General features: G+C 63.5%; 58 protein-coding genes and 2 pseudogenes (1 of these 60 running past the window's edge). 29 read left to right on the forward strand and 31 right to left on the reverse strand.

Annotated features, from left to right (window positions below; genetic code table 11):
- A partial coding sequence (locus tag NKJ04_RS20770; RefSeq protein ID WP_352677267.1) for an OmpA family protein occupies positions 1–1,769 on the forward strand: 1,769 nt, incomplete at its 5' end.
- Between the two features lie 305 nt (positions 1,770–2,074).
- Complete coding sequence (locus NKJ04_RS20775; protein ID WP_023809644.1) at positions 2,075–2,590, forward strand: TIGR00645 family protein; 516 nt, start codon at positions 2,075–2,077, stop codon at positions 2,588–2,590.
- A 124-nt stretch (positions 2,591–2,714) separates the two neighbouring features.
- Here NKJ04_RS20775 and NKJ04_RS20780 read toward each other — a convergent pair whose 3' ends face one another.
- Positions 2,715–3,581 (reverse strand): SDR family oxidoreductase, encoded by an 867-nt coding sequence (locus NKJ04_RS20780; protein WP_023809645.1) that lies wholly within the window; start codon positions 3,579–3,581, stop codon positions 2,715–2,717.
- Between the two features lie 179 nt (positions 3,582–3,760).
- Here NKJ04_RS20780 and NKJ04_RS20785 point away from each other — a divergent pair, with 179 nt between their 5' ends.
- Together NKJ04_RS20785 and NKJ04_RS20790 are read left to right on the forward strand one after the other, a co-directional pair.
- Positions 3,761–4,027: a type II toxin-antitoxin system VapB family antitoxin gene (locus tag NKJ04_RS20785; protein WP_352677268.1), complete on the forward strand. Its 267-nt coding sequence runs from the start codon at positions 3,761–3,763 to the stop codon at positions 4,025–4,027.
- On the forward strand, positions 4,024–4,413 hold the full coding sequence (locus NKJ04_RS20790) for a type II toxin-antitoxin system VapC family toxin (protein ID WP_352555774.1): 390 nt from the start codon (positions 4,024–4,026) through the stop codon (positions 4,411–4,413). The genes NKJ04_RS20785 and NKJ04_RS20790 overlap by 4 nt, the downstream gene beginning before the upstream one ends.
- Before the next feature lie 6 nt (positions 4,414–4,419).
- Here the strand turns inward: NKJ04_RS20790 and NKJ04_RS20795 are convergent, their stop codons facing one another.
- Both NKJ04_RS20795 and NKJ04_RS20800 read right to left on the reverse strand, forming a co-directional pair.
- Positions 4,420–5,055 carry a helix-turn-helix transcriptional regulator gene (locus NKJ04_RS20795; protein WP_352440467.1) on the reverse strand — a complete coding sequence of 212 codons (636 nt, stop codon included), beginning with the start codon at positions 5,053–5,055 and terminating at the stop codon, positions 4,420–4,422.
- An 8-nt stretch (positions 5,056–5,063) separates the two neighbouring features.
- A complete protein-coding gene (locus tag NKJ04_RS20800) occupies positions 5,064–5,936 on the reverse strand; it encodes a S1C family serine protease (RefSeq protein WP_352440466.1) in 873 nt (290 codons plus the stop codon).
- Positions 5,937–6,104: 168 nt separating this feature from the next.
- On the opposite strand from NKJ04_RS20800, the gene NKJ04_RS20805 reads away from it, so the two are divergent.
- Entirely contained in the window at positions 6,105–7,055 is a 951-nt protein-coding gene (locus tag NKJ04_RS20805) for a S1C family serine protease (RefSeq protein ID WP_023809650.1), read from the forward strand.
- A gap of 6 nt (positions 7,056–7,061) precedes the next feature.
- Here the strand turns inward: NKJ04_RS20805 and NKJ04_RS20810 are convergent, their stop codons facing one another.
- Positions 7,062–7,487, reverse strand: coding sequence for a VOC family protein (locus tag NKJ04_RS20810; RefSeq protein WP_352677269.1), 426 nt, complete (start codon positions 7,485–7,487; stop codon positions 7,062–7,064).
- Between the two features lie 66 nt (positions 7,488–7,553).
- Between NKJ04_RS20810 and NKJ04_RS20815 the strand changes: the two genes are divergently transcribed.
- On the forward strand, positions 7,554–8,174 hold the full coding sequence (locus tag NKJ04_RS20815) for a TetR/AcrR family transcriptional regulator (protein ID WP_352677270.1): 621 nt from the start codon (positions 7,554–7,556) through the stop codon (positions 8,172–8,174).
- Here NKJ04_RS20815 and NKJ04_RS20820 read toward each other — a convergent pair.
- Complete coding sequence (locus NKJ04_RS20820) at positions 8,113–9,063, reverse strand: LysR family transcriptional regulator (RefSeq protein WP_352613124.1); 951 nt, start codon at positions 9,061–9,063, stop codon at positions 8,113–8,115. The genes NKJ04_RS20815 and NKJ04_RS20820 overlap by 62 nt on opposite strands.
- 111 nt (positions 9,064–9,174) lie before the next feature.
- On the opposite strand from NKJ04_RS20820, the gene NKJ04_RS20825 reads away from it, so the two are divergent.
- Complete coding sequence (locus NKJ04_RS20825) at positions 9,175–9,810, forward strand: FMN-dependent NADH-azoreductase (protein WP_023809654.1); 636 nt, start codon at positions 9,175–9,177, stop codon at positions 9,808–9,810.
- Positions 9,811–9,866: 56 nt separating this feature from the next.
- Here NKJ04_RS20825 and NKJ04_RS20830 read toward each other — a convergent pair whose 3' ends face one another.
- Positions 9,867–10,166, reverse strand: a complete 300-nt coding sequence (locus NKJ04_RS20830; protein WP_352677271.1) for an AzlD family protein — start codon at positions 10,164–10,166, stop codon at positions 9,867–9,869.
- Entirely contained in the window at positions 10,163–10,897 is a 735-nt protein-coding gene (locus tag NKJ04_RS20835; protein WP_352677272.1) for an AzlC family ABC transporter permease, read from the reverse strand. Before NKJ04_RS20835 ends, NKJ04_RS20830 begins: the two co-directional genes overlap by 4 nt.
- Before the next feature lie 173 nt (positions 10,898–11,070).
- On the opposite strand from NKJ04_RS20835, the gene NKJ04_RS20840 reads away from it, so the two are divergent.
- From NKJ04_RS20840 to NKJ04_RS20865, 6 genes are all read left to right on the forward strand, one after another.
- Entirely contained in the window at positions 11,071–11,529 is a 459-nt protein-coding gene (locus NKJ04_RS20840; protein ID WP_352677273.1) for an Lrp/AsnC family transcriptional regulator, read from the forward strand.
- 126 nt (positions 11,530–11,655) lie between these two features.
- Complete coding sequence (locus NKJ04_RS20845; RefSeq protein ID WP_352677274.1) at positions 11,656–12,858, forward strand: MFS transporter; 1,203 nt, start codon at positions 11,656–11,658, stop codon at positions 12,856–12,858.
- A 370-nt stretch (positions 12,859–13,228) separates the two neighbouring features.
- Positions 13,229–13,564 (forward strand): hypothetical protein, encoded by a 336-nt coding sequence (locus tag NKJ04_RS20850; RefSeq protein ID WP_352677275.1) that lies wholly within the window; start codon positions 13,229–13,231, stop codon positions 13,562–13,564.
- 116 nt (positions 13,565–13,680) lie between these two features.
- On the forward strand, positions 13,681–13,944 hold the full coding sequence (locus NKJ04_RS20855; RefSeq protein WP_127297410.1) for a YMGG-like glycine zipper-containing protein: 264 nt from the start codon (positions 13,681–13,683) through the stop codon (positions 13,942–13,944).
- Positions 13,945–13,993: 49 nt separating this feature from the next.
- On the forward strand, positions 13,994–14,617 hold the full coding sequence (locus NKJ04_RS20860; protein ID WP_128305484.1) for an outer-membrane lipoprotein carrier protein LolA: 624 nt from the start codon (positions 13,994–13,996) through the stop codon (positions 14,615–14,617).
- Between the two features lie 93 nt (positions 14,618–14,710).
- Complete coding sequence (locus NKJ04_RS20865) at positions 14,711–14,920, forward strand: hypothetical protein (protein WP_023809661.1); 210 nt, start codon at positions 14,711–14,713, stop codon at positions 14,918–14,920.
- Between the two features lie 88 nt (positions 14,921–15,008).
- Here NKJ04_RS20865 and NKJ04_RS20870 read toward each other — a convergent pair whose 3' ends face one another.
- Together NKJ04_RS20870 and NKJ04_RS20875 are read right to left on the reverse strand one after the other, a co-directional pair.
- Positions 15,009–15,308, reverse strand: a complete 300-nt coding sequence (locus NKJ04_RS20870) for an HlyU family transcriptional regulator (protein WP_127268097.1) — start codon at positions 15,306–15,308, stop codon at positions 15,009–15,011.
- A gap of 112 nt (positions 15,309–15,420) precedes the next feature.
- Positions 15,421–16,122, reverse strand: a complete 702-nt coding sequence (locus NKJ04_RS20875) for a PadR family transcriptional regulator (RefSeq protein WP_128305486.1) — start codon at positions 16,120–16,122, stop codon at positions 15,421–15,423.
- Between the two features lie 271 nt (positions 16,123–16,393).
- Between NKJ04_RS20875 and NKJ04_RS20880 the strand changes: the two genes are divergently transcribed.
- The gene (locus NKJ04_RS20880) at positions 16,394–16,651 is read left to right on the forward strand and encodes a DUF2798 domain-containing protein (RefSeq protein ID WP_023809663.1); all 258 of its coding nucleotides are present in this window, start codon (positions 16,394–16,396) and stop codon (positions 16,649–16,651) included.
- A 67-nt stretch (positions 16,652–16,718) separates the two neighbouring features.
- Here NKJ04_RS20880 and NKJ04_RS20885 read toward each other — a convergent pair whose 3' ends face one another.
- The 7 genes from NKJ04_RS20885 to NKJ04_RS20915 form a co-directional block, all read right to left on the reverse strand.
- The gene (locus tag NKJ04_RS20885; protein WP_023809664.1) at positions 16,719–17,087 is read right to left on the reverse strand and encodes a thiol-disulfide oxidoreductase DCC family protein; all 369 of its coding nucleotides are present in this window, start codon (positions 17,085–17,087) and stop codon (positions 16,719–16,721) included.
- A complete protein-coding gene (locus NKJ04_RS20890; RefSeq protein ID WP_352677276.1) occupies positions 17,088–18,152 on the reverse strand; it encodes a DMT family transporter in 1,065 nt (354 codons plus the stop codon). It lies immediately after the preceding gene.
- Between the two features lie 26 nt (positions 18,153–18,178).
- On the reverse strand, positions 18,179–18,448 hold the full coding sequence (locus NKJ04_RS20895; RefSeq protein WP_352555750.1) for a putative hemolysin: 270 nt from the start codon (positions 18,446–18,448) through the stop codon (positions 18,179–18,181).
- Between the two features lie 106 nt (positions 18,449–18,554).
- Positions 18,555–18,848, reverse strand: a complete 294-nt coding sequence (locus NKJ04_RS20900; protein WP_352555748.1) for a GYD domain-containing protein — start codon at positions 18,846–18,848, stop codon at positions 18,555–18,557.
- Positions 18,849–19,029: 181 nt separating this feature from the next.
- Complete coding sequence (rpoD, locus tag NKJ04_RS20905) at positions 19,030–21,051, reverse strand: RNA polymerase sigma factor RpoD (protein ID WP_224701125.1); 2,022 nt, start codon at positions 21,049–21,051, stop codon at positions 19,030–19,032.
- Positions 21,052–21,474: 423 nt separating this feature from the next.
- Entirely contained in the window at positions 21,475–23,409 is a 1,935-nt protein-coding gene (gene dnaG / locus NKJ04_RS20910; protein WP_352677277.1) for a DNA primase, read from the reverse strand.
- A 136-nt stretch (positions 23,410–23,545) separates the two neighbouring features.
- A complete protein-coding gene (locus NKJ04_RS20915; protein WP_352677278.1) occupies positions 23,546–23,926 on the reverse strand; it encodes an RcnB family protein in 381 nt (126 codons plus the stop codon).
- Positions 23,927–24,313: 387 nt separating this feature from the next.
- Between NKJ04_RS20915 and NKJ04_RS20920 the strand changes: the two genes are divergently transcribed.
- Both NKJ04_RS20920 and NKJ04_RS20925 read left to right on the forward strand, forming a co-directional pair.
- Positions 24,314–25,978 carry a Na/Pi cotransporter family protein gene (locus NKJ04_RS20920; protein WP_352677279.1) on the forward strand — a complete coding sequence of 555 codons (1,665 nt, stop codon included), beginning with the start codon at positions 24,314–24,316 and terminating at the stop codon, positions 25,976–25,978.
- Positions 25,979–26,297: 319 nt separating this feature from the next.
- Positions 26,298–27,482: an MFS transporter gene (locus tag NKJ04_RS20925; protein ID WP_352677280.1), complete on the forward strand. Its 1,185-nt coding sequence runs from the start codon at positions 26,298–26,300 to the stop codon at positions 27,480–27,482.
- Between the two features lie 61 nt (positions 27,483–27,543).
- On the opposite strand, the gene NKJ04_RS20930 is transcribed toward NKJ04_RS20925, so the two are convergent.
- A complete protein-coding gene (locus tag NKJ04_RS20930; RefSeq protein WP_352677281.1) occupies positions 27,544–29,718 on the reverse strand; it encodes a heavy metal translocating P-type ATPase in 2,175 nt (724 codons plus the stop codon).
- A gap of 106 nt (positions 29,719–29,824) precedes the next feature.
- On the opposite strand from NKJ04_RS20930, the gene NKJ04_RS20935 reads away from it, so the two are divergent.
- Positions 29,825–30,241 (forward strand): MerR family transcriptional regulator, encoded by a 417-nt coding sequence (locus NKJ04_RS20935; RefSeq protein ID WP_023809674.1) that lies wholly within the window; start codon positions 29,825–29,827, stop codon positions 30,239–30,241.
- Between the two features lie 8 nt (positions 30,242–30,249).
- Here NKJ04_RS20935 and NKJ04_RS20940 read toward each other — a convergent pair whose 3' ends face one another.
- Positions 30,250–30,807 carry a GNAT family N-acetyltransferase gene (locus NKJ04_RS20940; RefSeq protein ID WP_352677282.1) on the reverse strand — a complete coding sequence of 186 codons (558 nt, stop codon included), beginning with the start codon at positions 30,805–30,807 and terminating at the stop codon, positions 30,250–30,252.
- Positions 30,808–30,990: 183 nt separating this feature from the next.
- Positions 30,991–33,198 carry a catalase/peroxidase HPI gene (katG, locus tag NKJ04_RS20945; RefSeq protein ID WP_352677283.1) on the reverse strand — a complete coding sequence of 736 codons (2,208 nt, stop codon included), beginning with the start codon at positions 33,196–33,198 and terminating at the stop codon, positions 30,991–30,993.
- A gap of 263 nt (positions 33,199–33,461) precedes the next feature.
- Here katG and NKJ04_RS20950 point away from each other — a divergent pair, with 263 nt between their 5' ends.
- Positions 33,462–34,409, forward strand: a complete 948-nt coding sequence (locus NKJ04_RS20950; RefSeq protein ID WP_352677284.1) for a hydrogen peroxide-inducible genes activator — start codon at positions 33,462–33,464, stop codon at positions 34,407–34,409.
- Between the two features lie 22 nt (positions 34,410–34,431).
- On the opposite strand, the pseudogene NKJ04_RS20955 reads toward NKJ04_RS20950, so the two are convergent.
- A pseudogene (locus NKJ04_RS20955) lies at positions 34,432–35,144 on the reverse strand (DNA helicase).
- Between the two features lie 403 nt (positions 35,145–35,547).
- On the opposite strand from NKJ04_RS20955, the gene NKJ04_RS20960 reads away from it, so the two are divergent.
- Both NKJ04_RS20960 and NKJ04_RS20965 read left to right on the forward strand, forming a co-directional pair.
- On the forward strand, positions 35,548–36,531 hold the full coding sequence (locus NKJ04_RS20960) for a hypothetical protein (RefSeq protein ID WP_352677285.1): 984 nt from the start codon (positions 35,548–35,550) through the stop codon (positions 36,529–36,531).
- Between the two features lie 78 nt (positions 36,532–36,609).
- Positions 36,610–36,753: a zinc-binding dehydrogenase gene (locus NKJ04_RS20965; protein WP_023809679.1), complete on the forward strand. Its 144-nt coding sequence runs from the start codon at positions 36,610–36,612 to the stop codon at positions 36,751–36,753.
- A 104-nt stretch (positions 36,754–36,857) separates the two neighbouring features.
- Here NKJ04_RS20965 and NKJ04_RS20970 read toward each other — a convergent pair whose 3' ends face one another.
- The 3 genes from NKJ04_RS20970 to pcaD form a co-directional block, all read right to left on the reverse strand.
- The gene (locus NKJ04_RS20970) at positions 36,858–37,073 is read right to left on the reverse strand and encodes a hypothetical protein (RefSeq protein ID WP_127297496.1); all 216 of its coding nucleotides are present in this window, start codon (positions 37,071–37,073) and stop codon (positions 36,858–36,860) included.
- 44 nt (positions 37,074–37,117) lie between these two features.
- On the reverse strand, positions 37,118–37,363 hold the full coding sequence (locus NKJ04_RS20975; protein ID WP_127297497.1) for a hypothetical protein: 246 nt from the start codon (positions 37,361–37,363) through the stop codon (positions 37,118–37,120).
- A gap of 276 nt (positions 37,364–37,639) precedes the next feature.
- Positions 37,640–38,431, reverse strand: a complete 792-nt coding sequence (gene pcaD, locus NKJ04_RS20980; protein WP_352677286.1) for a 3-oxoadipate enol-lactonase — start codon at positions 38,429–38,431, stop codon at positions 37,640–37,642.
- A 102-nt stretch (positions 38,432–38,533) separates the two neighbouring features.
- Here pcaD and NKJ04_RS20985 point away from each other — a divergent pair, with 102 nt between their 5' ends.
- Positions 38,534–39,439 (forward strand): LysR family transcriptional regulator, encoded by a 906-nt coding sequence (locus NKJ04_RS20985; RefSeq protein WP_352555725.1) that lies wholly within the window; start codon positions 38,534–38,536, stop codon positions 39,437–39,439.
- A 109-nt stretch (positions 39,440–39,548) separates the two neighbouring features.
- On the opposite strand, the gene NKJ04_RS20990 is transcribed toward NKJ04_RS20985, so the two are convergent.
- Positions 39,549–39,863, reverse strand: coding sequence for a hypothetical protein (locus NKJ04_RS20990; RefSeq protein ID WP_352555724.1), 315 nt, complete (start codon positions 39,861–39,863; stop codon positions 39,549–39,551).
- 128 nt (positions 39,864–39,991) lie between these two features.
- A complete protein-coding gene (locus NKJ04_RS20995) occupies positions 39,992–40,441 on the reverse strand; it encodes a GatB/YqeY domain-containing protein (protein ID WP_023809684.1) in 450 nt (149 codons plus the stop codon).
- Positions 40,442–40,719: 278 nt separating this feature from the next.
- Between NKJ04_RS20995 and carA the strand changes: the two genes are divergently transcribed.
- From carA to NKJ04_RS21010, 3 genes are all read left to right on the forward strand, one after another.
- Complete coding sequence (gene carA / locus NKJ04_RS21000) at positions 40,720–41,937, forward strand: glutamine-hydrolyzing carbamoyl-phosphate synthase small subunit (protein WP_352677287.1); 1,218 nt, start codon at positions 40,720–40,722, stop codon at positions 41,935–41,937.
- Positions 41,938–42,007: 70 nt separating this feature from the next.
- On the forward strand, positions 42,008–42,259 hold the full coding sequence (locus NKJ04_RS21005) for a type II toxin-antitoxin system RelE family toxin (protein WP_023809686.1): 252 nt from the start codon (positions 42,008–42,010) through the stop codon (positions 42,257–42,259).
- Between the two features lie 14 nt (positions 42,260–42,273).
- On the forward strand, positions 42,274–42,654 hold the full coding sequence (locus tag NKJ04_RS21010; protein WP_023809687.1) for a helix-turn-helix domain-containing protein: 381 nt from the start codon (positions 42,274–42,276) through the stop codon (positions 42,652–42,654).
- A gap of 73 nt (positions 42,655–42,727) precedes the next feature.
- Here NKJ04_RS21010 and NKJ04_RS21015 read toward each other — a convergent pair whose 3' ends face one another.
- The 3 genes from NKJ04_RS21015 to ypfJ form a co-directional block, all read right to left on the reverse strand.
- Positions 42,728–43,645, reverse strand: coding sequence for an aldo/keto reductase (locus NKJ04_RS21015; RefSeq protein ID WP_352677288.1), 918 nt, complete (start codon positions 43,643–43,645; stop codon positions 42,728–42,730).
- Positions 43,642–44,907 carry a TCR/Tet family MFS transporter gene (locus NKJ04_RS21020; protein ID WP_352677289.1) on the reverse strand — a complete coding sequence of 422 codons (1,266 nt, stop codon included), beginning with the start codon at positions 44,905–44,907 and terminating at the stop codon, positions 43,642–43,644. Before NKJ04_RS21020 ends, NKJ04_RS21015 begins: the two co-directional genes overlap by 4 nt.
- 155 nt (positions 44,908–45,062) lie before the next feature.
- The gene (ypfJ, locus tag NKJ04_RS21025) at positions 45,063–45,983 is read right to left on the reverse strand and encodes a KPN_02809 family neutral zinc metallopeptidase (protein ID WP_352556107.1); all 921 of its coding nucleotides are present in this window, start codon (positions 45,981–45,983) and stop codon (positions 45,063–45,065) included.
- A 188-nt stretch (positions 45,984–46,171) separates the two neighbouring features.
- Here ypfJ and NKJ04_RS21030 point away from each other — a divergent pair, with 188 nt between their 5' ends.
- Entirely contained in the window at positions 46,172–48,271 is a 2,100-nt protein-coding gene (locus tag NKJ04_RS21030; protein ID WP_352677290.1) for a hypothetical protein, read from the forward strand.
- 83 nt (positions 48,272–48,354) lie between these two features.
- Here the strand turns inward: NKJ04_RS21030 and NKJ04_RS21035 are convergent, their stop codons facing one another.
- Both NKJ04_RS21035 and mntR read right to left on the reverse strand, forming a co-directional pair.
- Entirely contained in the window at positions 48,355–48,543 is a 189-nt protein-coding gene (locus NKJ04_RS21035; protein ID WP_352440442.1) for a hypothetical protein, read from the reverse strand.
- 94 nt (positions 48,544–48,637) lie between these two features.
- Complete coding sequence (gene mntR, locus NKJ04_RS21040) at positions 48,638–49,090, reverse strand: manganese-binding transcriptional regulator MntR (protein ID WP_352440441.1); 453 nt, start codon at positions 49,088–49,090, stop codon at positions 48,638–48,640.
- A gap of 234 nt (positions 49,091–49,324) precedes the next feature.
- On the opposite strand from mntR, the gene NKJ04_RS21045 reads away from it, so the two are divergent.
- From NKJ04_RS21045 to NKJ04_RS21055, 3 genes are all read left to right on the forward strand, one after another.
- The gene (locus tag NKJ04_RS21045) at positions 49,325–50,689 is read left to right on the forward strand and encodes an Nramp family divalent metal transporter (RefSeq protein ID WP_352556103.1); all 1,365 of its coding nucleotides are present in this window, start codon (positions 49,325–49,327) and stop codon (positions 50,687–50,689) included.
- Positions 50,690–50,776: 87 nt separating this feature from the next.
- Positions 50,777–51,619, forward strand: coding sequence for a protein-L-isoaspartate O-methyltransferase family protein (locus NKJ04_RS21050; protein WP_352677329.1), 843 nt, complete (start codon positions 50,777–50,779; stop codon positions 51,617–51,619).
- Positions 51,620–51,729: 110 nt separating this feature from the next.
- Positions 51,730–52,380, forward strand: coding sequence for a dihydrofolate reductase family protein (locus NKJ04_RS21055; protein ID WP_352677291.1), 651 nt, complete (start codon positions 51,730–51,732; stop codon positions 52,378–52,380).
- A gap of 71 nt (positions 52,381–52,451) precedes the next feature.
- On the opposite strand, the pseudogene NKJ04_RS21060 reads toward NKJ04_RS21055, so the two are convergent.
- Positions 52,452–53,320, reverse strand: a pseudogene (locus NKJ04_RS21060) (LysR substrate-binding domain-containing protein).
- Between the two features lie 96 nt (positions 53,321–53,416).
- On the opposite strand from NKJ04_RS21060, the gene NKJ04_RS21065 reads away from it, so the two are divergent.
- Positions 53,417–53,966: the 5' portion of a LysE family translocator gene (locus tag NKJ04_RS21065; protein ID WP_352677292.1), read on the forward strand. Its footprint extends 50 nt past the window's final position; 550 of the gene's 600 nt are visible here — the first part of the coding sequence; its start codon is at positions 53,417–53,419; its stop codon lies beyond the right edge, outside the window.

The raw sequence follows: 53,966 nt of genomic DNA on the forward strand, positions 1-53,966 counted from the left end.
AGAAGCGCGACCAGCAGCAGCAGACCGAGCAGGCGCCGGCCGAACAGGCCGCTCCAGCCGAGGAACAGCAGCCGCGCAGGAAGAAGCGCGACCAGCAGCAGCAGACCGAGCAGGCGCCGGCCGAACAGGCAGCACCCGCCGAGGAACAGCAGCCGCGCAGGAAGAAGCGCGACCAGCAGCAGCAGACCGAGCAGGCGCCGGCCGAACAGGCCGCTCCAGCCGAGGAACAGCAGCCGCGCAGGAAGAAACGCGACCAGCAGCAAACCGAGCAGGCGCCGGCCGGCCAGGCGGAACCGGCCAACGACAATCAGCCCGGCGAGCAGGCCAAGCCGCGCAAGAAGAACAGGCAGGACCAGCAGGCCCAACCTGAAGTCGCCCCGGCACCGAAGGAGGCTCCCGCTGGAGAGGCGACGGCCCCTGCCGGCGAACAGCCCGCGGCCCAGGGCGAGCAGCCCCAGGACACGACGAAGAAGCGTGTCAGGAAACCTGTTGGCGAGCAGCCGGCCACAGCCGAGCAGCCAGCCACCGGCGAACAACCGGCCAATGGTCAGACGGCAGCACCGGTACAGGGCGAAAACCCGGTGCAAGGCGAAGCACCGGCCGATCCAAACGCCGCTCCCATCCTGGACAGCCAGAAGGACGCCGAGCGCAGAGGCGGCCGCAAGCAGGGCGACAAGATCGTCCCCCAGGATGGCGAGCAGCAGAATGGCGGGCAAAATGCCCAGCAAGGTGGCGATCAGGGCCGCAAGCCGGTGGCTGCTCCCATCGACCAAGGCCCGCCCCCCACCGACGACAGGGCCGCACAGCAGGAGATCAAGCCCGAGAAGATCGCGCCGGTGACCGAGGAAAAGGGCACACGCGTAGAGCGTGCACCCGATGAGAACGTCCGCGACCGCCGGCGTCCGAAAGGCGTCGACGTCGTCAGGGAACTCGGCGACCGCGTCATCCTGCAGTTCAACAACCAGACGTTCGTCGAGAGCAATGACGCCCCGCGCATGACCCGCGGCGCCAGGAACGTCTATTATGAGGATCTCTCGGGCAATCGCACCCGGGAAATCGTCGAGCGTGACAACGGTGTCCAGATCGTCACCATCCGCAACCGCTATGGCGACGTCATCCAGCGTTCGCGCATTGCGCCGGATGGACGCGAATATGTGCTGAGCTATGTCGATGAGCGGCACTATGAGGACGACAGCGACTGGCGCGATCCCGGCGATGATCTGCCGCCGATGCGGCTGACAATCCCGCGCGAGGAGTACATTCTGGACTCCGAGGATGTCCAGGATCCGGACGACTACTACACCTTCCTCGAACAGCCACCGGTGGAGAAGGTCCAGCGCCTCTACTCGATCGACGAGGTCAAACGTTCGGCACGCGTGCGCGACATCGCACGGCGCGTCGATCTCGACACGCTCAACTTCGAATTCGGCTCGGCCTCGATCTCCGACACCGAGGTGCAGAAGCTCGAGGGCGTCGCCACCGCAATGGAGAAGTTGTTGAAGAAGAACCCGGCCGAGACCTTCCTGATCGAAGGTCACACCGACGCCGTCGGCACACCGGAGGCTAACCTGGCCCTTTCCGATCGCCGCGCGGAATCAGTGGCGGAAGCGCTCACCAACGCCTTCGGCATCCCGCCGGAGAACCTGACGACACAGGGTTATGGCGAGGAGTATCTGAAGGTCAATACGTCGGCGCCGAACCGCGAGAACCGGCGCGTTGGCATTCGCCGCATCACGTCGCTGGTGGCACCGGTCGCCAGCAACAATTAGGTCATGATTTCAAAACCATGACCTGGTTTGCGGAATCGGCACGAGAAGCATCCATCCCCGGCACTGCCGGGGGTGGATCAACGCGCCGGGTTCAACAAGAATTGTTCGGGGATTAGACACGGCTCATTGAATCGCGGGCGCAGCCACCCCAGATTCGGCGCTGGGCGTTCCCTGCCCCGTCCCGACTCCAGCGGGACGCATTAAGCCCCGCCGGACGTTGTTCGGCGGGGTTTTTTGTGTTGCAAACGGTGGCGACCTGGCCGAATACGGCCATTGTCCGAGAGATAACCAGCCGGAATCATCCTATGAAGCGTCTCGAACTCGCCATCGAATCGATCATCCTCGCGTCGCGCTGGCTGCTCGTCGTTTTCTATATAGGCCTGGCCCTTGCATTGGCCGTCTATGCGCTGTCCTTCGGCAAGAAGCTTTATGAGTTCATTACCCTGGCGTTCACGCTCGGTGACACCGACACTATCCTCAAGATGCTCGGCCTGATCGATGCCGCGCTGGTTGCCTCGCTGGTGGTGATGGTCATCATCTCGGGCTACGAGAACTTCGTCAGCCGCTTCGACGACCAGGAGGGTGGCGTGCACTGGCTGGGCACCATCGATGTTGGTTCGCTGAAGGTCAAGGTTGCCTCGACCATCGTCGCCATCTCGTCCATCCACCTTTTGCAGGTGTTTTTGAACTCGTCGACCTACACGACCGACCAGTTGATGTGGCTGACCATCATCCACCTCGCCTTCGTCGTCTCGGCCCTCATGCTCGCCTATATCGACCGGCTGATGGGCCTCAGCAAAGGCAAGAAGGATGAGGCGTAAGCAAGCGCCTGCCGGACCTTGAATCATCCCGGCAGGGTTGGCGCCCTATGCTTTGTTTGCGCGAGGCTTTGCCGTGGCTCAGCCACGGCGGATGGCTTAGCTCGACGCTCACAATAACGCGGATCTAGTAGATGCTCTTGATCTTGCTGTCCGTGCGGGCAAACACCTCATCAGGGACAAAGAAATCGCCGGCCAGAGGCCCGGTCGCACCTGGCGCATAGGCTGAAAAATCGCTGACGCCCTCGGCGCGCAGCACCTCCTCGTCGATGTAGAAATTACCTGTTGTCTCGCGCGCGGGGCGCATGAAGATGGCATGCGCGGCGTCGGCCATGATGTCGGGCAAACGGCTCATCGCCGCCACCGTCGCGCCCCCGAGCAGATTGCGCACCGCCGCCGTGTCGATGGTCGAAATCGGCCACAGTGAATTGACGGCGATGCTGTCCTTGGCGAACTCCGCACTCATGCCCAGCGTGCACATCGACATGCCGAACTTGGCCATCGTGTAGGCGACGTGATTCCTGAACCACTTGGCCTTCATGTCGAGCGGCGGCGCCAGATTCAAGATGTGAGCATTTTGCGCCAACTTCAGGTGAGGAATGCACATTTTCGAGACCAGGAAGGTACCGCGCGTGTTGATCTGATGCATCAGATCGTAGCGCTTCATGTCGGTCTCGAGCGTGCCGGTGAGTTGGATGGCGCTGGCATTGTTGACGCAGATGTCGATACCGCCGAATTTCTCCACGGTCCTGGCGACCGCCTCGGCCACTTGTGCCTCCTCACGGATGTCGCACAGCACAGGCAGCGCATTGCCGCCGGCCTGTTCGATCTCTTCAGCCGCCGTATAGATCGTGCCCGGCAGCTTCGGATGCGGGTCGGCGGTCTTGGCCGCGATCGTCACATTGGCGCCGTCACGCGCGGCGCGCAGCGCGATCGCCAGCCCGATGCCGCGCGACCCGCCCGAGATGAACAGCGTCTTTCCCTTGAGCGACATTTTCCCTCCGCCTGCATTGTCTCGCTGCGCGATCCTTGCCTGTGAGGGCCTCGGACATCAAGAGCTTGCTGCGGGAGGCCACGGTGACGTTGCGGAGGCTGTCGTTGGCCAGCACTACAAACCTACTGGATTTATCGACCGCCTAGGTATATATTCTATATGGATAGGTATGATATAGAATGGCGCTATCGATCAAGAATCTGGAAGTCGAGCAACTGGCGCGCGAACTTGCCCGCCGCCGGCGCGTCTCGGTGACGGAGGCCATCCGCCAAAGTCTCGAGCGCGAGGTTGCACGCGAGCGGCTGGTGCCGCGCGACGAAGCCAGCGACCTGTTTCAGCGGTTGATGGCGATCTCCGACAGCGCCGGAAAAATCCCCAAACGCGAAAATGCGATGACCGACGAGGAAATCCTTGGATACGACGAGTTCGGAATCCCGACGAAATGATCATCGATTCCTCGGCCCTGGTCGCCATTCTGCGCGCCGAGCCAGGTCACGAACGTTTCGTGCTGGCGATCACGCAGGCCAAGAGACGCCTGCTGGCCGCGCCAACTTTTCTTGAAACGACGATGGTTCTTGCCGGCGGCAAGCAAGATGAAATCCTGGATCGCCTCGACAGCTTCCTACACACCGCCTCGATCGAGACCGTCGCCTTCACCGCCGATCATGCAGCTGTCGCCCGCCAAGCCTTCCTGCGCTACGGCAAGGGTCGGCACCCGGCGGCGCTGAACTTCGGTGACTGCATCGCCTACGCCACGGCGCGGCTCGAGGCCATGCCGCTCCTGTTCAAGGGTGATGATTTCCACCTCACCGATATCGAGGCGGCGGTGTGATCGGGATCAGACCAGCACCAGCCCTTGGCGCATCGCAATGGCAATCGCATCGGTGCGGTTGGCGGCACCGAGCTTGATCAGGATTGCGGCGACATGAAACTTCGCGGTGTGCACCGAAATGTTGAGCCGCCGCGCGATCACCTTGTTTGGAGCGCCCTCGGCCAGCAGCGCCAACACTTCCGCCTCACGCGGCGACAGCGAAGGCCGGGCGGCATGCTCGTCGGAGGCTTCCTCCTCGAACGGCTCGCCATCGCCGGCGCGGAAATCCTCATGGCGTCCGCTTCCGCGCTCGCCCGAGACGCGATAGCCGGCCGCGGCCAGCCGCGCCGCCGCGGCGATCAACAAATCGTCCGCGCCAGCGGACATCACGGCCAGCACCTCACCGGCGGGCCACTCGCCGCCAGCGCGTCCGGTCAGCAGCACCCGTGGAATGAGGGCCGGCACGCCATCACCAATGCTGTCGTCAACGATGGCGACGTCGGCTCTTCCACCGCCAGCCACGACCGGCAGCAGGTCATCGCTCGCGGCCAGCGATGCCGCCAGGCGCTCGGCGCGTGACGCATCGCCAAGCGCAATCAGCACCACCAGCCGCCGCGAGACGGCACCGTCATGCATGATCCGGTCGCCGGTGAGCGTGTCCATGGATCCTCTCAGCTCAGCGGCTTTTCGCCGATTGTCAGCGCGACATCGCGCTGTTCGCCGCCGCGCACGACACCGAGCGTCACCGAAGCGCCGGCACTGTCGGGTCCGAGCCTGCGGATCAGGTCCCGCGGGCCGTGCACCGCCTCACCGTTCCACGCCACGATGATATCGCCAAGAGAGAGACCGGCGGCCTTCGCGGGACCATCGTCATCGAGACTCATCACCATCGCGCCGTGCGCGTCGCGGTCGCGTACCGGATGCAGGCCGGCGCCGAGATAGCCGCGCGCGACATGGCCCTTTTCGCGCAAGGTCGCGACCGCCCGCTCGATCGTCTCGTAAGGCATGACCAGCGCCCGGTGGCGCGGTCCGAACAACAGCATGCCGATCAGCGCACCCTTGGCGTCGAGAACCGGGCCGCCCTCGAAACGGCCGCCGGCGCCGACGGCAAGATTGATGCGCCGGTCGATGGTGCCGCCGCGCATCGAGCGCCAGGCCGGGCCGACTTCGCCCACCGAGCCTGAAACAGCCAAAGCGGAACCGTCACTGCTGCCGATGGCAATGGCGATGTTGCCCGGCCGCACCGCATCGGCCTTGGCCAACGGCGCGGCGCTGACGGCCTCCGCCGGCTTCAGCAGGGCAACACCGGTAGAAGGGTCGCGGCCAACCAGCTCGGCCTTCACCGTTTCCCCCGAAGCCAACACCAGTTCGATCTCCTCGCCGGCCTCGACAGCCTCTTCAGCGGTGACGAAATAGCCGTCACGCCAGTGGAAGGCGCTTGCCGTGCGGTGATGATGCGTGGCGAAGCCAGCCGTTGCCGGCGCGGCCTTGGCGGCGAGATCGGCGACGGCTTGCGAAAACGCGCTCAGATTGAAATCGCTCATAATGGTCTCCTGGGTTCATCCATGCCCCAGATATCGCTCGACAGCGCGTCCGCGGGTACTCGCCTGACGGCTAGTTGCCGGTTTGACTGGCCATCTGGTCAGGTCGCTGCGGTTCCAGCCGCTCCGCACATATAGTCACGATCAAGCCTGAACACACGGAGCCCTCCCATGGCCCTCGCCGTCGCCAAATTCCAAACCGATGATACGCTGCTCGACGCCTATTCGACGACGGTTGCCGACGCCGTCGACCGCATCGGTCCGGCCGTCTGCCGCATCGAGCGCGTTGGCGGTCAGGGCGGCCATGGCTCCGGCTTCGTCATTGCACCGGACGGGCTGGTCGTTACCAATTTCCACGTCGTCGGCGACGCCAGGACGGTGCGCGTGTCGATGCCGGACGGTGCCTCCCGCGAAGGCCGCGTGCTTGGCCGCGATCCCGACACCGACATCGCGCTGGTGCGCGCCGACGGCAGCTTTGCCGATATCGCACCGTTGGGCGATTCCAAGCGGCTGCGGCGCGGCCAGATCGCCATTGCAATCGGCAATCCTCTGGGCTTCGAATGGACCGTCACCTCGGGCGTCGTCTCTGCGCTCGGCCGCTCGATGCGCGCCTCCACCGGCCGACTGATCGACGACGTTATCCAGACCGACGCAGCGCTCAATCCCGGCAATTCCGGCGGACCGCTGGTGTCGTCGGCCGGCGAGGTCATCGGCGTCAACACCGCCATGATCCATGGCGCGCAAGGCATCGCCTTCGCGGTTGCCTCCAACACCGCCAATTTCGTCATTTCGGAGATCATCCGCTTCGGCCGCGTGCGCCGCGCCTTCATCGGCGTCTCGGCCGACACCGTCAATCTGCCGCGACGCGCTGCCCTGTTGTCGCAAGTCTCGACCAGCACGGCGGTTCGCCTGCGCAGCGTCGAGAAGGACGGCCCGGCGGCCAAGGCCGGCTTGAAGGAGGGCGACATCATCGCCGCAATAGACGGCCGCCCGGTCACCGGCGTCGACGACCTGGTGCGCGTGCTCGACGCCGAGCGCATCGGCCGCGAGACACAATGCACCGTGGTGCGCCGCACCGGCGTCAGCCAGGTGACGGTGACGCCGGTGGCAAGGGCGGGCTGAGGACGGTCACCGTTCCCCAGCCCCCTCGGCGTACTGCGCTAGAAACGCCTCGCTCGGCGGAATCGGCTTGATGACGTCGATCAGCACGCCATTGGGGTCTTTGGTGATGAAATGGCGCTGGCCGAAGGGCTCGTCGCGCAAGGATCGGAGGATCGGCAGGCCGGCGGCAAGGATCCGCTCATAGACCGCGTCCGGGTCGCGAACCTCGAAATTGATCAGCAGGCCCGATGTGCGGCCCCGCCCCTCCTTCGGGATGGTCTCGTGGTCGCCCTGGACGATGCCGAGATTGACGCGTTTGTTGTCCACCGATTGCAGATGCACATACCAGTCGCTTTCAAACAGCGGCTGGAAGCCGAAATGCTCGACATAGAACGCCGTCGTGCCGGCGACGTCGCCGGTCATCAGCACCGGGTAATAGCTCGTCGTCTTCATCTTTCCTTCTCCCGTCAATTAACATACAGTCTGCATGTAAATTGAATTAACATACAGGCTGCATGTATGCAACGCGATTCCGCGCGTCGTTCCAACCGTGACCGTACCGAGGCGACGCGCGCCGACCTGATTGCCGCGGCGCGAAAGCTGTTTACGGAAAAATCCTATGCCGAGACCGGCACGCCGGAGATCGCCGCTGCCGCCGGCGTCACGCGCGGCGCGCTTTACCATCACTTCGCCGACAAGCAGGCGCTGTTTGCCGCCGTGGTCGACCAGGAGGCGGCAGCGGTCGCCGAGGAGATCGAGCGCGCCTCGGCGCCATCACTCAATGCCCGCGACGCACTGATTGCCGGTTCCGACGCCTATCTCACCGCCATGCGCACGCCAGGCCGCACGCGCCTGCTGCTGCTCGACGGCCCGGCCGTGCTTGGCCGCGCCGCCATGGACGCGATCGACAACCGCCATGGCAACCGCTCGCTGCGCGAAGGGCTGGTCGCGGCGATGCGGGCGCAAACGATGACGAGATTGCCGGCCGACGCGCTGACCGCACTGCTCGGTTCCGCCTTCGACCGTGCCGCCCTGGCCATCGAGGCCGGTGCGTCAGCTCAGGACTACCGCGCGGTGCTCATGGCGCTGATCGATGGCCTGTCTCTTCCTCAGGCACCTCGCCCGGTTCGAACTCGTTGAAGCAGCCGAGCTGGCGCTTGAACTGGTCGATCAGCCAGGCGGCCGCTGGCTTAGGGCTGCGATCGTTGCGGTGCATGGCAAACAGCGGCGAACTCACCTCCCTGAAGGATTCGAGGTCGATTTCGACCAGCCGGCCACTCGCCAGGTCGTCTGCTATCAGCCAGCGCGGCAGCCCGCCCCAGCCCAGCCCCTCGCGCATCAGCATATGCTTGGTGCGCACATCCGTCAGCCGCCAGGTACGGTAGGCGAAGACGCCGAAGTCGCGCCCCTTGGTACGCTCCGACTGGTCGGTGACGACAAGCTGCGTGTGTTCGCGCGCATCCTCGATCGCCACCGGCTTCGGCAGCAGGGCCAGCGGATGGCTGGGCGCGGCGGCCAGCACGATCGACATGAAGCCGATGCGCGCGAGATGCACATCGACATCGCCCAGCAGGCCGCCAATGCCAAGGTCGGCCTGCCCGCTGACGACATGATCGGGGATCAGGCCGAGCGTGCCGATATGCAGGCGCAGCATCACGGTCGGAAACTGTACCTCGAATGCCTTCAGCACCCGCACCAGCACCGGCGACGGCAGCGCCGCATCGACCGACAGCGCGACTTCGGCCTCGAGCCCCTGATGGTGGCCGTCGACGCGGGAGCGGATGCGCTGCAGCACGCCGATCATGCGCCGCGCATCCTCCAGCATCGCCCGGCCGATCTCGGTCAATTGCGGCTCGCGCGTGCCCTCGCGCTCGAACAGTTTCAGCCCCAGCTGCACCTCGAGATTGGCGATGCCGTAGCTGATCACGGACTGTGCCCGGTTGAGCTTGCGGCCGGCGGCCGAGAAGCTGCCGGCTTCGGCGACTGTCACAAAGATCTGAAGTTGATCGAGCGTCGGGTTGGGCTGCATCGATATATCTAACTTATAGATGGATCGTATAGAAAATATACCAGTTTATTGAATGGATCGAAAGCCCCATATCTGGTGGGACAAATCATTCCAACCGCTGGAGAGCCCAAAATGTCCATTCTTCTTGTCACCTCAAGCCCGCGGGGCGCCGCCTCGCATTCGACCCGCATCGCTACCGAATTCGCTGAAAAGCTCGTCGCCGCCGATCCGTCGAACACGCTCGTCGTGCGCGACCTCGTCGCCAACCCGCTGCCGCATATCGATGCCGACTACGCCAGCGGCATCTACGTGCCGGCGGAAGCCCGCACTGCGCGCCAGGCTGAAGTCGTCGGCGTCTCCGATGTCGTGCTCGACGAGCTGTTTGCCGCCGACACGGTGATCCTGGCCACAGGCTTCATCAACTTTAACATCTCCTCGACACTGAAGTCCTGGGTCGATCACATCTCTCGTTCCGGCAAGAGCTTTGCCTATGGCGAGAACGGACCCAAGGGTCTCGTCACCGGCAAGAAGGTCTATATCGTGCTGGCTTCGGGCGGCATCTACTCCGAAGGTGCGGCCGTGCAGTTCGATCACGCCATTCCCTACCTGCGCGGCGTGCTCGGCTTCCTCGGCATGACCGATGTCGATGTCATCCGCATCGAAGGCGTCGGCATGGGTCCTGACGCGGTGACCGCAGCGCTCGCCAAGGCGACCGCCAAGGTCGATGCCGTGGTGGCCGCCAGCCAAGGTGTCGCGGCTGCCGCGTAAAGAGCCGAAATTTGTCCGCATCGAAAGGCAGGCGTGCGCGCCTGCCTTTTTCGTTTCTAGCCAATGAGGTACCTTAGCAGACCAGCGGCGCTGATTCCGATCAGCACAGTCGGGAGCATGGAAAGCCGCGTGGCGGCTACCAGCGTAACAGCCAGCGCCAGAATATCCGCCGGGGACTTCGACACGAAGGCCGGTGCGATGACAGAGATCAGCACGCAACCGGGCGCAGCTTCCATCACAGCCGTGGCACGGGCGCCGAGCATGCGGTTGCGCAGGACGACATAGCCGCCGATGCGCGTCAGGTAAGTGACGCCGGCCATCAGCACGATGGTGAAAAGGGTCGTTGCATCGATCATGCATCACCCGCCATCAGCCAGGCCGCGACCAGACCCGACATGGCGCCCGCGGCGACATACCAGGCACCGGGAACGAAGAGATAGACCAGTGCTGCCACGACCAGGCTGACCAGCCAGGGTCGCGCCGCCGCCATACCCGTCCACATGCCGCGCATCAGCACCAGGAAGACAGCCGGGAACGCCATGTCGAAACCATAGGCCCCGACGTCGCCGAGCATCGGACCGAGCAAAGCGCCCAACGTGGTGAAGACCACCCAGGTGAGATACATCGCCAGCGCTGCGCCCATATAGTAGCGCGGGCTGAAGGCCGGCGTGATGCCGGCAGCGGTGCGCTGCCTGGCATCGGCCAGGCCCAGCGCCCAGCTTTCATCGCACATAAAGAAAAGCGCCGGAAACACCTTGCGTCGTGGCAGGTGGCGCAGGAACGGCGCCAGTGCCGCACCCATCAGCAGGTGACGGCTGTTGACCAGGAAGGTGATGGCGACGATGAGCACGACGTGCGGCGGCGACGTCCACAACTGGATCGCCGCGAATTCCGAGCCGCCGGCGAAGTTCAGCCCTGTCATGGCAGACAGTTCGACCGTGCTTAAGCCTTTCTGCGTGGCCTGGGCGCCAAGCACCAGCGCATAGGGGATGGTGCCGAACAGCACCGGCGCGCAGGACGCCACGCCACGGCGGAACTCGGATCCCGAACCATTGCCCGCCGCCTCGACTGCCTGTGAAATGCTCATGCGTCTCCCCTGGCGCGCCTCGCGGCCGCCGCTCCCGGGTTGCTTCTGGACTCTTGTGATGTCGGCCGCAAACATAGCGGCACCGGCTCACAATTTGGTTGCGAAGATTGTTGTGTTTCATCAGAATTTGGCATTTGGCGCTACAAAGCCATAAATAGATGGAATCCAGAGCCATGAAACTTGATGAGATTGACAAGCGGATCTTGCGGGCGCTGCAGCGCGACGGCCGCATGGCCAACAACGATCTGGCCAAAGAGGTCGGCCTGTCGCCCTCGCCTTGCCTGCGGCGCGTGAAGCTGCTGGAGGAGGCCGGTGTCATCGACCGCTACGTCGCAGTGCTGAACCCCGGCAGCATCGGCAAGGGCCTCACCTTCTTCACCCGCATCTGGCTGAAAACGCAGGATGAGGACACGATCGAGCATTTCGCCACCGAAGTCGCCAAGCTGCCGCAGGTGATGGAGTGCTACCTGATGCTCGGCGATTGCGACGCCATGGTGCGCGTGGTGGCGGCCGGCATCGACGATTACCGCCGCTTCCAGTCGGAGCATCTGAGCCGCATCAAGGGCGTGCAGAACGTCAAGACCGACGTCCCCAGCCAGACGATCAAATACACGTCGGAACTGCCGATCTGAGCTGCTGAAAACGGCGTCACGTCAAACTGGATAAAAAATGCAACCGGATTGTAGGATCGAACCCGGTGCCGGCGTCCTTCGGGTGCAAGCAGCGCGCAGTGCTGCCCTTAGGCATGGGAGATTAGAATGAGCCTTTCCTATCGTTGGGTCATCGTCGCCGCTGGCGCGCTGATGTCCTGTGTCGCCATCGGGACGATGTTTTCGCTGGCGATCTTCCTCGAGCCGATGGCGATCGACACCAACTGGTCGCGCGCCGGCATTTCCAGCGCCATGACGCTCAACTTCCTGGTGATGGGCCTTGGTGGCTTCGCCTGGGGCGCGATATCGGACCGTTTTGGCGCCCGCATCGTCGTGATGATCGGCGCGGTGCTGCTCGGGCTGGCGCTGGTGCTGGCCAGCCGCGCCGGTTCGCTGCTGAGCTTCCAGGTCACCTATGGCGTGCTGGTCGGTCTCGCGGCAAGCGCCTTTTTCGCGCCGATGATCGCGCTGACCACAGGCTGGTTCGACACCAACCGCAGCCTTGCCGTCTCACTGGTCTCGGCCGGCATGGGCGTGGCGCCGATGACGATCTCGCCCTTCGCCCGCTGGCTGATCTCCGCCTATGATTGGCGCACCGCCATGTTCGACATCGGCATTACCGCCTGGCTGCTGCTGTTGCCGGCGGTGCTGCTGGTGCGCCAGCCGCCGAAGCCCGTCTTAGTCGACACCGGCTCCGCGCCGGTTGCCGAAGGTGCCGGCCTGACGGTCGGCCAGGCGCTGCGCTCGCCGCAATTCATCGTGCTGGGGCTGACCTTCTTTGCCTGCTGCGCGGCGCATTCCGGGCCGATCTTCCACATGGTCAGCTATGCCATGCTGTGCGGCGTCGCCCCCATGGCAGCGGTCTCGATCTACAGTGTCGAAGGCCTGGCAGGCCTCGGCGGCCGGCTCTTCTACGGCGTGCTGGCCGACAGGCTGGGCGTCAAGCCGGTGCTGATCGCGGGCCTGGCGATCCAGGCGATCGTCATTGCCGCCTATCTGTCGATCAGCCAGCTTGAGCAGTTCTACATGCTGGCCGTTATCTTCGGTGCCACCTATGGCGGTGTCATGCCGCTCTATGCGGTGCTGGCGCGCGAATATTTCGGCCAGCGCATCCTCGGCACCGTGTTCGGCGCCGCCACCATGCTGTCCAGCCTCGGCATGGCGCTGGGACCGCTTGCCGGCGGCATGGTGTTCGACGCCTACGCCAACTATTCCTGGCTGTTCATCGGCTCGGCTCTTATCGGGCTCGGCGCGGTCGGCATCGCCATCGCGTTCCCGCCACTGCCGCGCAGGGAACTGCAGCCGGCTTAGTCGGGTGGATTTCCCAAACCTTGCTGGCCAGGCCTGCAATCAGCCTGGCCCGTTCGGTCCGCCCCGGATCCTGTCTCCTGTTTCATCTGTTTTCCCCCCTTGCGCGGGGCAGTCCACGGACAACATTTGCACCGTGGGATCTCGACTGAGCTCGCACCCTGTTCACACCATTGAGGGCACCCTTATGGCCGAAACATCCGAGTGGAGGAGAAAGCAACAGAATTGTCACAAGCGGCGTCGCCGACGACGATCCGCCGTCTTGCGTTCATTTATCAGGAAACGGTGAGAGGTCTCGCGCAACAGCAGACCCTTGTGGAGAACATGAGCACGCGCCGGCAGCCTTGTCTTTGCCACCGCATTCGCAAACTCATTGCTCGGCGGTGCGGCCCTTTCCAACGGGCTTGGGCTTTGGGACTGGACCGCGGTGGCCCTGCTGTTCGGCATCGGCGGGTTGATCGTCTTCATGCTTTGGCCCTACCACCAATATACATTCCGCTTCGATCCGGAAGAGCTGCTTGATCAATATGTCGACGGCGACAGGCCGACGACGATGTCGGCCATGCGCCGCGCGCTTGCCCTTCGCATCAAGGCGGACATGGCCGGCAACTGGCGAATTATCCAGCGGCTGCGGGTGGCGCTGCAGATTGCGCTGCTGTTTCTGCTGCTCGACATCCTGGCCTGGCTTTTGGCGATCGCAGGCATTTGAGCCGAAGGCGCGTGGCTCCGCCACGGCCAGGCTTGAATGGCAGGCAACGGTCGATGGATCGAAAAGCTCTCTTGAGCATTTAAGCTTTGGCTAATAGTAGCCCCAGGAGAGAACCAATGAAAAAGACGCTGCTCATTTTGAGCCTGCTCATTCCGCTCTCGGCGTGCTCCCGTACCGAACAAGGCGCCGCCGTCGGCGGCTTGGGTGGCGCGGCCGTAGGCGCCGCGGTGGCCGGAGACCCTGTGGAAGGGGCGGTTGTTGGCGGTGCGGTTGGTGCGATAGCAGGGGCCGTCATCGGCCACGCCAGCGAAGCCGGCCAGTGCAGATATCGCGATCGGTACGGCCGGGTTTACGTCGCGCGGTGCCCGAACGGCTACTGATCTCAACGCGTGATCTCCTTCGATCACGCGTTTGCTGGGGGTTAATCAAATGGCCTATCGGATCAAAAAGCTGCTGGGTTTCTTGTGTGCCGTTATCGGCGTTGCCGCGGTGAATGCCGGGGCTTCGGCCGCGCCGGTTGAAGCAAAGACGATTGCCGATCACTTCTCATCGGTGAAATCCATGTCAGGGGATTTCGTGCAATCAGGCCCGAAAGCGGAAAGAAAACACGGCAGGTTTTTTCTCCAACGCCCAGGCAAGATCCGGTTCAACTATGCAGGCCAATCTGGGGTCAGCGTGATCGCGGATGGCAAATCCCTGGTGGTTTATAACAGGAGACTGAAGACATCGCGGCTTTATGCTCTCTCGAAGACGCCGCTTAAGCTGCTGCTCGACAACAAGGTCGACTTCTCCGGCAGTCGCGTCAAAAGCATCAGAGAAGACGGCGCTCAAGTAACCGTCAAGCTGGCCGACAGATCGGCTTTCGGCAATTCGAACATCTCCATGGTGTTCGACAGAAAATCGCTCGATCTGCGCAGATGGAGCCTCACCGACGAGAAGGGACTTACCACGACGGTGACCATCTCAAATGTGAGGCAAGGCGTTCGCGCTCCCGAGGGCACCTTCGTTATCGATTATGCGGCAAACCGTGAATTCAACACCACAACGAAATAGCCGAAACCGCAGCCATAATCACAGCGCCGGAACCAATAGGATCAGCGGCGGTTTAGTCCATGAAGGGACCGGAACCGCAAAGGACGCGGCACAATGATTGAAATTCACAGCATCGAAGCGGCCAACGCCAGACTGCGCATAAGGAGAGCCGAGCGCTCTCTGAAGCGCGCGAATGACTTGCTGGACGAGGAAGGCGGCGTCGCTCTTAACTTGGCATTGTGCGGCCGGATAAGGGCCGCGAGAAGGCATCTGATCGAGGCCAGGACCCGCCTGATGACGATTGATCCCACCAGGACGAGTTGATCGCCGGCGGTCGTACGTCAACCCGGACCGAGAGGTCCATCGTGGCGCAAAGGCCCGCATGGTTAGGCAGTGACCTGCTGGCGGTGATCTACCCAAAAATCCGGTCGCCCTGCTCGTCGACCAGTTGGATGCCCTTCTTGATCGAGATGTCGACGGCGTCGTCGAGCCCGGCGAAGCGGTCGGCGCGGATGAATTTGTGTTCCTTCACCACGCCGTCGATCTCCTTGGAGACGACGCCGCACGTCTGGTACTGGCCATCCGCCTTGTAGGGCGTGGCGCTGATCAGGAAGCCCTTGTGCTCGACCTGCTTGGCCGGCGCTGCGCTCGTTGGCCCAGCCGTTTCGGCTCCGCTGGCGCCACCGCCGAAAAGACGCTTCAGAAAAGACATCGGGCTTCCTCCAACAGCATTCATCCCGCACCATGTAGAGTGACGCGGGATGAATTTCACTATCGGTCCTTGGCCCAGCGGGCAAGGGCTGCGTCCGGTCGGCTGGACGAGCTTACTTGTGCGACAGCGCTTCCAGGGCCTCGGCGGCGGCTTCGAGGATGGCGATCGCCTCGGCCTGCTTGTCGGCCGGGGCGTCGACGAAGTCACCCAGAGCCGCGCGCAGCCGGTGGCGGACTGCGCGGAATTCGTCGCGCGCTTCCGAACGATCCCCGCGGCCACCCCGGCCGCCACGACGCCCGCCCTCTTCGCTCTCGTCGTTCCAGCCGAACCAGTCGCGCGCCTTGGCCATTTTACGGCCGAAGCGCTCGAGATGGTCGAGCACGCCATCGATCATCTCGCGGTTGTCGGCGAGATGCGCCTGGCCAGCTTCGGTGATCGAAAACACCTTCTTGTTGCCGTCGGCGGCGGAGGCGGCATAGCCGGCCTCTTCCAGGAAGGTCAGCGTCGGGTAGACCACGCCGGGGCTCGGGCTGTAGATGCCGCTGGTGCGTTCCTCCAACGCCTTGATGATGTCGTAGCCGTGGCGCGGGGCCTCGGCCAGCAGCGACAGCGTGATCAGCTTGAGGTCGCCGTCGGCCAACATGCGCCCGGCGCGGAACATGTCGCCCGGGCCGCCCCGCCCGCCACCGCGACCGCCGTGCCCGAACGGGCCAAAACCGCCGCCCCCTCTGCTACCAAATTTGCCGCCGAATTTGCCGGCCATGTGCATGAACATGCGCTCGCCGAAATGATTGTTCCCAAAATGTTTGTGCATTGATTGCTCCTTGAGTTGTATCTTACGATATATCTTAATTATGCGAGCCAATCGAGAGAGTCAAGATATATCTTACGATGTATCTGAATGCGGCGCCAGAGGCTTGCTTTCACCGGAACGTACCGCTAGAAGTCCCGCGAGCGCCTCGGCTGCTCCGTAAGCGTCTGACGTCAAGCAACGCATCCAACCCCGGTCTTTCCGGGCAATTTTGCCGGTCACCGGCGAATGGATGCCAAAAGCGACGGACCGGATACTTCAGGGAACTCTCAAAATGACTGCAAGACATCAGCGCAGGAAGCTGCCTGCGCGCTATGCCGCTGTTCTTAGCCCGCTGGTGCTGTCGCTGTTGATGACCTTCATCGTCTCGTTCATCTCGACGTTGAAAAGCCTTGGCTTCCACCCCGAGCTGCCGTCCATCTGGCTGACCGCCTGGGGGCTGTCCTGGCTGGTGGCGTTTCCGACGCTGCTGCTGGTGCTGCCGGTGGTACGCCGCATCGTCGGCGCGCTCTGCGAGCCGGCCAGCCGATAACTCGCACGAAAAAAGGTCCGGAGATGTCCTCCGGACCTTTGCGCTTCTGGTCATTAATCACGAAGCGCTACCAGCGACCCTTGCGCCGGTTCCAGGCATAGAGAAGGTCGGCGAAACGATCATAGGCAAAGCGTGTCAGCGGCAAGACAACCGGATTGCCGAACACCATCGCCAGCCAGCCCTCGCCCGGCGTGACCTTCCACACGGCGATGGCAACGTCGGCGCCGACCAGCAGCCTGCCCGCCACGTCGGTGGCGTGCAGCCGGCGGCGGATATCCTCAAGCGACGCGCCATGCCCGGCAAGCGCTGCCGGTTCAAAATTGATGTCTCGGAACTCGATCCGCCCGGCCTTGACCGCTTCGATCAGCCGCCGCTTCTGCCTGCTTATGCCGGCATCGCAGACCGGGCAGCGCGTGTTGTACCAGACGGTCAGCATTTATCCGTGGCCATGCCTGTGGTGCAGGTCGGGATAATGCGGATGCCGGTGTCGCATTGGGGCATGCCGGTGCCAATGAGAATGCGGCTCGCTTACCGGCCCGTCATGATGGTGCTGGTGGTGTTCGTCATGCACATGGCTGTGCTCATGCTCCAGTTCCTCATGGTCGTGCTCATGCTCATGGCGCTCCGACAGATGCAGCCACAGGCCAACACCCATCAGAAGTCCGGCGGCCGCAAGCTTGAGCGTGACGGCGTCACCCAGGATGGCGATTGCCAGCAGCGCGCCGATGAAGGGAGCGAGCGAGTAATAGGCCCCTGTCCGGGCGGTACCCAGATGACGCAGCGCCACGATGAACATCACCAGGCTGACCCCAATGCCGAAGAAACCGACTGCCGCGGTCGCTGCAATGACCGACGCCCGGGGAAACAAGGCCCCGCCGGCAAGCGCCAGCCCGACATTGACGACACCCGCCACCAGCCCTTTGAGCATGGCGATCACCACCGGATCGGTGGCGGAGATCCTGCGCGTGAAATTGTTGTCGATCCCCCAGGCCAGACAAGCTCCTGCCACCAGCAGGGCGCCACGGTTGAAGGCTACGCCCTCACCTTGCCACGACAGAAGAACGGCGCCCGCCAGAATGGCGAACGCGCCGAAAAGCAGGCGCCGGTCGACATTCTCGCGATAGACGAGCCAGGCGATCGCCATCGTCGCCAGCCCTTCCAGGTTGAGCAGCAGCGCCGAACTGGACGCCGTGTTGAGGGTCAAGCCGAACATCAGCAGCACCGGCGCGATGATGCCGCCCATGCCGATCGCCAGCGCCAGCCAGGGAATATTCCCAGCGGTCAGTTGCGCCTCCCCGGCCGCGGCCTGCCTGCCCCGAAGCAGGCGGTACAGAGCCAGCCCGAGACCGGCACCGAGATAGAGCAGCCCGGCCAGCATGAAGGGATTGACGCCATTGAGCAGCAGCTTGCTGAGCGGCGGCGCCGCCCCGAACAGGGCGGCCGAGCCAAGCGCGAGTGGCACGCCGGGCCACAGATGCGAATGGGAATGCGGTTCGGACATGATCTCACCCTATGATGGCAGGTGTGTCACTTGCGGCGCATGGCAGCCTTCGGCCCGACGCACTTGTTGTCGCGAAACAGCGCCCACTCCTCGCAAAGGCGCCCATTGGGCAAGCCGCAGAATCCATATTCATTACCGGCCTTGTCCTTCCTGATCACCAGGCGCCCGCCGATCTCGCCACAATGGACGGACGCCGGATTGGCCATGCCGACCGGTTTTTGCGCGCCGGCGCCGGCGGAAAACGGCAGCGACGACAAAGCGGCAAAGCTGGCGACCAATATCGAAACCTTCTTCATCGCGATCTCCCCGGCCGCATTCTATCACGGCGAAGCGCCCCGTCTTGCGGCAAAGCGCCACCAGGCCGGCACCAACCAGCGACTTCGAGAAACCCTGCCGATTCCTTCACCCGAGCGAGGTGATGATCTCGCGGTAGGCTAATTCGGGAAAGGCCTTCAGCGTCCGCGTCCTGACATTGCCCGCTGCCGCCAGCATCAGCGAGAAGCGCGCCAGCACCGCGTCGTCGGGGGCTTCGACCACAGCCACCATATCGTATTCGCCCATGGTCAGGTAGAACCCCTTGAACGATCCGCCCATGTCTCCCAGTTGCCTCCTGGCGGCGTCGAGCCGCTTCGGTGACTCGCGTACGTTCCTGGCACCTTGCTCCGTCCAGTTCATCAGCACGATGTAGCTTGTCATGGCACACCTCCCTCCGGGGCCACGGAGCACGGCGGCTTCGCCGGGGCGGGCATCCGGGTTGTCGCCCAGAAAATGCATCCGACACCGAAATTATCCTCCCGAAGGGCCTCGCCCGCAAGAGTGCGTCCCACAACAAAAAAGGGCGCCATCGGCGCCCTTGAACTCTTTGCATCGGTAAGTCTCAGCTATCCAGGAAGCTGCGCAGCTTGCGCGACCTGCTCGGGTGCTTGAGCTTGCGCAGCGCCTTGGCTTCGATCTGACGAATGCGCTCGCGGGTGACAGAGAACTGCTGGCCGACTTCTTCCAGCGTGTGGTCGGTGTTCATGCCGATACCGAAGCGCATTCTGAGCACACGCTCCTCGCGCGGCGTTAGGGAGGCCAGCACGCGCGTGGTGGTCTCGCGCAGATTGGCCTGGATCGCCGCGTCGATCGGCAGGATCGCCATTTTGTCCTCGATGAAATCGCCCAGATGCGAATCCTCCTCGTCGCCGACCGGCGTTTCGAGCGAGATCGGCTCCTTGGCGATCTTCAAGACCTTGCGCACCTTTTCGAGCGGCATGGCAAGCTTTTCGGCCAGTTCCTCCGGCGTCGGCTCGCGGCCGATCTCGTGCAGCATCTGGCGCGAGGTGCGCACGATCTTGTTGATCGTCTCGATCATGTGCACCGGAATGCGGATGGTACGCGCCTGATCGGCGATCGAACGCGTGATCGCCTGTCGGATCCACCATGTCGCGTAGGTCGAGAACTTGTAGCCGCGGCGATATTCGAACTTATCGACCGCCTTCATCAGGCCGATATTGCCTTCCTGGATCAGGTCGAGGAACTGCAGGCCGCGATTGGTGTACTTCTTGGCGATGGAGATGACGAGGCGCAGATTGGCTTCGACCATTTCCTTCTTGGCGATCGCCGCTTCGCGCTCGCCCTTCTGCACCTGGTTGACGATCTTGCGGAATTCCAGGATCGAGATCGCCGTTTCGGTGGCGAGGTTCTGGATCTCGGCGCGCAGGTCCTTGATCGCATCCTTCTCGTTCTTGGTGAATTCCTTCCAGCCGCGCGATGTCAGATTGCCGATCGAGCGCGTCCAGTTCGGGTCGAGCTCGGAACCCTGATATTCCTTCAGGAACTCTTCGCGGCGCACGCCGTAGCTTTCGGCCAGCCTGAGCAGCTTGCCTTCGTTCTGCACCAGGCGCTTGTTGATGTCGTAGAGCTGCTCGACCAGCGCCTCGATGCGCGCCGTGTTGAGCGACAGCGACTTCACCGCCTTGATCAACTGGTCCTTGAGCTCCTTCAGCCGGCGGTCCTGGCTGGGCGACAGTGTGCCCGCGGCGGCGAGCCTGTTCTCGACCTGCTGGTCCTGCAGCTTGCGCAGCTTTTTGTAGGTGTCGGCGATAACGTCGAGCGTCTCCATCACCTGCGGGCGGAGTTCCGCTTCCATCGCGGCCAGCGACAGGCTGGCTTCGTCCTCGTCTTCGTCGTCGTCGTCCGTCAGCCCACGCGTATCGGCGCCGACATTGGTGATGTCGTCTTCGTCCTCGCGCGAACGGCGCGGCTTGTCCTCGACCTTGGCTTCCTCGACGCGCTCGACCACCGGCGCCTGCTTGGCCTCGGGGCCGGCATAGGTGGCTTCGAGATCGATGATCTCGCGCAGCAGGATCTTGGATTCGTTGAGTTCGTCGCGCCAGATGATGATGGCCTGGAAAGTCAGCGGGCTTTCGCACAGGCCGGCGATCATCGTCTCGCGGCCGGCCTCGATGCGCTTGGCGATGGCAATTTCGCCCTCGCGCGACAAGAGCTCCACCGAGCCCATCTCGCGCAGATACATGCGCACCGGATCGTCGGTGCGATCGGTCGGTTCTTTCTTGGTGGTGGTGGCGGCGACCGCGGTGCCGGTCTGCTCGGCCAGCTCGTTGGCGTCTTCCTCGGCATCGGCCGCGGTGTCGGTGGCCTCGGGCTCCTCGCCCTGCTCGTCGTCCTCGACCACGTTGATGCCCATGTCGGACAGCATCGCCATCGTGTCCTCGATCTGCTCGGAGGTCACTTCCTCCGAGGGCAGCACCGAATTCAGCTCGTCCATGGTGACATAGCCGCGCTTCTTGGCGGCCTTGATCATCTTCTTGACAGCATCATCGGAAAGGTCGAGCAGAGGGCCATCGGTGGCGCCTTCGCGTTCGGTTTCGACCTCTTCCTTTTCCTTTGTCGCCATAGTCTTTATCTTCTCCTAGCGGCCGAACTTCAAAGCCGCGTAAGCTGTCGGACCAGTCAAATCGGATGCGCTCGCTTATGAAACGCGCTTCACCGGGCCAGTAACTGCATCAACTCGTTTCGTTTGGTGTATGTCGTTGCCCAAATCGGGTTTCCCCTTTTGGGCGACATGCATTAAGTCCAGATTAACCCTGATATCTGTGGCAGGCGGGCTGCCTGTCCAGTGACCAGTACCTCACATCGCTTATTTCCCGTCGACGCGGGTTCGGGTTAACGTTTCGAATCGTCCTGATTCCGCCAATCTGCCAGAAGGTCAAGCGCCTCTCGCATGATTCGCATGAAAAAAGCGAATCAATTACCCGACTTAGCCCGTTACGCGCCATTTGGACGCGCAACGACGCTTTCTCAATTCACTCGCTTCCAACTAAGCTCGCCCCGCCCTGCCCGAGGAGACGCCAAACCCTTCGATTAGCGCTTCCGTGGCCTGCACATCCTGGAATTGCGCCTGAATTTCGATCAGATGCCGATAGTTTTCGTCTGTGGGATCGGTGGCGAGCGCCGCTTCCGCCTGTTTCAGCTCCTTATGTAAGGTGCGCGCGCTGCGCTGCAAGTGCAGCGCCTGGCTGAAAGCATCGCGGGCATCTTCAAGGGCGGCGGTCTCCAGCGCCGGCCATTGCCGCATCCGCCGGATCAGCCCGACGGCCCGCTCCCAGATCTCGGCGCAGCCGGCGCGTTCGATCGTCGCAATCACCGCCTGCCGGTCATTGGCCATGTCGTGCGCCATCGCGTCGAGAATCGCTCCATGCAGCCGCCTCAGATCGGAGTTGGCGAGATCGAGGAACTCGATATGAGCGAAATTCTCGTCGATCAGCGCCGGATGGTTGACCAATGCGACGATGATCGTCGCCTCGCGCACCGACATCCCTTCGCCGCCGCGTTTGACCAAAGCCGACTGGCCGAGGCTTTCGGTGATCGCCATGCGGCCGCTGCCGGCCTTGGCGAACTGCCCGCCGGGCGCGGCCGTCTTGCCTTGGCCCTGTTTCCAGTCTTGCCGACTTTGCCTGGTGCCGCGCTGCGAGCCGAAGAAGCTCAGCACACGCTCGCGCATCTCCTGCTGGTAGTGGTAGCGCAGGCTTTCGTCGCGGATGCGGCTGGTCAGTTCGCGCAGCGTCTTCTCGAGCTCGGCCCGCCGCTCCGGCGTATCGAAGACGCCGCCCGCCGTCTCACGCATCCATAAAAGGTCGACCAGCGGCCGCGCCTCGGCCAGAACGCGACGAAACGCATCCGGTCCTTCGGCCTTGACCAGATCATCGGGATCCTTGCCTTCCGGCAGCAGCGCGAAGCGCGCCGAGCGCCCGGCCTGCACAGACGGCAGCGCCATATCGGCGGCCCGCCACGCTGCCTTCAGCCCGGCCTTGTCGCCGTCGAAGCACAGCATCGGCTCCGGCGCCATGCGCCAGAGCAGTTCGAGCTGGTTCTCGGTAAGCGCGGTGCCGAGCGGCGCCACGACGTTCTCGAAGCCGGCCTGCGCCAGTGCGATGACGTCCATATAGCCTTCGACGGCGATGACCGTCCCGCCCTTGGCCAAGGCCTTGCGGGCGCGGGCGAAATTATAGAGCACATTGCCCTTGTGGAAGAGTTCGGTGTCAGGCGAGTTCATGTATTTGGCCAGCGCGTCCGGCTGCAGCGCACGGCCGCCGAACGCGATGATCTTGCCCCGGGAATCCGGAATCGGGAACATGATGCGGTCGCGGAACCAGTCATAGGAAACCGGGATGTCGTCGCCGTGGCGCACCAGTCCACAAGCCTCGATGTCGGCCTTGGGCACGCCCTTGGCGGCGAGATGCTCCTTCAGCGCATTGCGGCTGTCGGGCGCAAAACCGAGCCGGAACGATTGCTGCGTCGCCGGCGTCAGCCCGCGGTCTCTGAGATAGGCGCGGGCTTTGGCGCCTTCCGGCCCCTGCAGCCGTTCCTGGAAGAAGGCGGTCGCAATCTCCATGACGTCGGTCAGGCTGGCGCGTTCCTTTTCGCGCCGCTCCTCCTGCGCATCGCGAACCGGCATCGGCACGCCGGCCATATCGGCGATCTTTTCGACCGCTTCGGGAAAGCTCATCCCGTCGAGTTCGGTGAGGAACTTGAAATGATCGCCCGAGACCGAGCAACCGAAACAATGGTAGCGGCCCTTTTTGTCCTCGCAGTGGAAGGAGGGGCTCTTCTCGCCGTGGAACGGACAACAGGCCCAATAGTCGCCGCGCGGCGCGTTGGTTTTCTTCCTGTCCCACGCAACGCGCTGGCCGATAACCGATGAAATCGGCACGCGGTCGCGTATCTCGTCGAGGAAGGCGGGTGGAAAGCGCATCGGGGAACTCGTTTCCCGATTATATAATCATACCCGCGAAATCCGACGACCCTTAATGCGGGCCATACCCGGTTTCCACAGGCAAAAGAGGCGGCCGTTGCGGGCCGCCTCTTTCCAATATCCGCCTGGGGACCGCTTAATGCGCGGCAAGCGCGCCGAAAATGACGCCGGAGAGCACACCGACCAACACATAGTCGTTGCCGACGCGGATCCATTCCTGGCCGCGGCCGGGACGATGCAGGCCGTAGCGGCCGTAGTCGCGGATCGGCTGGTGCTGTCTCCAGCCTGAATATTTATGGCCGTTGCGCCAGTTGTTGCGCTTCACGATGACCTTCTTATGGATGACGCGCTTCTGGATGAAGCGCTTCTTGACATCCCTGTTGGTGGGCTTTTGCCAGTCGACCCGGCTGTAATTCGACTGCGGAGCGTTCGGTGCATTCAGCGGTGCGGCTTGGCCGGTGAGCGACGTAGCGGCCAGCATCGAGAAAGCGAGTGCGGAAAGGACAATGCGTTTCAAAAGAAGTCTCCTTGGTTGTCGATGCCAGAGGAATAGCGGGCCACCGATGAACCGAAGCTGAACGCCTGCATTACAATTGTGTAATGATTTCCTTTATTTACCCAATAGAGCTGAACATAATCGCAAAGGCAGGAGCCGGTCGCGCTGCTAACTCTGCCTATCCGTTGCTTCGAGCCCGCCCCGCAATGCAACCATTTGCGCGTCCGTCCATTTTCCGACACCGCCCGTCGCGCTGCAACGGCCCTTGAAATCGACAAGATTTTATTATCCGGCTAAAATATTCGAGTTATTATAAGTCACCGCCATGAACATGATTCGTACCCTCGTTTTCCCTTCTGATCGCCACGCCAAACAGGACGCGCATCCTGTTTGCATGCGGGGGGCGAAATGAGCGGGTCCGTCGTCCTTCTGCATCTGGCCGGCGCCGTGGCGCTGATGCTGTTTGCCACCCGCATGGTGAAGACCGGCGTTGAACGCGCCTATGGCGACGTGCTGCGCCATCGCCTGCGCGCCACCATGCGCAATCCGATCATGGCGGTGCTGGCCGGCACCGGCCTTGCCATCGCCCTGCAGAGTTCCACAGCCGTCACGCTGCTGGTCGGCTCCTTCGCCGGCTCTGGCATCGTCTCGGGCGCCGCGGGCCAATTGGCAGTGCGCGGCGCCGAGATCGGCTCTGCGCTGGTGGTCAAGCTGCTGACCTTCGACCTCACCTTGCTGGTGCCGCTGTGCCTGATCACCGGCACGGTCATGTTCATGGCCACCGAGCGGCGCGACTGGCGCCAGACCGGCCGCATTCTGGTCGGCATCGGCCTTTTGATCCTGTCGCTGGAGATGATCGGCCAGGCGTCTGAGCCGCTGCGCAACAGCCAGCTCATGCCGGTCATCATCAACTACTTCTCGACCGATTCCATCACCGCCTATCTGCTGGCGGCGCTGATCACCTGGCTGTTCCAGTCGAGCATCGCGGCGGTGCTGTTGATGGCGACGCTGGCAGGCCGCGGCCTGATCACGCCCGAACTCGGCGTCGTTCTTATCCTCGGCGTCAATCTCGGATCCTCGATCATCGCGCCGATGCTGACCCGCTCGTCGAGCCCCGAAGTGCGCGTCGTGCCGATCGGCAATCTCCTGATGCGCGGGCTTGGCTCGCTTGTCATGCTGATCCTGGTCATGATCTTCAGACCGCACTTCGCCTTTCTCGGTTCGACGGCGGCGGACCAGATCGTCAATGCCCACATCCTGTTCAACGTGCTGATCCTGCTCGCCGGCCTGCCGCTGGCAGGGTTCGTCTACCGCGCCTCGGAGAAGATCGTCGCACTTGGCACCAAGCCCGTGCCGGCCGCCTCGCTTGACGTCGTCGAACTGTCCGCGCTCAACGAAAGCGCGCTCGACGTGCCGAGCCAGGCGCTGGCCAATGCCACCCGCGAGGTGGTGCGGGTCTGCGAGACGATCGAGATCATGCTCAAGCGCATCATCGAGCTCTATGAAAGTGCCGATGCCGACAAGATCAAAGCGCTGGCCGCACTCGACGACCGCGTCGACCGCAGGCACGCGGCGATCAAGCTCTACCTCGCCAAGTTGACCAGGAATCCGCTGACCGAAGACGAGGCGCTGCGCTGCCAGGAGCTGATCGGCGCCTGCGTCAAGCTGGAGCAGGTCGGCGACATCATCGTGCGCAACATGCTGGTGCATGTGAAGAAGAAGTTCGAGCGCGGGCTGGAATTCACCGACGAGGGCTGGAGCGAGCTGTGCGCCTTCCATGGCTCGGTGCTGGCCAATGCGCGGCTTGCCTTCAATGTGCTGGTGTCGCGCGATCCCGAGACTGCCCGCCAGTTGGTGCTGGAAAAGGACCAGCTGCGTGACCGCGAGAAGGAAACCAGCGCCAGCCATTTCGTGCGGCTGCGCGACGGCACCGCCAAGAGCGTCGAGACCAGCTCGATCCATCTCGACACCATCCGCGACCTGAAGCAGATCAATTCGCTGCTGGCCTCGATGGCCTATCCGGTGCTCGAAGAGCGCGGCCTGCTCACCGGGTCGCGGCTGAAGGCGAGCTGAGGCGTTGAACTGCCGATCTCCCCCCTCGTGGGGGAGATGTCCGGCAGGACAGAGAGGGGCGCCGTAGAGCGCGGCCATTGATATACCGCCCTTTGATTTGCTTGATTTGTCACCCGGCTTCAGTCGAGCGGGAAGTTTGAAAGGCTGGCGGGACAGCGCCCCCCTCTGGCCTGCCGGCCATCTCCCCCACAAGGAGGGAGATCGGCGCTTCATCGCCGCGCCCCGATGAAGAAAAGCTAAACCAGCGCCAACAATTTCTGGATTGCCCGCAAAGCCCATCCGTGGTTTGAGGCGCTTTGCTCAGGATCGTTTTCCCGCCATGTCGCTTCCGCTCATAGCCCTGTTCATCGCCGCCTTTGCCTTCGGCACCACTGAATTCGTCATTGCCGGCGTGCTGCCGCAGGTGGCGCAAGGTCTTGGCGTTTCGGTTCCCTCGGCCGGCTATCTCGTCTCCGGCTATGCCTGCGGCATCGCCATCGGCGGTCCGCTGCTGGCGCTCGCCACCAAGTCGCTGTCACGCAAGAGCCTGCTGCTCGGCCTCGCCATCGCCTTCACCATAGGCCAGGCGGCTTGCGCGCTGGCGCCCGACTTCACCTCGATGCTTCTGTTGCGCATTGCCGTGGCGGTCGCGCATGGCGCCTATTTCGGCGTCGCCATGGTCGTCGCCGTCGGTCTCGTGCGCGAGGACCAGCGCGGCATGGCTGTCGCCGTCATCCTGTCCGGCCTCACCGTCTCCAACGTCATCGGCGTGCCGGCGGGCACCGCGATCGGCAACATCTGGGGCTGGCGTGCGACCTTCTGGGTGATGTGCGCGCTGGGCGTGGCGGCAACGCTTGCCATGGCAGCCCTGTTGCCGCGCACCACCGGATCGTCGGTCAGGCCCGCCGGTTTCGCCCGCGAGGTCCGTGTGCTGGCCCGCCAGCAGGTCTGGACCTCGCTGATCCTGATGCTGATGCTGATGATCGGCCAGTTCGGCCTGTTCACCTACATCACCCCGACACTGCTTGAGGTCACAGGGCTCGACGAGAACCTGGTGCCGTGGGTGCTGCTGCTCAACGGCGTCGGCGCCACCCTGGGAGTCTTCCTCGGCGGCAAGCTCTCCGACTGGAAGCTGATGCCGTCATTGATCACCATGCTGGGTTTGCAGGCGGTGACGCTGGCCGTCATCTATGCCGTCAGCCCCTACCCCCTGCCGATGGTTGTCGCGATCGTCGTCTGGGGCGGTCTCAATTTCGCCATCGGCACGCCGATCCAGACCCGCATCCTGGCCTGGACCGCCGACGCCTCGAACCTCGCCTCGTCGCTCATTCCGTCCGGCTTCAATGTCGGCATCGCGCTGGCCGCGTCGCTGGGCGCCGCCATGCTCAACGCCGGCTATGGCTACCGTAGCCTGCCGCTGCTTGGCGCCATCGCCATGCTGGTCGCTATCGCGGTGGCGCTCGCCTCCTATGTCTGGGAAGGGCGCAGCAACGCCACGCCGCCGCTGACGGCCCCAGCGGAGTAGGTCACGATCCGGAAAAGGGGACGCCGGTTTTCCGAAAAGATCGTGATCAACCAAAAACACTTCACCCGCGCCAGCGCAGCAGGCGCATGGCGTTGGCGGTGACCAGCACGGTGGCGCCGGTGTCGGCCAGGATCGCCGGCCACAGGCCGGTGATGCCGGCGATGGTGGTGACCAGGAACACCGCCTTCAGCCCGAGCGCCACGCTGATGTTCTGACCGATGTTGGCCATCACCGCCCGCGACAGTTTTATCATGCGAGCGACGTCCGTGACGCGGCCATGCAGGATCGCCGCATCCGCCGTTTCCAGCGCCACATCGGTGCCGCCGCCCATCGCGATGCCGATGTCGGCGGCAGCCAGCGCCGGCGCGTCGTTGATGCCGTCGCCAACCTTGGCGACCTTCAGCCCCTCGCGCTGCAATTCACCGACGATGCGCTGCTTGTCCTGCGGCAACAGCTCCGCCCGTGCCTCTATGCCGAGGGAAGCGGCGATGGCTTCGGCGGTGCGGCGGTTGTCGCCGGTCAGCATCACCGCGCGGATGCCCTCAGCCTTGAGCGCCGCGATCCCGGCCGCCGCATCCGGCCGCGGCTCGTCGCGCATGGCGATCAGCCCGGCCACCATGCCATCGGCAACAAGCACCGAGACGGTCTTGCCCTGGCCGTTGAGGCTGTCGACGGCAAGGCGCTGTGCTTCGGTCATCACCGCGCGTTCGCCCGCCGCCTGGCCGGAGCCGAGGAAGACGGCAACGCCGCCAACGCTGCCCTCGACACCCTTGCCCGAGATCGCCTTGGCCGCCAGAGCCGGCGGCACCGGTGCCTTGTCGGCCTTGGCCCGGTCCAGGATCGCCATCGCCAACGGATGGCTGGAGCCCTGCTCCAGCGCTGCCGCCAGCGCCAGCACGGTGCGTTCATCCCTTCCATACGCCACAATGTCGGTGACCACGGGCTTGCCTGCCGTCAGCGTGCCGGTCTTGTCGAAGGCGACCGCCGTGATCCGGCGAAAGCCTTCCAGCACCGCGCCGCCCTTCATCAACAGGCCGCGCCTCGCCCCGGCCGCAAGGCCCGCGGCGATTGCCGCCGGCGTCGAGATGACCAGCGCGCAGGGGCAGCCGATCAGCAGGATCGCCAGGCCCTTGTAGATCCATTCGTTCCAGTCGCCACTGGCAAGCAGCGGCGGCAGCAGCGCCACCAGCGCGCCGACCGCCAGCACGGCCGGCGTGTAGTATCGCGAAAAACGGTCAATGAAGCGCTCTGTCGGCGCCTTGGCCTCCTGCGCCTCCTCCACCAGCCGCACAATTCGGGCGATGGTGTTGTCGGAAGCGGCCGCCGTCACCCGCACCTTGAGCACGCCGTCGGTGCTGATCGTGCCGGCAAAGACGGCGTCCGCGACGCCCTTGCGCTTCGGCGTGCTCTCGCCGGTCACCGGCGCCTCGTCGATATCACCAGCCCCCTCGACGATCTCGCCATCGGCGGGGATACGATCGCCCGGCCCCACCACGATAACGTCGCCGACGGCAAGATCTTCGGCGGGAACCTCCGATGTGCCGCCTGCCCGCTCGACAAGTGCTGTCTTCGGCACCAGATCGGCAAGTCCCTGGATGCTCGCCCGCGCGCGGCCGGCGGCGACACCTTCCAGAAGTTCGCCGATCAGGAACAGCACCACAACGGCGGCTGCCTCTTCCGTAGCCCCGATCATCACAGCGCCTATCGCCGCGATGGTCATCAGCATCTCGATCGAAAACGGCGTGCCGGCCAATGCCGCCATCAGCGCACGCCGCGCGATCGGCACCAGGCCGACCAACAGGGCGGCAAGGAAGACCCAGCGCTCGGCCGCAGGAAGAAGATGGCCGATGCCGTAGGCGGCGAGAAGCGCTGCCGCGCAGGCCAGCGTCAGCACGGCACGGCGGGAGCGCCACCACGCCTGCCCCGGCGCCGCATCGCTGTGATCATGATCAGCATGATCATGATCCTTGGCCACTGAAGCACGCCCATCGGCCCCGCCTTCCGCCTTGACGATGCCGTAGCCCAGCCGCGCCACCTGCCGCAGCACCTTGTCGTCGTTGAGCCAACCGCTGTGGCTGACCGTCATGCTGGCGCCGGTCACCGAAACCGAGACATCGGCGACGCCGTCGAGACGACGCACCGCCGTATCGATCTTGGCCGCGCAAGAGGCGCAGTCCATGCCGCCGATCTTGAACCGTGTCTGCCCGATCGTTTCCTGCTTGAGCGGCGTCGTCATCACATTACCTGCCTGTCTTGCCCGCGCGGCGTCGCCGCATGGGTCTTGAATGCTGATGTCAGGCACTATAATTGCTCTAGTCACTAGAGCTTCAAGGGGAAATTTCATGTTTTCGATCGGTGATCTCTCACGTCGCACCGGGGTCAAGGTGCCGACAATCCGCTATTATGAGCAGATGGGCCTTGTCGCCGCACCCGAGCGTTCGGAAGGCAACCAGCGCCGCTATTCCAGGCAGGAGCTGGAGCGGCTGGCCTTCATCCGCCACGCCCGCGACCTCGGCTTCGCCGTTGACGACATCCGCTCCCTGATCGACTTGAGCGGCCACCCCGAGCAGCCCTGCGGCCACGCCGACAAGATCGCCGAGGAGCAACTGATCTCGGTGCGGGAAAAGATTGCCCAGTTGAAGCGACTCGAGGCCGAGCTCGAACGCATCGCCACGTGCTGCAATGGCCAGACGGTCGGCGACTGCTACGTCATCCGCGCGCTGTCGGATCATGCGCTGTGCGCCGATGAGCATGGTTGAGACACATCCTACAGCTCGATCCGGAACCGCAAGCTTTCCGCCCCGCCATAGGCGGCGTCCTCGAAGAAGCGTTCGACGAGCTTGCCGCCATTGGCCAGGATCACCTTGTGCGAGGCCGGATTGCCCGGCTTGGCGGTGATCTCGACGTGAGCCATGCCGACCGCTCTCGCCTCGTCCAGCATCAGCCGCAGCGCCTCGGTGGCGTAGCCGCGCCGCCGCTTCCACGGCACCACCGCATAGCCCATATGACCGAGCACATGCGGCGGCAATTCCGACGTGCCCTTCTGCCAGCGAAAGCCGATCGAGCCCGACGCCTCGCCGTCCCAGATCCAGCGGCGGAAGCCCGGTAGGCGCGGCACTTTTTTGCCGTCGGGCAAGCTGATCGGGCCGCCCTTGGCCTGGGGATCGTCGAGGTCGGCAAGAAAGGCCACGGGATCCTTTTCGATGGCCGCGAGCTGCTCGCGCGTCGCCTCCATCAGCCGCACATTGTCCGGCGACCAGCCACGTTCGAGCGCCGCCTGGTAGGATGGTAGATGTTCGAGCGCGGGTTTGACGATTTCGATCATGGTGCACCGGCGGAGACGCGACACCGGCAAGATAGCATCCCTGCCCGGGAAGCCACGATCCACCAAGGAGCAGCCTCTTACGACAAGGGCCGCGTTTACATAGCTGGAAACGCGGCCCCGATCTTATGTCCTTGGGAGGACTGGAGCTCCGGCGCAGGCGCGCGGGAGTACCCTTATGCGAAGTCAGGCGATGTCGAAGCGGTCGGCGTTCATCACCTTGGTCCATGCCGCCACGAAATCCCTGGCGAATTTCTGGCTTGCATCCGCGGAGCCATAGACCTCGGCAAGCGCACGCAACTGGGCGTGCGAGCCGAAGATCAGATCGGCACGGGTGCCGGTCCACCTGACCGCCTTGGTCTTGCGGTCGCGCGCCTCGTACACCTCTTCCGAACCCGGAACAGAGCCGGCGGCCGGATCCCAGACCGTGTTCATGCTGAGCAGATTGACGAAGAAGTCGTTGGTCAAAGTGCCCGGCCTGTCGGTGAACACGCCGTGCTTCGATCCGCCGGTATTGGCGCCGAGCACGCGCAGACCGCCGACCAGCACCGTCAATTCCGGCGCGGTCAACGCCAGCAACTGCGCCCGGTCGACCAGCATGGCCTCGACCGACATCGGCTGCTTGCCCCTGACGTAATTGCGGAAGCCGTCGACCTTTGGCTCGAGCGCGGCAAAGGAATGCACGTCCGTTTGCTCCTGCGAGGCGTCCATGCGGCCTGGCGTGAACGGCACCTTCACCTCATGGCCTCCGTCCTTCGCGGCTTTCTCGACCGCGGCAACGCCGCCGAGAACGATGAGGTCGGCCAGCGAGATCTTTTTCGCGCCGGTCTGTGCCGCGTTGAACTCCTTCTGGATGGCTTCCAGCTTCGCCAGCACCTTCGACAGTTCCGCCGGCTGGTTGACTTCCCAATCCTTCTGCGGCGCCAGTCGGATACGTGCACCGTTGGCGCCACCGCGCTTGTCGGAATTGCGGAACGTCGAGGCCGAAGCCCAGGCGGTCGAAACCAGCTCGGAAACCGACAGGCCCGATGCCAGGATCTTCGCCTTCAGCGAGGCGATGTCCTGCTCGCCGACCAGTTCATGGTCGACCGCCGGGATCGGGTCCTGCCAGATCAGCTCTTCCTTCGGCACGAGCGGGCCGAGATAGCGGGCGACCGGACCCATGTCGCGATGGGTCAGCTTGTACCAGGCGCGGGCGAAGGCGTCGGCGAACTGCTCCGGATGCTCGTGGAAGCGCCGCGACACCTTTTCGTAGGAAGGATCTACCCGCAGCGCGAGATCGGTGGTCAGCATCGCCGGCGCGCGGCGCTTTGACGGATCGTGCGCATCCGGAACGGTGCCGGCCCCGGCGCCACCCCTTGGCGTCCACTGATGGGCGCCGGCCGGGCTCTTGGTCAGTTCCCAGTCGAAGCCGAACAGATTGTCGAAGAAATTGTTGCTCCACTTGGTCGGCGTCGTGGTCCAGGTCACTTCGAGGCCCGAGGTGATGGCGTCGCCGGCAATGCCGGAAGCATGCTTGCTCGACCAGCCGAGGCCTTGCGCCTCGATGCTCGAGCCCTCTGGCTCCGCGCCAACCAACGACGCATCGCCGGCACCGTGCGTCTTGCCGAAGGTGTGACCACCGGCGATCAGCGCCACGGTCTCCTCGTCATTCATGGCCATGCGGGCGAAGGTCTCGCGAATGTCGCGGGCCGAGGCCAGCGGATCCGGCGTGCCGTTCGGCCCTTCCGGATTGACGTAGATCAACCCCATCTGCACGGCGCCGAGATGGCCGCGAAGTTCACGGTCGCCGGAATAGCGCTTGTCGTCGAGCCACTTGGTTTCCGAACCCCAGTCGACGTCCTGCTCGGGCTCCCAGACGTCAGCGCGGCCGCCGGCGAAGCCGAAGGTCTTGAAACCCATCGATTCCAGCGCGACGTTGCCGGTGAGGATCAGCAGGTCGGCCCAGGAGATCTTGCGCCCATATTTCTGCTTGACCGGCCACAGCAGCCGGCGCGCCTTGTCGAGATTGGCATTGTCCGGCCAGCTGTTGAGCGGTGCGAAACGCTGCTGGCCTGCCCCGGCGCCACCACGGCCATCGCCGATCCGGTAGGTGCCGGCACTGTGCCAGGCCATGCGGATGAACAGCGGCCCGTAATGGCCGAAGTCGGCCGGCCACCAATCCTGCGAATCCGTCATCACCTGGTGCAGGTCCTTGATCACCGCATCGAGATCGAGCGACTTGAATTCCTCGGCATAGTCGAACTCTTCGCCCATCGGATCCGAAAGGTTCGATTGCTGATGGAGAACGCCAAGATCGAGTTGGTTGGGCCACCAGTCACGGTTGCTCCTGCTGGAGGATCCGTGTGCAACGGGGCATTTGCCGGCGCTGGGATCATCGGTCTGTGCGTCCATGTTCTTCTCCGATCGTGGCTGTGTTGAGCTGTTCAACTGCTGCGTGACAGGGACATAGAAATGTCCCTGGAGGCGGTCCGTTTCATGGCTGGCGCGATGACCATATGCCCGATACGCGACCGAATATGTTGGATGTCCTGTTGCTGCGGGCATGCGCCTCACCAGGCGGTCCCGGCTGCTCCTCATCTTCGTTGCGACTCGTATAGCAAAGCCGTCTGATTAATTTAAGTTGGATTTCCTGATTACAGCGATAAGATGATATTATGACAAACCTGACGCTGAAGCAGTTGCGTTATTTCGAGGCGCTGGCGCGGCACAATCATTTCGGCCGCGCCGCCGATGCCTGCGCGATCTCGCAGCCCGCCATCTCGGTGCAGATCCGGGAGTTGGAGGAAACGCTTGGCACGGCGCTTTTCCAAAGAGGCCCACGCCAGGTCCGGCTGACCAATTTCGGCGAGGAATTCGCCTTGCGCGTCCGCGACATCCTGCGCTCGGTGGACGAGCTGACGGATCTGGCCCGCGCCTCGCGCGACCGGCTGGTGGGACGGTTGCGCATCGGCGTGATCCCGACGATCGCACCCTATCTTCTGCCTGCCATCATCGGCAACCTCGCCCGCATGCATGACGGGCTCGATATCCACGTGCGCGAAACGCAGACGCAGAAGCTGATCCAGGAACTGGCCGACGGCCGGCTCGATGCGGCCATCGTTGCCTTGCCGGTGTCGGAACCCTCGCTGACGGAAATCGTGCTGTTTGCCGAGAACTTCGTGCTGGTCCGGCCCGGCGAGGATGAGGGAAAGCCGGTGCCCAACCGCGAAATGCTGCGCGAGATGCGGCTGCTCCTGCTCGAGGAGGGCCATTGTTTTCGCGATCAGGCGCTGTCGTTCTGCAACATGCATTCGGCACGGCCGCGCGAGTTGCTGGACGGCAGCTCGCTGTCGACCCTGGTGCAGATGGTCGGCGCCGGCGTCGGCGTCACCTTGATCCCCGAAATGGCCGTGCCGGTGGAGACGCGCTCCGCGGCAGTCTCTATCGCCCATTTCGCCAATCCCCAACCGTCGCGGACGATCGGCATGATCTGGCGCAAGACAAGCCCGATCGCCAAACAGCTGCTGCTTATATCCGAAGTGGTTCGCCAGGCGGCCGATGCGTTGCGCGCGCAGCACAATCCGGCATCGGTTGAGTTGAACCTGGCGGCAGCAGCCCAATGAAGGCTGCCCAAGTGACCGGATCTCAGCTTGCCGCCTGGAACCGGCTTTCACCCTTGTTCAGAAAACAGGTCTTGTTGAACAGCGACAGATCCAGAGGGTTCGGTAACCGCACGTCGCTGATATCGGGAACCGGCTTCCTCGCCGGATCGTATGAGCGATCGATCTGCGAGATGAAAACGAGGATCAATCCCCTGTCGCGGGCAAAGGCCTTCAGCGTGCGGACTTGCGCCATCAGGTCGGGTTTTCCCGCTTCTGATCGAGCAGTTGCAGATAGTCTATGACCACCAGCGTGCCGCGCGGCACCGAGCCCAATGCCTTGACGATATAGTCGGCGCTGATGGCGTCGGAATTGTCGAACACGAACCGGTCGTTGAACCGTGCAGGGTCCGCCCCGATGGCGCGAAACCGGTCGAGCACATCTCGTTGCGTATACTCCAGCGTGAAGAACACGCCGCGATGGCCTGATTTCATGGCTTCGATCGCGAGTTCGAGGCTCATCAGCGTCTTGCCGTGGCCGGGTCGCGCACCGACCAGAACCAGGTCGCCGGGCGCCAGTTGCGCAAACAGTACACCGGCAGGTGCCACCTCGGCCGCCTCGGCTGCAAGCAGACTCCAGCTGGCGAAGCCTTCCTGTGCTGCAACACGATCAAGCGCTTCGTGGAGCGGAATTTTGGCCTCGCGGGACAACAGCCTGGCTTGACGCTTCAGATGGTAAACGGGCGCGGACAGCTTCATTGCAAAACCTCCTGGTGCGAGCAGTTTCCGCAATCCCTCCTTATGCCTGGCGCTCGAACAGTCGGTTCGGTGATGAGAGTGCCCTGCATGAACGATGCTTTCCCGGCGGAGGGAGGAGGCGTGGGCTGCGCCAGAATCAGATGATAGCTCAATCCCTGCGTATCGAAAATCGCAGACATTCAAAGATGCGGGGAGCCCGCTGCAAGCCTCGAGCCAGCATCCCGGCGTAGGAGCATTTGCGCGCGTCGATCTCCTTCATGGCTCTTCGTGCGGACTTGCGGAGGGCACGCGTTAACAAAGGGTGCGCTAAACAAGATGTGTTTCGCCTGATAATGCGAGACCCTTTATGATCGATTCCCGGCGGCAACACCGCAAGGAAACGGCTTTGGCAGGAGTTGATCCGGTGCGGTTGAGATTCGTCCCTCTGGGTATCGTCCCGATCCTCAGCCTCCTCGTCGCCGCCATTGCCTTGACGATGTCGGCTCGATCCTTTGCCGCACCATCTGACGTTCCGGCCTGGCTGCAGGCTCACATCGGCAACAGCGACGGCCAGATCTCACAAATTGTCCTCGAACGAGCCCGCGCGCTTTACCGGAAGAAGGTCGCGCAAGGTGCAGTCAAGAACCCCTGCTACTTCGCCATGGATGCGACGCGCCCCAGCGATCTGGGCGATGGCGTTCTGGGGCGCCGCTATTACGTCATCTGCGAAGCCAGCCAGTCGTTTCGCGCGATTTCGTCGGGTCATGGCAGCGGCCGGAATTTGAAAGGCGTTGTCGATTTTTCAAATGGCAGGCGGTGCGCGAAGAATTTCGGCAATGCGATGGATTCGTCGTTGACGGCCGGCGGCGGCTATATGACCAGCGAGGCGAAAACCTCGTTCAAGGGCTATTACCGCACTGCTGCGAAACAGGACGCGGTTTTCCAGCGCACCTTCATCCAGTTCGACGGCGAAGGCGAGGCCGCGAACGCCAGGCAGCGGGTGATCGGCGGCCATGCCGCCCAGGTGCTGCACGGCCTATGCCTGCGCAAAAACCCGAAAAGTTCGCATGCCGACCATGACGGCTTCGTGCCGTTCGGCAAACTGGTCGACTATGCCGGCGGCCGCAGCAATGGCTGCACCAGCTGGTCGCCCTCAGACGCGCGGCAGATCATCACGATGGTCAAGGACAATCCGACGACGCTCTATATCTACCCGGAATCGCACGACATCGCCGCGGTCGCCAACCATTCACAACAGCCGGGCGCCTACTGGAACGTATCCTGCCTGAAGGAAATCGGCACACCTAAATTCTGGCCGCGAAAGACCCTCGAGCCGATCATCGCCCAATACAGGAAGGATCACCCGGCACCGCCGCCGCAGCCGCTGCCGATCTGCGAAGCGTCTTGAAGTCCGCATCGCACCGCCGCGTTGATTAAGACCGTGCCGCTTTATGTTCGGCGGAAAAGGCAAAGTGGCGGAGCGCGCGTGGAGATCGGCCGCCTCATCGAGGCCGGCAAAGTCACCCCCTTCGTGCAAGCCACCTACCCTCTTGGAGAGGTCGCCGAGGCGGAAGAACGGCTGGAAAACGAGCATGTGCGCGGCAGGATCGTATTTGAGGTCGCCGCCTAGCGACGTGGTTGCGTGGATTCCCCCGGACGCAGAGCTGGATCAGGCCGCCGAGCCAATTTTATCAAAAGCTAGCGGCGCGCCGAGGCTGGCGCCCAGCAGGGGCGTCAGTCCCGTAAACGGTTGGCGGCATGATCCTGATGCTGCTCAGTCGCGACCTGCCTGGAGTCCAAACCGCGTTCTTTGGAATGCTGTGCCTTGTCGCGATTGGACAGTACCTTGTTTTCTTCGAGCTTGTCCTTTGGCGTTACGGTCATGGCGCCTGTCCCGGAACCTTTTCCCTGTGAACCCGCTCCAATGTGTTTCTTGCCGCCGTGTGCCATGGCTGCCTCCAATCTATCCAAATGTTTCCAGGATCGGTGCTCATCTAGTCGTCAGGACGGTTTTTGTGATGGACGCTTTCCTGATTTTTGCCGCGAAGGATGTTGCGGTCGTCCGGATCGACGAGGTCCGGTGTGTCGGTCCTCATGTCCGATCCCTTGCGCAGCGCTTCGCGTTCCGCCGCTGATCGTTTCAGATCCGCCTCTGCATCGAAATCCTCGCCCGCGTTCTTTGTGTTTTCCCGCTCTTCAATGATGCGAATTTGTTGATCGTGGGTTTTGCGTCCAGTCATCGTTTCCTCCGGCGTGTTCGTGTTGGCGCTCGAAAGTCACCGGCCGCCTCAAAGGTCGGGTCACGGCGTGTCGAGCCTGCCCTCGTGCTGATAATGGCGAGGTGACGGGATCGTTCCGAAAGGCGTCGAACAAGCTTTTCGCCGGATGGCTCGGTTCGGACCGCCGCTCACGTTGACGCAGGGCTCCGGCTGCCGCCCGCTCTTCTGAATCATGGCGTCTTCGAACGTTCGGCGACCGCCGGACTGGCGCCGGACGCCTTTCCGTCGCGCTCCAGCTCAGCGCAGGAAATCGACCACAGCCTGGATGAACTCTGCCGGATACTCGATGTTCGACAGATGGACCGCGGGCAGCAAGACCAGCTTCGCGCCGGGCACCGCCGCGGCGATCATCTCGCCGTGGCTGGCTGCTGTCACCGTGTCGTGCTGACCGGCGATCACCAGCGTCGGCCGCGGTATCAGTGCTACGGTGCGGCGAAGATCGGCGTCGCGAACCGCTGCGAACAGCCCCGCCAGGCCTTGCCGGTCGATAGCCAGCAGCATGGTGCGAAACTCTTCGACCACGGGCTCGTTGGCGGCAACCATCGACGCGGGGAACCAGTTGCTCAGGAACGTCTCGGCGGTTTCCGACATGTCCGGTGCCTGCCGCACCGCGGCAATCCGCTCGTCGAAATAGCTTGCCGGCGAGAGATGAGACGAGGTGTTGCTCAGGATCAGCCGGTCGATCCGCTCGGGCGCGTGGATGCCGAGCCACTGCGCGACGAACCCGCCGAGTGACAGGCCAAGGAAATGTACGCGTTGCAGGCCGAGCGCATCGAGCAGCTCGATGACGTCGCGTCCAAGCCGGTCGAGCGAATAGGCGCCGACCGGAACGCTCGATCCGCCATGGCCGCGAAAGTCGTAGCGCAGGACACGGAAATGCTTCGACAATTCGCCAACCTGCCTGTCCCACATGTGCAGCGTGGTGCCGATGGAATTCGATAGCACCAGCACCGGCTTGCTTGCCTCGCCGTCGAAGCGGTAGGCGATGCGCGTGCCGTCGCCCGTCGTGACGAAATTCAGCTTGTTCATGATGAAAATTCCTTCTGGAACGTTTGAATGAGGCCAAACGTAGCCGAGGGATAATTTTGTTGATATTACAAAGATGGGACAATCTTTGTAATAAAAACCGACATGACCGAATTTACTCTCCACGACCTTCAATGCTTCGATGCGGTGATTCGCACCGGCGGCTTTCAGCCTGCGGCGGCCGTGCTGCATCGCTCGCATCCGGCGGTGTTCGCTGCCGTCGCCAAGCTGGAGCGACAGCTCGACCTTTGCCTCCTGGACCGCAGCGGCTATCGCGTGCGTGCGACCGAGGCAGGGCTGTCGTTCCACCGCCGAGCGCTATCGCTGCTGCGCGAGCTGGATGGTTTGCGCGTCCATGCCGCCCAGTTGGCGATGGGTGAGGAAAGCGAGATCCACGTGGTGATAGGCGACCTGTGCCCGCGCCCGCATGTGCTGGGCATGCTCGGGCGGTTCTTCGCACAGTGCCCCGGCACCCGCCTGCATCTGCATTTCGAAGCGGTCGGCGGCCCATGGGAGCGTCTATTCGATGACGAAGCCGATCTGATCCTGCACTGGGTCGACAAGGGCGATGCGCGGGTGGAATGGGTCGATCTGTGCAAGGTGTCCTTCATTCCCGTGGTGGCGCCGGGCTTTCTGCCCGAGCGTATCGAGCAGCCGATCACCCTGGACCAGATGCAGGCACTCACCCAATGCGTCATGCGCGACAGCGCCCGCCATTCGCCACAACAAAACTATTCGCTGATCGAAGGCGCGCCGCAATGCCTCGTCGCCGACCAGGGCATGAAGAAGGAGATAATCCTGCAGGGCCTTGGCTGGGGCCACCTGCCCCGCTTCCTGATCGAGGAAGAACTGCATGACGGGCGCCTGCAATCCATTGCCGGCCGCCATCTGCCGGGCCGCACCGACGAACTGGTGGTGGCGCGGCGCCGCGACCGGCCGCATGGGCCGATCGCCAACCGGCTGTGGGATCATATCCAGCAGGAAGCGCCGGCATTGCGCCGTGCATTGTAGCCGAGGAGGTCCGGACAGATACCGACCAACCGGTCGCGAAAGGCGCAAGTGTAAATCGGTCGTTAATGACCGGCCGTGCAATGCTAGGACCTCGGGTCCCGTCCAGCGATCACTTCTTGACATACGCTCCAGGCTGGCGGCCGCTCTTCGGAGCCTTGGCGTCCTTTGAACGCTCCGCGATAGCGGGGCCGGCCCCGGACGTCTTTTCGGTTGCGGCGCTCGGCGTGCCTTGCCTTGGCGGGTTTTGTCCGTCCGACTGGCGGGTTCGGTCTTCCACTTCGCCCACCCGGCGGGTGAGCCCGATGCCGCCGGCGGGCTTCTTGTTGGCGGCCGCATCCTGGGAGAATTCATCGGAAGCGTCGGCATCGGTCTTTGCCGGATATTTCGTCGCACCGGTTTCATAGCGGGTTTCGTTCTCAGTCATGACATCTCTCCAATTGCATGACGGATAAACATCTCAACGGTATCCGAGTTCCAACTCCTGGACTTCCGGACGGATCTGGGTTCCGGGAGCGCCCGGTCGGCCACCCAAGCGACGAGATGAGCAGCACCCTACTGCAGCAGACCCTTGACGATGCCGCTCGCCTTGCCGAAATCCATCTGGCCGGCATATTTCTGCTTCAGTGCGGCAATCACCTTGCCCATGTCCTTCTGGCTGGCCGCACTGGTCGCGGCGATCGCCTCGCGCGCCGCAGCCGTCACCGCCGCATCGTCCAACTGCGTCGGCAGGAAGGTGCGGATGATCTCCATCTCGCCGCGCTCCTGCGCGGCGAGTTCCGGCCGTTTGCCGTCGTCGAAGGCTTTGGCCGATTCCTCGCGCTGCTTCACCATCTTGGCCAGGATCTGCAGGATCTCCTCATCGCTGGCCGGCTCCTTGCCCGAACCGCGATTGGCGATGTCGCGGTCGTGAATGGCCGCTTGGATCAGCCGCAATGTCGGCAGCCGGTGCTTGTCCTGCGCCTTCATCGCGCTCTTCAGGGATTCGGCGATTTTGCCGCGCATGGTACATTCTCCTTCGATCGGCGCGGACAATAGCGCCGGGGGCGAGCCAAGGCAAACCCTGATATGCCGGGGCAAGCCACTGATTTTGCTAGGCGAAATAAAACATGGCGGCATTTCGCATGATCATTGACCGCTCTGCCCCCTTCCCCTATGTACTGGGCCTTGCATGAACGGAAATTTGACTGCGTGGAGGCCGCGAAAATCGCCGCTTCGCGCCGTTTGCCGCGCAGATGGCCCGCCGGGCCGGTTGCAGCGGGCAGCCCGATAGGAGTGCCGCCATGGCCGAGATGACCGCCGCCTCGACGCCCGCCTGGACCACTGAAAAGCCGACCGCCCTTCTGGTGCTGGCCGACGGCACCGTCATCGAAGGTCGCGGCCTCGGCGCCACCGGCTCCGCCGTCGCCGAAGTCTGCTTCAACACGGCGCTGACCGGCTACCAGGAAATCCTCACTGACCCTTCCTATGCCGGCCAGATCGTCACCTTCACCTTCCCGCATATCGGCAACATCGGCACCAATGACGAGGACATCGAGGACCTCAATCCGACCGCCCGCGCCGGCGCCGTTGGCGCCGTGTTCAAGGCCGATGTCACCGACCCGTCCAACTACCGCGCCGGCGCTGGTCTCGACCAATGGCTGAAGAAGCGCGGCATCGTCGCCCTTTCGGGCATCGACACCCGCGCGCTCACCGCGCTGATCCGTGAAAGGGGCATGCCCAACGCCGTCATCGCGCATGCGCCTGATGGCGTGTTCGACCTCGACGATCTGAAGCGCCGCGCCGCCGCATGGTCGGGGCTGATCGGGCTTGACCTCGCCAAGGAAGTCACGTCGGGCCAGTCCTCGGTCTGGCGCGAGACGCCCTGGGTGTGGAACGAAGGCTTTGGCGAGCAGACCGAACCGACAATGCACGTCGTCGCCATCGATTATGGCGTCAAACGCAACATCTTGCGCCTGCTCGCCGGCCTCGGCGCCAAGGTCACGGTGGTGCCGGCCAAGACCGGCGCCGAACAAATCCTTGCCATGCAGCCGGACGGCATTTTTCTCTCCAATGGCCCCGGCGACCCGGAAGCCACCGGTGACTATGCCGTGCCGGTCATCCGGGATCTGTTGAAGACCGACATCCCGGTGTTCGGCATCTGCCTCGGCCACCAGATGCTGGCACTGGCGCTGGGCGGCAAGACCGCCAAGATGCACCAGGGCCATCACGGCGCCAACCATCCGGTCAAGGACCACACCACCGGCAAGGTCGAGATCGTCTCGATGAACCACGGCTTTGCCGTCGATGCCGACTCGCTGCCATCGGGCGTCGAGGAAACCCACGTCTCGCTGTTCGATGGTTCGAACTGCGGCATCACGCTGACCGGCCGGCCGGTGTTCTCGGTCCAGCATCACCCCGAAGCCTCCCCCGGCCCGCAGGATTCGCACTACCTGTTCCGCCGCTTCGTCAATTTGATCCGCGAAAAGCGCGGCGAGGAATTGCTGGCCGAACGGGCCTGATCCTTTGAGGATCGGCTGTTAGCTATAATATCGCTTAACGCAAAGCGATAAATGTGCGATATTATTTGTTGTGAAGACGATCATCCTTTCAGTATCGGCGGCTCGCGATCTCGATAACCTGCCGGCGGATGTCCGCGAGCAGGTTTCCGAAGGTTTGATCACTTACGCCGTCAGCGGTCGTGGAGATGTAAAGCGTCTTGCCGGCCGGAACGGTTATAGACTGCGTATCGGCCGCTACCGCGTCATATTCGACGAAGACCGCACCACGATTCTCGCGATCTACATCGGCAAGCGTGAAACGACGACCTATAGCAGGCCATAGGACAGGACATCATCATGAACGCCCCGCAAATCATCAAGACCTCAACCGGCGAAGAACTGGTCGTCATCCCGAGGGCCGACTACGAGGCATTGCTGCATGCCGCTGAAGAAGCCATGGATGCTGCGGATGTGGCGATCTACGATGAACGGAAGGCCGAGCTCAAAACGGAAAAGCCCCTGCCCGCTGCCGTGACCATGGATATCCTGCGGGGCTCGAGCCGGCTCAAGGCGCTGCGCAATTGGCGCAACCTGACCCAAGCCGATTTGGCGACTGCTATTGGTGTCAGCCAGGGTTTCCTGTCCGACCTCGAATCCAATCGTCGCAAACCATCGCCGCAGACCAGTGCCATGCTGGCAAAGACGCTGGATATCCCCGGCGAATGGATCGAAACCTAGAGCAATCCCGGGAAAAGTGTGAAACGGTTTTCCGTCCGGGAATTGCGTCAAACAAAGACTCTAGTATCTCGTCCTACGCCACCGGCCGGCCTTCGCTGGCTTCCAGGATGGCGAACCATTGCTGGCGGTCGAGGCTGATCTCCAACGCCTTGACCATGGCGGCCAGCCGTTCCGGCTTCATCGAACCCAGCACCGGCACCAATCGGGCCGGATGGCGCAATAGCCAGGCGATCGCGACGGCAGCCAGATCGCCGGCTCCGATCTCGGCGGCCACCGCAGCAAGCGCTGCCCGCACCCGCGCCTCGCGCCCCTCCTTGCCGGTGAACAGCGAGCCGCCCCCGAGCGGCGACCAGATCATCGGCGCATAGGCAAGGCGCTGCGCGTGGTCCAGGCTGCCGTCGGTCAATGCGGCCGTTTTCAGCACCGACATTTCGATCTGGTTGGTGGCGAGGGCGAACGGCAACCGTGAGGCCAGCAGATCGAACTGCGACGGCGTGAAGTTGGAGACGCCGACCGCCCTCACCTTGCCAGATGTGACCAGCTTGGCAAGAGCTGCCGCCGTCTCGTCGGCATCCGTCAGCGGGTCGGGCCGGTGCAGCAGCAACAGGGCGATATAGTCGGTACCGAGATTGGCAAGCGACCGCTCCACCGACGCAACAATATGGCCGCCACCGGTATCGTAGTGCTTCAGCCGGTTGTCCGGCCGGTTTGGCGACTTCAGCATGATATCGCATTTCGAGATCAGCTCGATGCTGTCGCGCTTGCCTTCCCAGCGCGCCAATCCCGCACCGAAGGCCGCTTCCACCTCGTAGTTCCCATAGATGTCGGCATGATCGAAGCTGGTCAGGCCGAGATCGACGGCGGTGCCGATCAGCCGTGCGACCTGATCGGCATCCGGGCGGGCGGCGCTGTCGAGCAGACGCGAGGCGCCGAAGACCAACCGCGACAGCGACAGTCCGTCCCGAGTCAGCGCAATGCGGCTGTGACTCACACCTGCGCTCCATCTTCGGCGACGCCGGCGGTGACATTTGCGCGCGCCGCGGGCCTCGCCACCTTGGTGACGAAGACGATGACCGCCAGCGTCAGAAAACATGCGCCCACCAGATAGGGCGCACCGCCGAAGGTCACCGGCGCGCTTGGCCCGGTGAACCAGGAAAAGATCGCCGTATAGAGCAGCGGCGTGATGATCGAGGTGATCGAGAAGATCGAGGTCATCGCGCCCTGCAACTCGCCCTGCGCCGAAGGCGGCACCTTGGCGGCGGCGAGGCTCCTCAGCGGCGGATCGGCCAGCGCTTCCAGGCAGCCGACGACGATCACCGCATAGATCATCCAGCCTTGCGACGCGAAGGCGTAGCCGAAGGCGCTGGCTGCCGTGAATGTCAGGCCGATGACCGCCGTCTTCCACTCGCCAAGCCTCGGGATCACGCGCGGCAGCACCGTCGCCATGACGATCGCACCGCACAGGCCGAAGGCGCCGAGCGAGAAGCCGATCTGCTGCTCGCTCCAGCCATAGCGATAGCTGGAGACGAACGACCAGACCGCCGGATACATCATGTGCCCGAGCGTCATCAGGAAGAAGACAAGCCCGATCCAGCCGATGCCTTGATATTGGCGCATCTGGAGCAGCGTGCCGACCGGGTTGGCGCGTTTCCACTCGAAGCGGCGGCGATGCTTGTCATCGAGCGTTTCCGGGAGGAAAAACAACGCAATGAGGAAATTCACGAAGGCGAGCCCGGCGGCGAAATAGAACGGCACGCGCGGCCCGAACGTACCGAGCAGCCCGCCCAGAACCGGCCCGATGACGAAGCCGACGCCAAACGCGATACCGAGCAGGCCGAAATTCTTTGCCCGGTTCTCATCGTTCGAAATATCGGCGATGAAGGCTGAAGTCGTCGAATAGCTGGCGCCTGAAATGCCGGCCAGCACACGCCCGATGAACAGCATCGGGTAGGACCAGGCGACCGCGCAGATCAGATTGTCGATGGAGAAGGTCAGCACCGATGCGAGCAGGATCGGCCGCCGTCCGAACCGGTCGCTCAAGCCGCCCATGATCGGCGCGAAGACGAACTGCATCGCCGCATAGACGAAGAACAGCCAGCCGCCTTCGATCGCCGCGCCGCTGATGCTGACGCCGGTCAATTCCCGGAGATAGGCCGGCAGCACCGGCATGATCATGCCGAAGCCGATAATGTCGAGCAGCAGCGTGGTGAAGACGAGCGCAAGGCCCCGTCTGGCGGTTTTGGGGTCGATCATGCAGGATCAAGCTCCTCTGCTCGCCCTCAGGCGCAGGCGGACGCACTTATAGGCGAGCCCGCCGCAAGGAACAATGTGGGAACAGGCTGATTCTATTCATCCTGACACCCCCTGACGGCAACATCGCCGGCAGGTGAAGCTCGAAAACGATCTCGTCAGATCGGCCCACTCAGCGTGTTGCACTCCGACAGCTTGCCGCTCTTGTAACCGCGCGCCAGCCAGGTCTGCCGCTGCTGCGAGGTGCCGTGGTTGAAGCTTTCCGGCACAACATATCCTTGCGTCTTCTTCTGCAGCGTGTCGTCGCCGATCTGCTTGGCGGCGTTCAGCGCGCTCTCCATGTCGCCCTGCTCCAATATGCCTTTCTGCCCGGTGTAATGCGCCCATACGCCGGCAAAGCAGTCGGCCTGAAGCTCGATTCGCACCGACATCTGGTTGGCTTCGACCTCGCCCATGCTTTGCCGCATCTGGTTGAACTTGGACATGATCCCGGTCAGGTTCTGCACGTGGTGGCCGACCTCATGCGCAATCACATAGGCGCGGGCGAATTCGCCCGAGGCGCCGAACTGCTGGTCGAGCTGCTGGAAGAAGGTCATGTCGAGATAGACCTTGTGGTCGCCGGGACAATAGAACGGTCCGGCCGCCGCGGAGGCAAAGCCGCAGGCCGAACGGACCTGGCCGGAAAACAGCACCAGTTTCGGATCCTCGTAGGTTAGGCCCTGAGATTTGAAGATGCCGGACCAGGTGTCCTCGGTCTCGGCCAGCACGGTGGCCACGAACTGCTTCATCTCGTCATTGGCCGGTGTGGCACCGTTGTCCTGTCCGCTGTTGTCGGTGATCTGGCCGCCGCCGCCCGGCAGCAGGCCGCCGTCGCCGCCACCCAGGATCGTCGACGGATCGAAGCCGAAATACCATCCGGCCAGCACCACCAGGATGACGAGGAAGATGCTGCCGCCGCCACCGGTGCGGCCGCCGATCGGAATGCGGAACTGGCCACCGCCGCCGCCGAGTCCGCCACCGCCGCTGTCGCTGCGGTCGTCCTCGATATTGTCACTCTGACGACGGCCCTTCCAGAGCATGGCAACTCCTCGTGCAGCAACTTCCCCGTTGTTCCGGGGCAACAAACAATTATCCCAATGGTTGCGCCAAGTCACAGCATTTTTCGATGGCCTTTTTGGCCATACGGGTCGCCTTGCGGCCAAGTTCGTTGCGGCGAGCGGCTCGGCGTTGCAATCGTCCCCATGGCCGAGACTATCGAAGACCGTTAATGTCCGTTTCTCTGGGAAGCGAGGGGCGCTTGCGGACGACCGGCCAATTCCTGCTGTTGCTGACGGCATTGACTTGTTTCGGCATCGGGTCCGCCCGTGCCGCCACGCTCGATTCCAGCGTTGCCGTCACCGATCCCGCCACCTTGCAGGCGCTGGAGCGTGGTGGCCTGTCGATCAGCCGCCTGCTGGGCCCGGCACTCGGCCTCACCCGCGAGGTCGACAATCGCGGCCTGTTTTCGGTGCCGGCGCTGGCCACGGTGCGCGACACAGTCAAGCGGCAGATAGCCGACGAGCCGAAGACCAGCCCCGATCCCTATGTTGCTGCCATGGCGAAGTCGAAGGACACCAGCCAGAAATTCAATCCGAAATACATCGATGACGACGGCTCGACGCTGGACCTGACCGGCGTCGTCAACCGCATGGACCGTGGCTATCTCGGCCACACCGAATGCGGCGAAATCCGGCTGATCTACCGTTTCCACTATTCGGTCGCGGAAAAGCCTGTGAAGGGAAAGGCGGGCCAGCGCATTTCCTCGCGCCTGCCGCTGACCATGAGCCTGGTGTTCAACGCCAAACCCAGGCAGGCACAAGCGCGCGCCTCGAAGGACCTGCCAAGCGCCACTGACGTGTCCTGCGCCGATGTTGCCCAGCGCTGGCTGGCAGCTGGAAAAAAAGACCTGCCACCCGACCAGCTTGCCGCCTGGCTGCGCTCCGACGAAGGGCCGCTGTCAGGCACCATGCTGAATTCGTCGCAGATCATGCGGCTCGAACTCAACATGCAGGTGCTCAGGCTGTCGGCCTCGACGCGGCGCGATTTCGGCGGCCATGCCGAATATCTCCTGAAGATCTTCAAATGGGATCCGGCTGCGTCCAGCTTCTATGAAGCGAAGATGGAAAACCAGATCGACCGCGCCATTGTGCTGGCCGACAAGCCGTCCTTCGCCAAATGGCTGCTCACCGACCGCAACATCTACGACCTCGACCATGGCCGGCTGGTGATCGACGAAAAGTTCCTGGCCAGGAGCGCCGTCTCCGTCGCCCCCGGCGGTCTCAGCCGGTCGCAGAACAACATCGTCTACGGGCTGGTCGACGACGCGGACATCGACAAGGCGCTGAAGAACTATATCGCCAGGGGCAACACACTCTCGACCATCAAGTCGGTGGCCGGCTTCAACTTGCGGCTCAACGAGATGAGCTGCACCGGCTGCCATCAGACGCGTGGCATTGCCGGTTTCCACTACACCGGCGCAGATCCGGTGAGCGAGCCGCGCCGCAACGCCGTCTTCGTGCCGGGCTCGGCCGTGTTCTTCGCCGACCTGCCGCGCCGCCGCGCCATCGTCGAGCAGTTCGCCGCCGGCAGTCAGCTAGACTTTACGCGCAGCTTCGCCGCCCGTCCGGACGCCAGATATGCCGAGGCGCTGAAAGACACCGACCTCTACAATGGCTGGGGCTCGATCTGCTATCGCGGCGAGGATGCAAGTTTCAAGGACTGGAGCTGCGGTGCGGGCCTGCGCTGCGCCGGTGTCCACGAAAGCGCCTTCCATCCAGGCTTCGGCACCTGCGTCAGCGAAGCAGGCACGGTGGTCGGCGACCCCGTCGAGTTCGGCGAGATCAAGATGTCGAGCTGGGGCAGCGACCAGTATTGCCGCCTGTCGCCGGCCACCGCCAAGGCCTGCGCCATCGACTCCGCGAAGGACAAGAAGCCGCTGGTCAAACTCGCCGGCTATGGCGCCGCGCGCCAGCGCTACGACAATCCGCAGCAGAAGACCGGCGGCTTTCCCGGTGGCATGCTGCGCAAGGCAAGCTGCGACAAGCTTCCCGACGAAGCAACGTGCGGGCGTCTGGCCAAGACCGGCTTCAACGACTGCATCGCGTCGGGCAAGGACCACAAATTCTGCACGAAGGAATTTACCAAGACCGCCGGCCTACGAGCCTGCGACAAGGCGCATCCCTGCCGCGAGGACTACATCTGCACCGCAGGCTATGACGATCTGGCGGAAGCGAAAGCTGGCAAAGGCACCTGCATTCCGCCCTATTTCATCTTCCAGTTCCGCGTCGACGGCCACCCGCGCAGCTGGGTGCAGGACGTCCGCGAGTGAGGGAACGGTTTGTTGAAAGCGCCGCCACCACGTTCCGGCAGACGGCGTTCGCCCAGAACAGCTGACGTCAACCTGACAGACGTCTAATCTTCCTGCTTGGCGCCGGCGCTCTTGCCGTCGGAGCTCTTCGAACGTTCCTCGAAACGAGCCGCGCCCTTTTTCAACGGATGGCCGGTCTCCGCTTCGGTCTTGCGCTCATCCCTGGCCGCCGCCTGTTTCAGTCCCTCGGCAGCCTGCTTGCCCTTTGCGGTCGGTGCCTGTTCAACGCCCATCGCTTCCTCCCTTGCCGCTCGCCTTGCGCGGATGTCAGACCCAACGTGCTCAGCGTGCGAGGGTTCCGGTGGCTGGGGAAATCCAGGCGGAAGCTCAGCGCACTGCTGTCATGGCCTTGCGGAAGGCTTCCAGCGTCTCGGCGCTGACATGGTGCTCGATGCCCTCGGCGTCGATGCGCGCCGTCTCGGCGCTGACACCGAGCGAGCGCAAAAAGGCTTCCACCGTCTGGTGGCGGATGCGGCTCTCCTCGGCGACCTTGCGGCCGGCATCGGTCAGGAAAACGCCGCGATAGGGCTTTCGCGACACCAGCCCGTCGGCGCACAGCCTGGTCAGCATCTTGGCCACCGTCGGCTGGGCGACGCCAAGGCGTGCGGCAATGTCGACCTGGCGCGCCTCATTGCCGTCCTCGATCAGATCGGCGATCAGCTCGACATAATCCTCGACCAGCGCGCTGCGGCGCGCTTCGCGCTGCTGCCGGAATCCCTCCGAATGAATTTCGGCGTCGAGCAGCGGCTCACGCGGGACTGGTCTGTTCTTCGGCGCCAATACGCGCTCCTCCCGAGGCTATCACCCGTCCACGCTTTCATAGCACGGGCTCTGATTCTTCAGGCCGTTTATTTGCATTCCGCCACAGGTGCAACCAGCGCTTCCGATTGCCGTTTCACCCGATGACCGCCAGCCGCCTAAAAGCAACGACAATGAAATATAGCATATTGCATAATGTTGAGCCATGGCATAGCTTGAGGCAACATCGTCCAGTCTCGCGGAAAGCCCTCCTTCATGTCTGAAGCCGAAGCCACAGCCTCCCGTTCCTCATGGCGGTTCGCCAGGCCCGACGAGGACGAGCAGCCCAGCCTGCGCGAAGTCAATTCCTCCATCGCCGTGCCGAACTCGGGCGTCTGGTTCCGTCGCCTGTTCGCCTTCATGGGTCCCGGCTACATGGTCTCGGTCGGCTATATGGACCCGGGCAACTGGGCGACGGATCTCGCCGGCGGCGCGCAGTTCGGCTACACGCTGCTGTTCATCATCATGCTGTCCAACCTGATGGCGATCCTTTTGCAGGCGCTGGCGGCACGGCTCGGCATCGCCACCGGCCGCGACCTCGCCCAGGCCTGCCGCGCCTACTATCCCCGTCCAGTCAATTTCGTGCTGTGGATCGCCTGCGAACTGGCCATCATCGCCTGCGATCTGGCCGAAGTCATCGGCACGGCGATCGCGCTGCAACTTCTGTTCGGCATTCCGCTGATCGGCGGCGCCATGCTGACGGCGCTCGATGCCTTCCTCGTGCTGCTGTTGATGAACAAGGGCTTCCGCTATCTCGAAGCCTTCGTCATCGCGCTTTTGATCATCATCTTCAGCTGCTTCGCCATCCAGATCTTCGTCGCCGCCCCGCCGGCCGGCTCGATCCTGCATGCCATGTTCGTGCCGTCGTCGGAAATCGTCACCAATCCGGCGATGCTCTACATCGCCATCGGCATCATCGGCGCCACCGTCATGCCGCACAATCTCTATCTGCACTCCTCGATCGTGCAGACCCGTGCCTATGAGCGCACCGACAAGGGCAAGCGCGATGCCATCAAATGGGCAACGACGGACTCGACCATCGCCCTGATGCTGGCGCTGTTCGTCAACGCCTCGATCCTCATCGTGTCGGCGGTCGCCTTCCATAACACCGGCCATCAAGACGTTGCCGAGATCGGCCAGGCCTTCGAGCTGCTGTCGCCGCTGCTCGGCCTCGGCATCGCCTCGATCCTGTTCGCGGTGGCGCTGCTGGCTTCCGGCCTCAACTCCACGGTGACGGCGACGCTTGCTGGCCAGATCATCATGGAAGGCTTTCTGCGCCTGCGCATCCCCAACTGGGCACGCCGACTGCTGACGCGCGGCCTCGCCATCATCCCGGTGGTGGTCGTCACCGCGCTCTATGGCGAAAAGGGTACCGGCCAGTTGCTGGTGTTCAGCCAGGTGATCCTGTCGATGCAGTTGCCTTTCGCGGTCGTCCCGCTGGTGCAGTTCGTCTCCGACAAGAAGAAGATGGGCAATCTCGCCATTCCGCGCGGCGTCGCCGCCCTTGCCTGGGTAGTCGCCGCAGTCATCCTGGGGCTCAACTTCAAGCTGCTCTACGACACCCTGTTCGGGATCGGCTAAGCTCCGCCTCGCCGGGACATCGGCTACCCTCTGCGCAGAGGGTAGTTTCGCGACAAATCGGCAATCCGCGCTATGTTGTCCCGCAGCATGGCCCGGATCGAAGACATCAGGAAATTCTACGCGCGGCTGCTGGCCGCCAATGCCGGCTCGCCCGACCCACGCCTGGAAGCGGCTTTCGCGGAGGTGCCGCGCGAAGCGTTTCTCGGTCCCGGGCCGTGGACGGTTATCGCCGGCAACGGCAAGGTCACGACGCCGAGCGCCGACCCGGCCCATGTCTACCAGAACGTGCTGGTGACGCTCGACGACGACAAGGGCATCAACAATGGCGAGCCCTTCCTGCATGCCATGTGGATCGGAAAGCTTGCGCCTAAACCTGGTGAGGCCGTCACTCATATCGGCGCCGGCACCGGCTACTACACCGCCGTGCTGGCCAGGCTGGTTTTACCAGGCGGCACCGTCACCGGCTTCGAACTCGACGAAAAACTGGCCGATCTGGCACGCAAAAATCCCGAAGCATATGGCAATGCAACGGTCGTCCATAGCGATGCGGTGACGACGCCCCTGCCGCCATCCGACATCATCTACGTCAATGCTGGCGTCGCAGCGCCACCAGCAGGGTGGCTGAAGGCGCTGCGGCCTGGCGGCCGCATGATCTTCCCCTGGCGCCCGGCCGAGCGCGTCCCACTGGCGGTGATGGTGATCCGCACGCAAAAAGGCTTCGCCTGCGATCCGTTCATGCGATCGTGGTTCATTCCCTGTGTCGGCGCCTCGCTCGCAGACTCAGCGTCGATGACCCCCACCCGCGAGCAGGCCGCGCGCAGCCGCTCGATCTGGCTGGTGCAGGACAAGGCGCCGGACGACACGGCCACCGCCATATCGGGCGATGTCTGGTTCTCGTCGGAAAGTCTCGAAGCCGGACCTCGCAAATGACGGCGGTTTGCCAAAATTTCATATGTCCTGTCGGACCGGTGGCTCGCCGACCGTCCTTGGGCTGAAGTCCGGCCACCGACGGCGTGGATCGAAGAACGGGAGCATTTGGAATGAGAAAGATCATCTCTGCGACATTCGTCAGCCTCGACGGCGTCATGCAGGCGCCCGGCGGCCCGCAAGAGGATCCGGTCGGCGGCTTCAAGTTCGGCGGCTGGACCTTCCATTACTTCGACGAGGCGGGGGCCGCGGCGATGGACGAACTGTTCTCCAAGCCTTTCGCCCTGCTGCTCGGCCGCAGAACCTACGACATCTTCGCCGCCTACTGGCCGTATCAGAAAGATCCGATCGCGGATGCCTTCAACCCCGCGACCAAATATGTGGCGACGCATCGGCCTGACACCCTCACCTGGCAGAACACGCAAGCGCTCGGACCCGATATCGTCGCGACGTTGCGCCGCCTCAAGCAGGAGGATGGGCCGGACCTGCTCATCCAGGGATCTGGCGATCTGATCCAGACTTTGCTCGCCAACGGGCTGATCGACGAAATTCGGCTGATGATCTTCCCGCTATTGCTGGGCAAGGGCAAGCGGCTGTTCGGCGACAGCGCGATGCCGGCCGCCTTCAAGCTCATCAAGTCGCAGGCAACCAGCACCGGCGTCATCATGGCGACCTACGAACGATCAGGCGAGATCAAGGTTGGATCGTTTGTCGCAGGGGAGCCGTCCGACGCCGAGCTCGAACGGCGCAAGAACTGGAAGTAGCAGGACGGCCTTTGCACCCTTTCCTCTCCCCCGATCGACGGGGTAGAGGAACCCAAGTTCTGAGAAGTCTCTCAAGCCGCCACCGGCCGTCGTGCCAGCCCATCGCGGATATGGCGTGCGAATTCCTGCGCCGCCGGCCCTACCCCATGCCTCGGCAGATGCAGGTTGATGGCAAAATTCGGCAGTGGCGGCAGGCCGGACTCCGCTGGCAATATGTCGAGATCCGCCGGAACCGTGGAGGCTAGCCAGGCGGTGACGGCGAGGTCCGACCGCACCGTCGCCGTCGTCGCGTCGATGTTGCCGTTTTCGAACACGGTGCGCCACTCCAGCCCGTGCTCGCCGAGCGCCGCCAGCACCGCCGGGCGGAAGGCGCAGGTGTCGGCGACGATCGAAACCGGCAGCGGCCGCCTGGCGCGGGCAACGCCGCCCTTGGCGCCGACCCAGACCAGCCGGTCGATTGCAAGGCACTCACCGGCCGACGGGCCGACGCGTTCCTCGATCACCGCAAGGTCGATGGTCCCGGCCGCAAGGGCGGCAGCCAATTCCGGCGACGAGGCGCAGACCAGCGATATCTCGACCTGCGGATAGGTCTCGGCATAGGTCTTCAGCACCGGCGCCAGCAAGGTGCCGACAAGGTCGTAGGGCACGCCGAGCCGCACCTGGCCGGCTACCGATGTCCCAGCCATCTCGGCCCAGATCTCGTCATTCAAGGCCAGCAACCGCTTGCCCCTGCCGAACAGCTGTTCACCGGCGCGCGTCAGCCGCAAGCCAGCCGGTCGCGCCTAAACAGGCTCGAGCCAAACGCCTCCTCCAGCCGTTTGACCTGCTGGCTGACAGCACCTTGCGTCAGGTGCAGCGCATTGGCCGCGGCCGTCATGCTGGCCTTGTCGGCGACGGTGATGAAGGTGCGGATCAGCGCCATGTCGAGATTTCGGATCATGGCTGGCATTATCCATCCTAATGCCGACCATGGCAAACATTGCATTTACTGAAGTTCGCGCGCAGCTACGATCGCAGCCCTGACAGAGGACGCCGCATGCTCGAGCCCATTCTCCCGCTCATCCTGTTTGCCATCGTCGCCACCACCACGCCCGGCATCGCCACAACCCTGTCTACGGCGTCCGGCGCCCAGTTCGGGTTTCGCCGTTCCGTGCCTCTGCTGGTCGGCAGCGCCGCCGGCCTCGCCACGGTGACGGGTGCCGCCGCCGCCGGGCTCGCCGGTCTGCTGCTTGCCATGCCTTCGCTGCAACTGGCCATGAAGGTCATCGGCTCGCTCTATCTCCTCTGGCTGGCGATCAAAATCGGCCGCAGTGGGCCCCCCAATCTGGATGTGAGCATGGCCAGGCCGAACAGCTTTCTCGGCGGCGCCGGCATTCAATGGATGAACCCGAAGGGTTGGGCGATGGGTCTGGGCGCCGCGGCCTCGTTCGCGGCGCTGGCCAGCGGGCCGCTGCAGCTGGCGCTGCTGCTCGGCGCCACCTTCGGCCTCGCGGCCGCCGCTTCGCTGTCGCTGTGGTGCGTGGCCGGCATGCTGCTGGCCCGCCTGCTCAAGACCGAATGGCAATGGCGCGCGCTCAACATCGTGC

It is taken from the genome of Mesorhizobium sp. M0618, assembly GCF_040320765.1.
In the GTDB taxonomy this organism is placed as follows: domain Bacteria; phylum Pseudomonadota; class Alphaproteobacteria; order Rhizobiales; family Rhizobiaceae; genus Mesorhizobium.

Bases quoted from the DNA above. Each gene is read 5' to 3' on its own strand.
- NKJ04_RS20975 (WP_127297497.1), bottom strand. From the start codon at position 37,363: ATGACTGGACGCAAAACCCACGATCAACAAATTCGCATCATTGAAGAG.
- NKJ04_RS21010 (WP_023809687.1), top strand. From the start codon at position 42,274: ATGAACGCCCCGCAAATCATCAAGACCTCAACCGGCGAAGAACTGGTC.
- NKJ04_RS20950 (WP_352677284.1), top strand. From the start codon at position 33,462: ATGACAAACCTGACGCTGAAGCAGTTGCGTTATTTCGAGGCGCTGGCG.
- NKJ04_RS20775 (WP_023809644.1), top strand. From the start codon at position 2,075: ATGAAGCGTCTCGAACTCGCCATCGAATCGATCATCCTCGCGTCGCGC.
- NKJ04_RS20825 (WP_023809654.1), top strand. From the start codon at position 9,175: ATGTCCATTCTTCTTGTCACCTCAAGCCCGCGGGGCGCCGCCTCGCAT.
- NKJ04_RS20870 (WP_127268097.1), bottom strand. From the start codon at position 15,308: ATGTCTTTTCTGAAGCGTCTTTTCGGCGGTGGCGCCAGCGGAGCCGAA.
- NKJ04_RS20925 (WP_352677280.1), top strand. From the start codon at position 26,298: ATGTCGCTTCCGCTCATAGCCCTGTTCATCGCCGCCTTTGCCTTCGGC.
- NKJ04_RS20890 (WP_352677276.1), bottom strand. From the start codon at position 18,152: ATGTCCGAACCGCATTCCCATTCGCATCTGTGGCCCGGCGTGCCACTC.
- NKJ04_RS20795 (WP_352440467.1), bottom strand. From the start codon at position 5,055: ATGGACACGCTCACCGGCGACCGGATCATGCATGACGGTGCCGTCTCG.
- NKJ04_RS20800 (WP_352440466.1), bottom strand. From the start codon at position 5,936: ATGAGCGATTTCAATCTGAGCGCGTTTTCGCAAGCCGTCGCCGATCTC.
- NKJ04_RS20900 (WP_352555748.1), bottom strand. From the start codon at position 18,848: ATGACAAGCTACATCGTGCTGATGAACTGGACGGAGCAAGGTGCCAGG.
- NKJ04_RS21030 (WP_352677290.1), top strand. From the start codon at position 46,172: ATGTCCGTTTCTCTGGGAAGCGAGGGGCGCTTGCGGACGACCGGCCAA.
- carA (WP_352677287.1), top strand. From the start codon at position 40,720: ATGGCCGAGATGACCGCCGCCTCGACGCCCGCCTGGACCACTGAAAAG.
- NKJ04_RS20830 (WP_352677271.1), bottom strand. From the start codon at position 10,166: ATGATCGATGCAACGACCCTTTTCACCATCGTGCTGATGGCCGGCGTC.
- NKJ04_RS20810 (WP_352677269.1), bottom strand. From the start codon at position 7,487: ATGAAGACGACGAGCTATTACCCGGTGCTGATGACCGGCGACGTCGCC.
- NKJ04_RS21035 (WP_352440442.1), bottom strand. From the start codon at position 48,543: ATGGGCGTTGAACAGGCACCGACCGCAAAGGGCAAGCAGGCTGCCGAG.
- NKJ04_RS20835 (WP_352677272.1), bottom strand. From the start codon at position 10,897: ATGAGCATTTCACAGGCAGTCGAGGCGGCGGGCAATGGTTCGGGATCC.
- NKJ04_RS21055 (WP_352677291.1), top strand. From the start codon at position 51,730: ATGAGAAAGATCATCTCTGCGACATTCGTCAGCCTCGACGGCGTCATG.
- NKJ04_RS20780 (WP_023809645.1), bottom strand. From the start codon at position 3,581: ATGTCGCTCAAGGGAAAGACGCTGTTCATCTCGGGCGGGTCGCGCGGC.
- katG (WP_352677283.1), bottom strand. From the start codon at position 33,198: ATGGACGCACAGACCGATGATCCCAGCGCCGGCAAATGCCCCGTTGCA.
- NKJ04_RS20790 (WP_352555774.1), top strand. From the start codon at position 4,024: ATGATCATCGATTCCTCGGCCCTGGTCGCCATTCTGCGCGCCGAGCCA.
- NKJ04_RS21050 (WP_352677329.1), top strand. From the start codon at position 50,777: ATGGCCCGGATCGAAGACATCAGGAAATTCTACGCGCGGCTGCTGGCC.
- NKJ04_RS20855 (WP_127297410.1), top strand. From the start codon at position 13,681: ATGAAAAAGACGCTGCTCATTTTGAGCCTGCTCATTCCGCTCTCGGCG.
- NKJ04_RS20845 (WP_352677274.1), top strand. From the start codon at position 11,656: ATGAGCCTTTCCTATCGTTGGGTCATCGTCGCCGCTGGCGCGCTGATG.
- NKJ04_RS20840 (WP_352677273.1), top strand. From the start codon at position 11,071: ATGAAACTTGATGAGATTGACAAGCGGATCTTGCGGGCGCTGCAGCGC.
- NKJ04_RS20995 (WP_023809684.1), bottom strand. From the start codon at position 40,441: ATGCGCGGCAAAATCGCCGAATCCCTGAAGAGCGCGATGAAGGCGCAG.
- ypfJ (WP_352556107.1), bottom strand. From the start codon at position 45,983: ATGCTCTGGAAGGGCCGTCGTCAGAGTGACAATATCGAGGACGACCGC.
- NKJ04_RS20885 (WP_023809664.1), bottom strand. From the start codon at position 17,087: ATGCTGACCGTCTGGTACAACACGCGCTGCCCGGTCTGCGATGCCGGC.
- NKJ04_RS20895 (WP_352555750.1), bottom strand. From the start codon at position 18,448: ATGAAGAAGGTTTCGATATTGGTCGCCAGCTTTGCCGCTTTGTCGTCG.
- NKJ04_RS20880 (WP_023809663.1), top strand. From the start codon at position 16,394: ATGACTGCAAGACATCAGCGCAGGAAGCTGCCTGCGCGCTATGCCGCT.
- rpoD (WP_224701125.1), bottom strand. From the start codon at position 21,051: ATGGCGACAAAGGAAAAGGAAGAGGTCGAAACCGAACGCGAAGGCGCC.
- NKJ04_RS20985 (WP_352555725.1), top strand. From the start codon at position 38,534: ATGACCGAATTTACTCTCCACGACCTTCAATGCTTCGATGCGGTGATT.
- NKJ04_RS20875 (WP_128305486.1), bottom strand. From the start codon at position 16,122: ATGCACAAACATTTTGGGAACAATCATTTCGGCGAGCGCATGTTCATG.
- NKJ04_RS21020 (WP_352677289.1), bottom strand. From the start codon at position 44,907: ATGATCGACCCCAAAACCGCCAGACGGGGCCTTGCGCTCGTCTTCACC.
- NKJ04_RS20935 (WP_023809674.1), top strand. From the start codon at position 29,825: ATGTTTTCGATCGGTGATCTCTCACGTCGCACCGGGGTCAAGGTGCCG.
- NKJ04_RS20860 (WP_128305484.1), top strand. From the start codon at position 13,994: ATGGCCTATCGGATCAAAAAGCTGCTGGGTTTCTTGTGTGCCGTTATC.
- NKJ04_RS20930 (WP_352677281.1), bottom strand. From the start codon at position 29,718: ATGACGACGCCGCTCAAGCAGGAAACGATCGGGCAGACACGGTTCAAG.
- pcaD (WP_352677286.1), bottom strand. From the start codon at position 38,431: ATGAACAAGCTGAATTTCGTCACGACGGGCGACGGCACGCGCATCGCC.
- dnaG (WP_352677277.1), bottom strand. From the start codon at position 23,409: ATGCGCTTTCCACCCGCCTTCCTCGACGAGATACGCGACCGCGTGCCG.
- NKJ04_RS20990 (WP_352555724.1), bottom strand. From the start codon at position 39,863: ATGACTGAGAACGAAACCCGCTATGAAACCGGTGCGACGAAATATCCG.
- NKJ04_RS20785 (WP_352677268.1), top strand. From the start codon at position 3,761: ATGGCGCTATCGATCAAGAATCTGGAAGTCGAGCAACTGGCGCGCGAA.
- NKJ04_RS20820 (WP_352613124.1), bottom strand. From the start codon at position 9,063: ATGCAGCCCAACCCGACGCTCGATCAACTTCAGATCTTTGTGACAGTC.
- NKJ04_RS21045 (WP_352556103.1), top strand. From the start codon at position 49,325: ATGTCTGAAGCCGAAGCCACAGCCTCCCGTTCCTCATGGCGGTTCGCC.
- NKJ04_RS20865 (WP_023809661.1), top strand. From the start codon at position 14,711: ATGATTGAAATTCACAGCATCGAAGCGGCCAACGCCAGACTGCGCATA.
- NKJ04_RS20940 (WP_352677282.1), bottom strand. From the start codon at position 30,807: ATGATCGAAATCGTCAAACCCGCGCTCGAACATCTACCATCCTACCAG.
- NKJ04_RS20970 (WP_127297496.1), bottom strand. From the start codon at position 37,073: ATGGCACACGGCGGCAAGAAACACATTGGAGCGGGTTCACAGGGAAAA.
- NKJ04_RS20920 (WP_352677279.1), top strand. From the start codon at position 24,314: ATGAGCGGGTCCGTCGTCCTTCTGCATCTGGCCGGCGCCGTGGCGCTG.
- NKJ04_RS20815 (WP_352677270.1), top strand. From the start codon at position 7,554: ATGCAACGCGATTCCGCGCGTCGTTCCAACCGTGACCGTACCGAGGCG.
- NKJ04_RS20805 (WP_023809650.1), top strand. From the start codon at position 6,105: ATGGCCCTCGCCGTCGCCAAATTCCAAACCGATGATACGCTGCTCGAC.